Origin of the sequence: Streptomyces sp. CB01580 (genome assembly GCF_001905795.1) — a bacterium.
GTDB lineage: Bacteria > Actinomycetota > Actinomycetes > Streptomycetales > Streptomycetaceae > Streptomyces.
Genome location: NZ_LIXJ01000034.1, coordinates 1 through 57533, shown reverse-complemented (window position 1 = coordinate 57533; position 57533 = coordinate 1). Strand labels below are relative to the sequence as shown.

The following is a 57533-nucleotide window of genomic DNA, read 5'->3' as shown; positions in this document are numbered from 1 at the left end:
CCAGATCCCGCCCCCGGACGTGCTGGGTGACCAGGCTCCTGACCCGTGCTGCGGCGAGGTGGCGGGCCTTCGCGACGCGGTCGGCCTGTTCGTACGCGTACGCCGGGGAGATCGCCGGGTCGAGGCCCGAGCCACTGGCCGTGACCGCGTCCGCCGGGACGGACGCGGGGGAGACACCGTCGAAGGCGGCGACGGCGGCCCGGCGCGCCCGGATGTCCGCGATCAGTTTCGTGCTGTTCGGACCGAGGTTGGAGGCACCGGAGTTCGTCGGATCGTAACCGCCGGCGGAGGGACGGGGCTGGAACCATGCGGGGTCGGGTCGCGGTGCCTCGTTCGGGTCGTGGGGGTTCTTCTTCGGCAGGGTGAAGTTCTGGCCGATCAGGCTGGAGGCCACCGCTTTGCCGTTGCTGGTCATGAGGGAGCCGTTGGCCTGGTGGGCCAGGCCGGTCTGGGCGATGCCGGTGACGAGCAGTGGATACGCCACGCCCGTGATCACGGTGAACACGAGCAGCATCCGCAGGGCCGCCAGATGGTGGCGGAGCACGGCGGGCAGGACGGTCGGTGCCATGGACGGCCTTCTCCTCTCGTCGGTCGGCCGTCAGCGCAGGCCGGGGACGAACTGGACGACGAGGTCGAGCAGTTTGATGCCGACGAAGGGCAGGACGAGCCCGCCGAGCCCGTACATCCAGATGTTGCGGCTGAGCAGCTCGGCCGCGGAGGACGGGCGGTAGCGCACGCCACGCAGCGCGAGCGGGATCAACGCGATGATGATCAGCGCGTTGAAAACGATCGCGGAGACGATCGCCGATGTCGGGCTGTGCAGGCGCATGATGTTGAGCTTGTCCAGGCCCGGGTAGACCGCCGCGAACATCGCCGGGATGATCGCGAAGTACTTCGCGACGTCGTTGGCGATGGAGAACGTCGTCAGCGCGCCGCGGGTGATGAGCAGCTGCTTGCCGATCTCCACGATCTCGATCAGCTTCGTCGGGTTGGAGTCCAGGTCCACCATGTTCCCGGCCTCCTTCGCGGCCGAGGTTCCGGTGTTCATGGCCACGCCGACGTCCGCCTGGGCCAGCGCCGGGGCGTCGTTGGTGCCGTCCCCCGTCATCGCGACGAGCTTGCCTCCCTCTTGTTCACGCCTGATGAGGGCCATCTTGTCCTCGGGCGTGGCTTCGGCGAGGAAGTCGTCGACGCCCGCTTCCTGGGCGATGGCGCGCGCGGTGAGTGGGTTGTCACCCGTGATCATGACGGTCCGGATGCCCATGCGCCGCAGTTCGTCGAAGCGTTCCCGCATGCCTTCCTTGACAATGTCCTTGAGGTGGATGACGCCCAGCACGCGGGCGGTCCGCTGGGCGCCGTGCCGTGTCACCTGGCCCACGACCAGCGGGGTTCCCCCGCTCGCGGAGACGCCGTCGACGAGATGTCCGACATCGGCGGTCGGATGCCCACCGTTGTCGCGGATCCAGCGCATCACCGCGGTCGCCGCTCCTTTACGCAGTGAGCGGCTCTCTCCCGAGTCGTCGAGGTCGACGCCGCTCATGCGGCTCTGGGCGGTGAACGGGACGAACGCGGCCCGGTCCAGTTCTCCCGCACCGCGGGCGCGTAGCGCATACCGCTGCTTGGCGAGGACGACGACCGACCGGCCCTCGGGTGTCTCGTCCGCGATCGAGGACAGCTGGGCGGCGTCGGCGAGTTCCTCGACGCCCACCCCGTGCACCGGCAGGAATTCTGCTGCTTGGCGGTTGCCCAGGGTGATGGTGCCGGTCTTGTCGAGCAGCAACGTGTTGACGTCACCGGCGGCCTCCACGGCACGACCGGACATCGCCAGGACATTGCGCTGGACGAGCCGGTCCATGCCGGCAATGCCGATGGCCGAGAGCAGTGCGCCGATCGTGGTGGGGATGAGGGCCACGACGAGAGCGGCGAGAATGACGATGGACTGTTCGGCACCCGCGAAGACGGCGAAGGGCTGCAGGGTCACCACGGCGATCAGGAAGATGATCGTGAGGGACACGAGCAGGATGTTGAGCGCGATCTCGTTCGGTGTCTTCTGCCGGGCCGCTCCCTCCACCAGGGCGATCATCCGGTCGATGAAGGTTTCTCCCGGCTTCGAGGTGATCTTCACGATGATCCGGTCCGAGAGGACTTTCGTGCCGCCGGTGACCGCCGACCGGTCACCGCCCGACTCGCGAATCACGGGAGCGGACTCGCCGGTGATGGCCGATTCGTCGACGCTCGCGATGCCCTCGACCACATCGCCGTCGCCCGGGATGATCTGTCCGGCCTCGACGACCACCTGGTCCCCGAGCCGGAGGCCGAGGCCCGGTACTTCCTCCTCCACGGTGTCGGTTGCGCCGGGCCGCCAGCCGATCAGCCGCCGCGCCGTCACGGTGGTCCTGGTACGGCGCAGGGTCTCCGCCTGTGCCTTGCCGCGGCCTTCCGCCACGGCCTCGGCCAGATTGGCGAAGACGGTCGTCAGCCACAGCCATGCCGTGATCACCCAGGCGAAGACGCTGGGCGTTCCGACGGCCGACAGCGTGGTCAGAACCGCGCCGACCTCCACCACGAACATCACGGGGTTGCGGACCATGAGGCGTGGATCCAGCTTGCGGAAGGCGTCGGGGAGGGACCGCAGTAGTTGCTTCGGGTCGAGCAGTCCGCCGGAGACCCGGTGCGGTTGGTGGCCGGCGCCCGGTGGGGTGGGAGTGGAAACGGTGGTGGTGGACATCAGTGCAGACCCTCCGCGAGGGGACCCAGTGCGAGTGCCGGGAAATACGTCAGACCGACGACGATGAGGATCACACCGGTCAACAGCCCGACGAACTGCGGCCGATGGGTGGGGAGAGTGCCCCCGGTGACCGGAACGGGCCGCTGCTCGGCGAGGGAGCCCGCCAGTGCCAGGACGAACACCATCGGCAGGAACCGGCCGAGGATCATGATCGCTCCGAGGACCGTGTTGTACCAGACCGTGTTCGCACTCAGGCCGGCGAACGCCGAGCCGTTGTTGTTCGCCGCCGACGTGAACGCGTACAGGACCTCCGAGAAGCCATGGGCACCGGTGTTGAGCATGGCCGCCCGCTCGCCGGGGAACGCCATGGCCAGTCCCGCACCCACGAGCACCAGGGCGGGCGTGGTCAGGATGTACAGGGAGGCGAACTTCATCTCCCTGCCGCGCAGCTTCTTGCCCAGGTACTCGGGTGTGCGGCCGACCATCAGCCCGGCGACGAAGACCGCGACGACCGCCAGGATCAGGATCCCGTAGAGGCCGGACCCCGTACCGCCCGGCGCGACCTCTCCCAGCATCATGTTGAAGATCGTCATGCCGCCGCCGCCCGGCGTGTACGAGTCGTGAGACGAGTTGACCGCCCCGCAGGACGTGAGGGTGGTGGACACCGCAAACAGCGCCGAGGCCCAGATCCCGAACCGTGTCTCCTTGCCCTCCATCGACGCTCCGGCCGCGTGGCCGGCCGTGCTGCTGACGCTGTGCAGCTCATTGACGGTCACGATGGCGACCGAGGCGGCCCAGATCACCGCCATCACGGCAACGATCGCGTAACCCTGGCGGTGGTCGCCGACCATCGCCCCGAAGGTTCGTGGCAGCGAGAACGAGATCACCAGCAGCAGATAGTTCTCGATCAGGTTGGTCAGGGCGTTGGGGTTCTCGAAGGGGTGCGCGGAATTCGCGTTGTAGAAGCCGCCGCCGTTGGTGCCCAGCTCCTTGATGGCCTCTTGGGAAGCGACCGGGCCGCCGGTCAGCGTCTGGTGGCCACCCGTAATGGTGGCGATGTCGTGGGCGCCGTGGAAGTTCTGGCTGACGCCGGCGGCCACCAGAACGATCGCGAAAACGAAGGCGACGGGGAGCAGAACACGCAGCACGATCCGGGTCACGTCCACCCAGAAATTCCCGACGCGATCCGTCTGCCTTCTGGCGAAGCCCCGGATCAGCGCGGCCACGACGGCGATGCCCACGGCGGCGGAGACAAAGTTCTGCACCGCCAGACCCGCCATCTGCACCAGATGCCCCATCGTCGACTCGCCCGAATAGGACTGCCAGTTGGTGTTCGTGACGAAGGATGCAGCGGTGTTGAACGACAGGTCCGGGCTGAACGGCTTCATGCCGAGGGAGAGAAGGAAATGGTTCTGCAGGCGCAGGAACGCGTACAGGAACAGCACCGACACCGCGGCGAAGGCGAGCATACTGCGCAGGTAGACAGACCACCGCTGGTCGACATCGCCGTTCACACCGCCTGCCCGGTAGATCAGGCGTTCTGCTCGCCAGTGGCGCTCGCCTGTCAGAACGTGAGCCATGTAGTCGCCCAAAGGGCGGAATGACAGCCCGAGCGCCACCACCAGGGCGATCACCTGGAGCCAGCCGGCGAGAGTGTCGTCCATCCGTCTTCCCCTAGAACTTCTCGGGAAAGATCAGGCAGAGGACCAGGTAGATCACCAGACATGCGGCGACCACCAGCCCGACGGTGTCGTCCACGCTCACAGGCGTCCCACTCCCTTGGTGACCAGGCCGAGGAGGGCGAACAGCACGACTGTCAGGCCGACGTAGGCGATGTCCGACATACGCGAGGCACCCCCGTGGCGCGGTCAGGGGCATGGACATCGGTCCAGCCCGCTCGGGGCAGATTCCTTGCTGTTTCTGACGCTATATCAGCCAGTGTCGAGACTGCTCCGTCACTCTGCGGCCCGATGGAGTGAACGCCACAGGCAAGCGCCGTTGCTTTCAGCGGCCGCCCGGGGCGGCGCCTGTCGGCGCAGAGCTCGGGAGGGTGAGCGTCACCGAGAAGACGGACTCGTCGGTGGCCGTTTCCGGAGTCCCGCCCATGGCCTCGGCCATGTCACGCGACAGCCGCAGCGCCGGACTTTTCGGCACGGTCGGCCGGCGGCCACCGGGACGCGGACGCGGTCAACGACTCCGCGGTGAGGCCGGGTGTCCGTCCACCACCCGGATCGTGACGCGGGTTGGGGGACAGAAGCTTGCGCAGCTCGGCACCGTAGACGGCTCGGCCCACAAGCACATGCGAACGTGCCACGGTGACGCCCACAGCGCCCCGCCGCAGAGCGTCCCCAGGGCGTGCGAGGCACACCCGGCGTACCCGGCCCCGGACAGAAACGGCAGAACCGCCGGCCCGATCGAGTCGGCCCTCTCGGACCGGCCCAGCCATCCGGGGCTCCGGGAACCACAGGACGAGTGCACGGGCCGCGCCGTCTGACTACAGCGCCGGACAGGACGCAGGGACGTCGTCGTCCGGCGGGGCGCGGCTCGCCGGACGACCGGACCTGCTTACCGTACGGAGAGTGCATCATCTGCCCGGGAGGTCCCGTGCCCCGTAAGCATCCGAAGAGTTTCGCTCGTCCCCTCCAAGCCGTCGAACCACCGCGCGACGTCGAAGTACTGATCGGTGCGGTGTCGGTGACGGCTTTGGTGATGGTTCTCGGTGCCCTGTCCGAGTCCCCGGTGTGGCTTCTCGGGCTCCTCGTATTCCTGCCGGGGGCGGCATCAGCGCTGTGCACCGTACGCCAGACGAAGTTCGTGTCGGCGTGGACCGCACTTGTGGTCATCGTCACCATGCTGGTTCGGCACGGTGACGGGCGGCCTTGGCTCGACAGGATCCTCATGATGCTGCTCACCCTCGCCCTGGGCGCAGCGTCCGTCTACGCCTGCCACCGTCGGATCCGCCGCGAGCACGAGACACTGCGACTGCGCTCCACCGCCGCCGCGATGCAGCGCCACATCCTGCGCCCTCTTCCCATCCTCACCGACGACGTCCTGGTGGACGGAGCGTACGAACCCGTACAGGAGGACCGGCTCATTGGCGGTGACATCTACGATGTCGTCGTCTCTCCGTGGGGAACCAGGGTTCTGATCGGCGATGTCCAGGGCAAGGGCCTGCCTGCGGTCGGCGCCGCTTTCGCCGTCGTCGGCGCCTTCCGTGCGACGGCCCACCGAGAACCCACCCTGACCGCACTCGCCGATGCTCTCGATGCCTCTGTTGTACGGCACAACTCCTACGCCGCACAGACCGGTGACGACGAACGGTTCGTCACAGTGCTCATCGTCAACATTGACTCGCACGAAGAGGTGCAAGTCATCAACTGCGGGCATATTCTCCCGCAGGTGTTGCACGATGCCACCGTCACCACACCAGCCGTCGCATCCGGCGTCCCTCTCGGACTCGCCGAACTCGCCGTCGAACCCGCGACCGTCGACTGGTTCGCCTTCCCACCCGGCGCGACGCTGCTGCTGACCACAGACGGGCTTACCGAGACCCGTGCTGCCGACGGCACGTTCTACCCCCTCGTCGAACGCCTCGCCATGCGTACTGATCTCTCCCCCACCGACCTGCCCCGTGCCCTCTACGACGACGCGCGCGCGTTCGCCGGGGAGGGAGGTCAGCATGACGACGTGGCGGTCCTGGCCGTCCGACGGTCACCGTACCGCTGAGCGCTTTCACGGCACACACCACGCAATCGACCGTCACCTGCGGAACCGCCCCTCCCGCACGCCAGAGACATGGCCGCATACCGCGACCGCGCCCCGCGCAGGTGTTCCTGTCGGCAGTGCGAACGACTCGTAGTGGGGTGAGGCGTCGACCCGCGCCTGCATGACGGGGTCCAGCCGCAGCGCCTCACCCTGCCGCGCCGGCCCTGTGGGCCGGTCCGAGCCATGGTGGAAGGCCGGGAGGGGTGCGGGCCGCCGCGGCGTGTTCGACCTCTGTCTCGTCAGCGAGTCCGCACTCACCTCCGCCGGCACCACCCGGCCCGCCAATGACGTAGCCCGGTCCCTTCAGTCCCTGTGGGAGAACCGCGACGCCACCCTCGCCGCCCTGGGGACGGGCGGGATCGGCACAGCCTCCGCCCCCGCCACCGTCGCCCCGCCCAGCGACCGCCCAGCGACGTCGCTCTCGGTAGAGCCGAACCGCCCGAGAACCTGAATCGACGGTCGCATCGTCTCCCTGATCGTGAAAAGCGTGGCAGACCCCGACGAGGCAGAGCTCGTGCGTCGCATCGCCTGCGGTGACCGGGTGGCGTTCGACGAGTTGTACCGGCGTACCTCGCCCTGGCTGGCGGTGCGGCTCCGTCGTCGCTGCGCGGACGACGACGTCATCGCCGAAGTGCTCCAGGAGACCTATCTGGCGGTCTGGCGGGCAGCCGGCAGCTACGCAGGCTCCGTGACCGAGGGCAGTGCGGTCGGCTGGCTCTGGACGATCGCCGCGAACCGTCTCGTCGATGCGTTCCGCCGACGAGCCCGGCACGAGCGGGTGCCGACCATTGCCCTGGTCGAGACGACCGTGCCGGCCGCCGAGGACGAGGTGATGGCGAACCGCGTCGACCAGAACGTCGAACAGGCGCTGCTGCGGCTGCCAACGGAGTTGCGCCAGGTGCTGCAGGCGATGGTGCTCGACGACCTGTCGGTCCGGCAGACGGCGGTGCTGCTCAGCATCCCGGAGGGCACGGTGAAGACCCGCGCGCGGCGGGCCCGGATCGCGCTGCGGGAGGCGCTCTCATGACTCATCCCACCCCCCTGATGCTGGCCCGTTACGGGGACGGCGGGCGCGGATTCGACGGCGCCGTACTCTGGTCCATCGAGGTCCATCTCGACGCGTGCGCGGACTGCCGTGAGCAACTCGCCGCAAACGCCGCCCCAGCCACGGCGGATCTGCTCGACCGTGTCGCCATCTCGCTCGACCAGGCGATCGGGACGAGCCCGCCTCCGGCCCGGCAACGCACACGAGCAGCGGCCGTGAACCGACGCTGGCTCGCCCGGACGCTGCTGCCCTGGCTCGCGGTGACCGTCGCGGTGCTGGGCTGCGGCGTGCTCCTCAACGCCGTCGAGCCGAGCCTGCCTTCGCTCGTGCTGCTGCTGGCCCCGATGGCTCCGCTGCCCGGCGTCGCGGTGGCCTGGAGCCGGCGGATCGACCCGGTCTGGGAGCTGATCGCCACCACACCCGCGGCCGGCCTGGCCATGGTGCTGCGGCGCACGTTCGCGGTGCTCGTCGTCGTGCTTCCGGCGTTGCTGGCAGGGGGTGTGAGCACCGGAACCTCACTGGCCCTGACCCTGCTGCCGTGCCTGGCGTTCACTGCGGCCACCCTCGTGCTCGGCGCCTTCATCGGCGTGCGGCGCGCGGCCATCGGACTCGGAGCAGCGTGGTCCACGGCCGTCCTGCTGCCGAGCGTGGCGGCCCAATCCCTGTCCCCGGTACTGCAGCCGGAGAGCACCGCTGTCTGGGCGGTGACCACCGTGGCCCTTGCCATGGGCACCCTGCTCGCTGCCCCTCACTTCCACCGCCTGACCAGCGGCAACTGACCCTTCATCAAGAGGAGAGACCCCATGCGAGCGGTGAGTGCTGCCGAAACGACCCCTACCCTTCATCCCTTTCCCGTCCACGCCGAAGAACTGCGTGTCCGGGCCGGCCGCCACCTGGCCGTCGACGGCCTCGACCTGGCGCTGAAGGCCGGCGTGCACGGTGTGCTCGGACCGAACGGCGCCGGCAAGACCACGTTGATGCGCGCGCTGTCCACCGTCATCAAGCCCGCCGGCGGCTCGTTGACGCTGCTCGGCGCGCGGGTCGACGGCCGCGCCGACCTGCGCGAGGTGCGTCGCGGACTGGGATATCTGCCGCAGCAGTTCGGCTTCTACCCGCGGTTCACCGTCCGCGAGTTCGTCGAGTACATGGCCTGGCTCAAGGAAATGCCCAGAAGCGCGGTACCCGACGCCGTGCAACGCGCGATCGATCGAGTAGGTCTCACCGCCAAGGCCGACACCAGGATGAAGGCGCTGTCCGGCGGCATGCTGCGCCGGGCCGGCATCGCGCAGGCCATCGTGAACGACCCCGAGCTGCTGCTGCTCGACGAGCCCACCGTCGGACTCGATCCCGAACAGCGTCTCGACTTCCGCGACCTGCTGCGTGACCTCGGCGCCGACAGCTGTGTGCTGGTCTCCACCCACCTCGTCGAGGACGTCGTCGCCGCCTGCACCGACGTCATCCTCATGCACGAAGGCCGACTCCTCTTCCAGAGCACCCCCGACGACCTGATCGCCCGCGGCGGGCAGGGCGACGCGGGCGACAGCCCGGCGGAGCGCGGCTACTCCGCACTCCTGCGTCAGCACCGGAGTAACGCATGAACCGCATCCTCGGCATCGAACTCCGGCGGTCGGCCGCTCTCGGCGCCGCGCTCCTGATCGCCGTCGTCGGCACGATCGTGCTCCACGCCACTGTGGGGCGATGGTCCACCGGGTGGATGGCGTTGGCCAGGACGCAGCGTGAATACCTCGCGGTTCTCTCGCCCCTTGCGATGGCCGCCGGCGCCTGGCAGTCCTACCGCGAGCACCGGGCGAACGTCGCCGAGCTGTTCACCAGCGTGCCCCGCCCGCGACCGCAGCACATCGTGCCGATTCTGGTCACGACCGGGCTGGCGGTGCTCGTCGCGTACCTGGTCACGCTCCTCGCGGCGGCACCACGGATCGCCGACACGGCGCATTACCTTCCGCCGGCCGCGTTTGTCGTCGTGGCCGTCGGGCTGGTCGCGATGATCGCCTCGGTCTGGCTCGGGCTGGCCGTCGGACGCCTGGTGCCGGCGCTCGCCACCGCACCCGCGCTGGCCGTGATCGGCTTCGCGCTGCTGATCCTCGCGCCCCACGCCCTTCCGGACGGTGGAGTCACGGCGGCGTTCTCCCCGGCGATGGGGATGAGCATGTTCAGCGACTACGACACCGTCAGCGGCGGGGTCAGCGCCGCCCAGGCACTCTGGATGGTCGCGGTCGCGATGGCCGGTGTGGTGCTCTTCGTCGTCCAGAACCGTAGGTTCGCGTTCACCGCACTGTTGCCGCTGGCAGTCGGGGCAACGGCCACGGCCCTGGTCGTGCCGACCGGCGATGCCTACGACCAGGGAACGCTCGACCCGGTCGCCCAGGAACTGGTGTGCACCGGCGACACTCCGCGGGTCTGCGTCAGCCGGGCGCACGAAGGGTTGCTGCCCGAGGTGGCACCCAAGGCCCGGCACGCGTTGGAACTCCTGTCGAAAACACCGGTCGTCGCGGCACACGAGGACACCACCACGTTCTTTCCTCCCACCTCACCGAGGTCGCGGGTCGACACCGCGCTGATGACGATCACGGTCGACAAGCACGGTCGCCTCGCCCACCCGGGTCGGCTCGAACCGGCGATGCTCACCGAAGTGTTCACCGGCCCTCTCAGCTGCGGAGACACCCGGAACTTCCAGGTGGCCACCGCTGCGGCCTACTGGCTGGTCGACCGGGAGCCGACCGTTGGTCCCGATGGCCTCGAATTCGAGGACCCGGAGGCCGAAAAGCTCTGGAAGGGCCTGAAGGCACTGCCGCGGGCCGAGGCCGACGCCCGGGTGACCGCCGTCCACCAGGCCGCCCAGAAGTGCCAGGACACCACCGACCTCCTGACCCGGAGCGTGCGATGAGAGGGCTGACGCTCTACGCCCGCTCGCGCCGGGTGCCGGCGGCGCTCGCTGCGGCAGTCGCGGGTATGGCCATCGCGTGGCTGCTGGCGGCAGCCTTCGGCGACAAGGGCGAGGTGAGCAGCACCGTGCTCGTCCTGACGGTGCTTCTCCTCGTGGCCGTCGTCACCGCCACGCTCGGCGGCCCCGACGACACCCTGGACCGCACGGCGGCGAGGCCGTGGGCGTGGCTGCGGATGTCCCACCTGGCCACGGCCCTGGGATGCGTACTCCTGCTCCTGCTGGCCACGCTGCTCACCGGCACACGATTCGGGCCGTTCGGATCTGTCATCCGCGACACGGCCGGCCTACTGGGCCTGACCGCCCTGGGTGCAGCCACGGTCGGTGCCGATCGGTCGTGGTTCGTGCCTCTCGGGTGGACGCTCGGCGCGGCGGTGTTCTCGGGTACGGGCACCGCGGGGGAGGCGCTGACCTGGCAGGCGCAGGCGCCCGGCAGCCGGCCCGCGGCCGTGGTCGCAGCAGTGCTCGCCGTCGCCGGAGCCGCCGTCTACGTGAGCCGAGGCCCACGCCCCCGAACGTCGTCGGAGAACGTCTGAGCGGACGGGCCTTGACGGCCTCGGCTGGTCTCAGGGGCGGCCGGTGCCGTTACCGGAGTCACCATCTGCTGAAGGGGGTGACGAGAGGGCGTCCAGGTGCCGCGGTCCGGGGGATCCATCGCGCGACCTGGGGGAGGGGGAGGGCGCCCGCACCCGTGGCGATGTGCTGCTCGTCGCCCCCACAACTCCGGGCTGTCACCCACCGCGCCGTGTGAGCGGCACGGGCGGGAGCCGGCGGAGGTAGTGCATCTGAAAGGCGGCTGACGGAGTGTGGGGCGCGCATCGAGGATCTGCAGCGGGCGCTGACCGCCCCGATGCCCGCCCCGGAACGGGTCGATCTGACGGGGCCGCCCGTGCCCGCGCACGGCGTAGGGGTGGTGCGCGCGGCCGGCCCCGGTGGCTCATTGCCGGATCCGGTCAGGATCCTGGCCATCCAGCGTGCAGCCGGCCCGTGGCAGCGACGCTTGGCAGTACTCCGCGCGAACTCCTCAGCGCCATCGGCACGGACTACATGGTCGCGGTGCCGACCGCGCGCCTCGCCGAGGCACATGCCCCGCATCCGGGCGGCACCTGGCGCTACGAGTTCACTTGCCGCTCTCCCGCATACGACAGTACGCCGAGCGCCTGCCATGATCTTGGTGTCGACGACGTCCAGTCCGCGTCCGAGCTTCCGCCCCAGGACGACGGCAGCCGTTGGCATCCCGCAGGCCACCGGATCACCAGCGCCTCCACCATCCAGTTCATGCACATGCTGCGCCACCTCGCCGAGCAGACCGTATGGTCGCGGCCCGTCGCGGTCGGCAAACCAATGGTCTGCTTCCCCACTCCCGTCACGGCCGGCCATCTTCCCTGGGCAGTACAACGAGGACTGCCCAGGGAGACGGGTCATCCGCTCCATCGCCACCGCCACCGGCGTACCCGCACAAGGCCGCCGCCCCATCCGCAGCATCCGCGACAAGATCACCAAAAGCATCGACGACGGCTGGATCACAGCGCCGGTCAACGACGCCGCCGGCTACCGCACACCGTCATGCCGACAGGACCTCCAGCAGTGCCTCACGGAATTCCTTGGGACGTTCGAGGTGGACCGCGTGCCCGGCGTCGGCCACGGCGACCTCCCGCACCGTGCCGCCCGCCGCCGCGTAACGATCCAGGACGTGACGCGTCTGCGCCACCATCGGCTGCGCCGGTGTGCCGTCCCATCCCGGCACGGCGCCGATCGCGCCCAGGTGCGCCAGGTCGAACATCGAGGTGTCCGAGACAATGACGTCGTCCTCACCCCGTATCCACAGCACCGGCGGCTTGTGGCCGATCAGGTGAAGGTCGTCGATGCGGAAGTGGGTCGGGGCGAGGCAGTTGAGCACGCCGCGTGTGCCGGGCGCTGTCCCGGGCCAGTTGGTGGATTCCTCGCTGTCGCCCGGGTAGTGGTCGTCGCCGGTGCGCGTGGTGAGCATGGACTCGACGTAGGCGTCCTCGTGTTCGGGGCGCAGCGGCGGTTTGACGTAGCAGGCAGCCAGGACGGATCGCGGCGAGAACGTGGAGTCCTCGCTGCGGTCGCCCTGGGTGAGCAGCCGCACGAACTCGGGGTTGGCCGTGCCGCCGCCCGATCCGGCTCCGTCCGCGGAGTTGAGGGTTCCGTCCACTCCCTGCGTACCGCCGAAGCCGTAGGGGGAGACCGGGTTGACCAGGGTCAGGGAACGTACCTGGGCCGGGTGGTCGCGCAGATACTGCATGACCACGCCGCCGCCCATGGACCAGCCGACCAGATGTACCCGGTCGACCTGGAGGGCCGTGAGCAGCGCGGCGAGGTCGTCGGCGTAGTCCCGCAGGCCCCGTGTGGCGTCGACGGGCAGCGGGTCGGTGCCGCCGAAGCCGCGCAGGTCGACGGCGATGGGGCGGTAGCGGTCCGGCAGCCCGCTCAGGGTGGGGTGCCAGAACGTGGAGGAGGAGACGTTGCCGTGGACGAAGAGGACGGCTTCGCCCTCGTCTCTTGCTTCGGTGATCTGCTGGGTCAGTCGGCCGGTGGCGATGCGGCGGGGGCGGAGCGTGTTCATATGGGGTCCTTCAGGACAGCCAGGTGGCGATCTGGGCGGCGGCTGAGGAGTTCCATCCCAGTTCGAGGTGGTTGGCGCCGAGGATGGTCTGCCTTCCGCCGATTGTGGGAATGCCGGTGGTGTCGAGCGCGCTGTCGATGAAGACGACACCGTCGCTGGGCCCGCGGTTCTCGTTGAAGATGCCGATGACGTCCGCGGAGCCGCCGGCCAGCAGATACGTCGTGATCGAGGCCGGCACCCCGGCATCGTGCAGCGGCTTGACAAGTGAACCGGCGCCGATCGCGGCCTGGATGCCACCGCCGGCTGTGTAGAAGCCCTGGCCGCCGTAGTAGGTCGTGTACCAGTCCTGAGCGGCACCGTCGACTCCGTACACACCGTCCCAGCGGGCCAGCATCTGCCGCTGCCCGGGGTAGTTGTCGTAACCGCCGGACGGTGTCATCGAGAACTCCGGGTGGGCCGTGTACTGCCCGTAGCACGTCATGTGCGAGTGCGGGGAGGGGGCGTTGACCTTGCCTCCGCACTCCGGCCAGATGGAGAAGTCATGAGCCCAGCCGTGCGCGTAGGGGTAGTCGTAGCCGCCGTTCGGGCCACCGACCGTGATGAGCTTGCGTACATCACCGGCATAGGCCCGCCCCCAGCTCGGCTTCACGGACGACACGTACGCTCGGGTCGACATCTCGCCCTTGCTCCAGCCGACCAGGTCCACCTTGTCGACGCCCAGCTTCGCCTTGATGACGGCGATCGCGTCGCCCACGATCTGTGCCTGCATGAGGTTGTCGCCCTGCTTGTGCGCGAAGCCGACAGCGAAGACACGGTGACCGCGCTCGGAGAGGTACTGCATCAGCCCGGTGGACGGACAGGACATGGCACCGCAGCCGTAGCCGCCGGCTTCCCCCGGGTTGGCCCAGGCGCGGTCCGCAGTGTCGTTCGCGCCGTGCACGAGGAGGACGGGCGTGGTGCGGCCGCCGGTGTTCCAGCCGGGAGCCGAGTAGAGCAGGAACCTGCCAGAGGAGGGGCGAGACACACCGCCGAAGTACGTGACGCGCTTGCCGTCCTGATCACCGCGGCCGTCCGACGGGTAGCCCTCGGTGACAAATCCGCCGGTCGTGTCGAGATAGCGCTCGACACGGTCCCAGCCGTTGGTGACGGTGCCGGCTCCGTGACTCGCCTCAAGGGTGAGATACGAGGGTGGCGCGGAGGAGGCGCCCGCCGTCGCGCCGCTCGCGGTGGCGTGTGGTGCCACCACGGCCGCCGCGACGACCCCCACCACCGCCATGGCCCGGGCGGCGCGCAGTCGCCATCGGCGCCCCGGACTCCGTCTGTCAGCCATGTCCCGGCCTTTCCCGTTCATGCACCCATGGCGCGTCCGCCCGATGCCGTCCCGGCACCGGGTGTGCACACGCTAGGCGGACCGGTGGCCGACGGGGCATGTGGGCGTGCCACACAAAGGAAAGGACGCACATGGTCGGGGACTTCACAGCCGGTGGCCAGGGACTTCATCACAGGCCGAAGCCCGAACGGGGCCCGCGACATCCATCGCGTCGGGCAAGGGACGGGGGAGGGAGCAGCGTGAGTGCCTTTGCCGATCGGGCGAGCGGGCTCGACGGGAAGGAAGAGGGTGGCGATGTACGGGGTCGAGGGTGGTGGCCCGGCGGGGTCGTCGGCCGGTGGACCGAGCATCGCCTCGGCGCCGCATTGTGAAGCGCCGACGTTGAGCCCGGTGTCACCCGGTGTCAGCCGGTGCGGCCATGGCCGAGTTGGACGAGGGCCAGGTCGAGCATGTCGGCGAAGAAGTCGGCCGCGGTGGTGTCGATGCACAGGGGCGGCTTGATTTTCAGGATGTTGAGGTGGTCCCCCGTGGGTTGGACGACGACGCCCAGGTCGAGCATGCGGTCGCAGAGTTCGGCGGTCTCTTCGGTGGCGGGTTCCAGGCTGACACGGTCGCGGACGAGTTCGAGGCCGAGGTAGAGGCCTGATCCGTGGACGGCGCCGATGATGTCGTAGCGGTCGGCCAGTGCTTCGAGCCGGCTCTTCAGATGGCTGCCGACGCGTACCGCGTTGCCCTGGAGGTCCTCGTCGCGCAGGGTGTCCAGGACGGTGAGGCCCACGGTGCTGGAGACCGGGCTGCCGCCGGTGGAGGAGAAGAAGTAGCCCTGTTCGCGGTACCGGTCGGCGACCGACTTGGAGGTGATGACGGCGCCGAGGGGGTGTCCGTTGCCCATGGCCTTGGCGACACAGACGATGTCGGGGACGACCTGTTGCTGTTCGAAGCCCCAGAACCAGTGTCCCAGACGGCCGTAGCCGACCTGGACCTCATCGGCGACGGCCAGGCCACCGTGACGGCGGACGGCCGCGTACACCTGGGCGAGATAGCCGTCGGGCAGGGCGACTCCTCCGGCGTTGCCGTAGAAGGTCTCGCCGATGAACGCTCCTGCCGGGCGGCCCGAGGCGGCCAGTTCGTCGATCACCGCGACGGCCTCAGGCCCGTAGTGCACGGCATCCGCCCCGCGGTGCCGGCCGCGATAGGAGTTGGGGGAATCCACGGTGTGGACCCAGCCCGGGCGGGTGGCCAGGGCGTTCGGGTTGTCCTGCAGCGAGGTGGAAACCGCGTCGGAGGCATACGTCCAGCCGTGGTACGCCTCGCGCAGTGCGACGATGTCGTGCTGCCCGGTGGCGCCGATGGCCAGTCGGAGGCCCAGATCCACCGCCTCGGAACCGGAGTTGACCAGGAACACCGTGTCCAGGGGCTGGGGGAGGAGGGCGGCGAGGCGTTCGGTGAACTCCACCACCGAGGCGTAGTGGAACCGCGAGTTGGTGTTGAGCCGTCGCAGTTGCCGGGAGACCGCCTGTTCGACGCGGGGGTGGGCGTGGCCCAGCGGGGTGACGTTGTTGACGATGTCGAGGTACGAGCGGCCGTCGGTGGACAAGAGGTGGTGGCGCCAGCCACGTTCGATACGGGGAGGGCTGGCGTAGTAGTGCTCCTGCACGGTCGCGAACACGGCGTCACGCCGGTCGAGCAGGTCCCTCTCGCCCGTACCGTCGGAGTCGGCCGGGAGCCCGAGAAGCGGGGTGGGGTCGGCGGTGAGCGCGAGCCAGCCGGCGGAGTGTTCGGGCCGGACCAGGCGAGGCACGGCAGGGCCGTCGGCGGTGCTCAGCGCGATGTGGAGGGCGGTTCCGGAGGGGATGCGGGCGATGTCCTCACCCCGCTCCCCGGGGCCGGCGACGCCCAGCCGTCTGGCGGCGGCGTCGCCGAGCACCACCACGGGCAGGTTCTGCGAGGCGGTGTCGAGCCAACGACCGGCGCGCAGCGTGGCGTGCAGTGCGTCCAGCAGGTCCAGGCTTGCGGACAGCACGGTCAGACTGTTGGTCTGGCCGTCCGGTACCAGGTCGTTGCGGTAGACGGACGCCTTGGTCGCGCCGGTGGCGGTGACCTTCTGCACCGGGGCGATGTTGCCCAGCATCACCGGCGCCTGTGGGGGCAGCGGCACGAGCCGCTGGGAGGCGTCCTTTCCAGGCGCCACCGTGATCAGGTTGCTGCCGAGTCGGTCCAGGCGGTCCAGCAGATGCGCCTGGTTGGACGCCGAGATACCGGTGACCGCGACGACTGCGGCGATGCCCAGGGCGATGCCGAGCGCTGACAGCACCGAGCGCAGCCGACGGGTGCGTGGCCCCAGCAGGCCCAGCCGCAACAGGTCGGACGCTCGCAGCCGGACCGAACGGGGCAGCCTGCCGCCGGAGTCACCGCGGATGTGGGTGTGGGCGTGGAGGTTCACCGGGCACCGCCCCCGGTCGCCGCCGCGGCGCCGCGCTCGTCGAACGCGATCCGCCCGTCCTGGATGCCCACGCGCCGTGGAAACGACGCCGCCAGTTCCCGGTCGTGGGTGATGACCACCACCGTCGTGCCGTCCACGTTCAGTTCCCGCAGCAGATCGACGACGGCCGCGCCGGACGCGCTGTCCAGCGCCCCGGTCGGCTCGTCCGCCAGCAGGAGCGCAGGACGCCCGGCAACCGCGCGGGCGATCGCCACTCGCTGCTTCTCCCCGCCCGACAACTGTTCCGGGCGGTGGTCCAAGCGGTGCCCGAGCCCGACCCGCCGCAGCACCTCCACCGCGCGCCTGCGCCGCACGCGGGCGCTCGCGCCCGTGTACAGCAGCCCGGTGGCCACATTCTCCACGCAGCTCAGCCCCGCCAGCAGGAAGAACTGCTGGAAGACGAAGCCGATGCGGTGGGCTCGCAGCGCGGCCACCTGCCGCTCGCGCAGACCCGCCAGATCGTGCCCGTCCAGGCTGATCCGGCCTGCCGTGGGACGCTCCAGTGCGCCGTCCGACCACCACAACGCCGCCGGACACCGCCGCGACCACGAGCAGTCCGATGACGGAGCGGCGCAGCAGCCGGCCTCGACGACAGGGCTGCGGCGCGCCCGGTTCCGGTGCACCGGGTGGCTGCGGCACAGCCCGGCCCGCCGCCCCGAGGTCGCGGGTGCCGTCGTCCATCGCCATGCTCACTGCCCCTTGCCCAGCGAGGTGACGCCCACATCCTGGAAATCCTTGCTGCATATGGCGTACGCGCGCTCGAACGCGGCCGGGTCGGTGTCGACCGCGATGGCCACGTTTCCGCTGAACTTCGGCTCAGTGTCCGGAACCTGAGTTACCGTCAGACCGTTCTTGCGCAGACAGACAGCGAGCTGCCGGGCCCGCTCCACCATCTTGGGCAGCTCCTTGTTGGCGAGCTGCTGCATCCCAGGCACCTTGGCGTCGCATTCGGTCATCGCCTTCTGCATGGCCTCGGCGCCGGAGTTCCCCCCGGAGCCCGATCCGTCCCCATCGGCCCCCGCGGCGGGGATCTCGACCTGCCCCTGCTTGTTGACCTGCACGGAGGTCTGACCGGCCTCGTGCAGCGCGGGTTACAGGACGGTGCCGTGCAGGGCGCGGCGGTCGCCGGTTATGGCGCGAGCATCAGCTCCCCGACCGCGTGGGGCGGGTAGCGGGCTCGTCGACGGCGGCGCGCGGCTGGGCGAGCGTGGGATCGGGGCCGTGCGAATGTCGCGGACGGCTCGCCCTCCGGCGTATCGGCGGTCTCCTGGGAGACCTTGCCCTGGCGTACCGCGGTCGCGTAGTCCCGCCACATGGTGACCGTCACGTTGTCACCGGGACGCAGGCGCTTGAGCAGCGGCTCCGAGCCGCCCACGTCGATGCTGCGGGGCACCCGTGCCGGGCCGTCCACGTACAGCGTGTACTCCGATGACCTGGCCTGATCCCTGATCACCGTACGGGTCACAGTCGCGTCGAACGAGCGCCGGCAGTCGTCCTGGAGAGAGGACGGGGCGGTGCAGGCAGTCGCGGTGCCGAACGCTTTCTCGTCCTCGATCAGGTCCGGCACGATGGCCAGCCCCGCGGCACCGAGGAGGAGCATCGCGACACACCGAGCAGCGCCGCGCACAGCCCCCACACGCGACGCCGGACGGTACGCCGCCGGACGTCGCCCGGCTCGGGCGGAAGGCTGATGTGGTGGCTCACGCGCGGGTTGCCGTACGGCGGCATGACGGCGTCCTGTGAAGCGGCCCAGCAGGGTGAGCACGGCTACGGAGGCGGTCGCCGCTGCGCCCGTGGCCAGCGCGTCCGCGACGTACCGGCCCAGTTCCGGCCGCAGGATGTCGACGAGGCCGAACAGTACGGCAGCCCCTACAAGGCCGGCCGCGCCCCCTGCCGGCCAGGAACGGTGTCGCGCCCAGAACCACTGCATGAGCCCGGCGCCGATGAGGGGAGCAACGGACAGTTGCGGCTCGTCAAGGGCCGCGCTCGCGGTGTACCCCAGGCCGCTGACCGCCCAGCAGGCCGGTGGCCGACGCAGCCTCGCGCCAGGAGACGGATCGTCTCACGCCCGCCGCCTGCCCTTCACAGTCCGGGCCCGGTGGCGCTTCCACCGCCGGGCAACAAACGCAGCCACGATCGAGCCGACCACGAGCGGCCCGGCGACCCAGCGGATCACATCCGCCGCCCAGCCGGTCTCCCCGCCGGTCATCAAGGTGATCGTCTCGATGGCGAGGCAAATCCCCAGCAGGACAAAGCCGAGCCCCCAGGTGCGGACCACCCACACCGGCCCCCGGATGGGCTCCGGTGGCCGGCGCGGCCGGTGCACGGCCCAGCATCCCAGCCACGCACAGCCCAGCCCCACGGCCACCATGAGCACGTCCATGGCCCTGTCGAGCACGTCGATCGCGGTCCCGAGCATCTGCCCCTCCCCGCACTGGTCACTTCCTGCGGACCTGCAGAACAGCAGTGCCCCCGGCTCATCATGATGACTGCCCGGACATCTCCCCTCATCCACCGGGCACGGCAGCCGGCCCGCGGGGCTGCTTTCCGGAACCCGGCAATGTGGGTGACGACAGCCCTGGCCTCGTGCCCATTGAGCAGCCTTCGTCGCCCGGTTCGGGCAACATCCGGTGGTCTTGCTCCTCGCGGACGTGGATGAGATGACGTCAATGCCGGAAGGACGGCGGCTGCCAGGTAGTGGCCCGGCCGAAGGCCGGCCCGTCAACTGCCATATCCTGCCGCCGTGGCGAACTGGAAGCGGTCCCCGCGCGAAGGCTGAGGGGAGCAGGACAATGTCACGAAACCCCAGGGGCGAGTTCTTCGATGGCCCGGGCTGGATGTGCGCGAGCATCTTGCTCCATGGGTGGACAGCAGCCAGTAGCGGCACCGCACCCTGGCTGAGGATTGTCGCGGCGCTGGGGCTGGCGGTCTGGGTGACATTGCTCGCAAGGCACCTTTTGCGACGTTTCCATGCCCGCACGTCTTCTGAGCCCCCGGATGGGTCGGCGGACCCTCCCCGAACCGGTTGAGCCGGCAGAACTCGGATCCCAGGGGCTCCTGGCCCTGGAACTGCTGCCCAGGGCGGGGCTGCATGGGCAGGATGCGAACGACGGGACCAGGCGCGCTCAGTTGCTCGCGAAGCCGACGGTTGTCCACCCCGGACACATGGAGCGCTGCGACCAGGGCCTCGACACCGGCTCGCAGTCGACCGGCCGGCCAAGCACGGCCCGGAGTTCCGCTTCACCAAGCCGGAGACCTGGCCCGAGCCCGCGATCACCGCGGTCACCGACACCACCAACAGGAGGTTCGGAAACCTGCACGACCGGCTCACCGGCGGGCGCACCGAAACTCACCCTCCCCGGACCAGGTCGGCCACCAGGTTCGAAGAACCGCCGCCCAGCCACCCGTCATGACGTGGGCAGAGTGCTCGCCACCGGTGAAGCGTTCAGCCGTCCCGCCCACCACGAGGTCGGCACAGAACCGCGTCGAACTGGATGGACGACAAGCTGAGCGGGCACCGGACCGCACCCTTGTGACCGACCAGCCACCCGGGGTTCACGCGGACACGGGGCCGCCCGGCGGGTCGTGGCGGATGTCGCCGCGGGCGAGGAAGTCCTGGAGCTCGCGGTGGCGGAACTGGTAGGCGATCCCGGCGGTGCGCATCAGACCCGCGTCGCAGCACCAGTCGAGGAAACGGCCGAGGCGCCAGGGCAGTGGCTGATCGGACCACCAGCGGCGAGTACAGAGCAGGAGAGCCACGTAGCGGATCCCAGCCGCTCCGAGGGCCGGGCCGGCGCCTGTCCTGAACAGGGGGCCGAACGCGCGCCAGGGCCTGAACAGCACGTCGAGCGCGCCCCGGTAGCCGCATCTGAACAGGCGGTTGTGGACCAGCGCGAGCACCCGCCCGCCACCGAGGCCGAACAGGGCCATGTAGATGAACACCGCCCCGAACGCGAGGACGGGGCTCAGGGCGAACCAGTAGAAGGGGACGAACCCGAGCCCGACCACGAGGCCGGTCACGAGCCCGGTCACCAGGTCGTCCCGCACCATGCGGCGCGGCGACGCGAGCCCGTGCGGCCTGCGGATCTCGAGTGCGTCCGAGAGCACGCCCGCCAGTCCGGCCCCGATGGTCGCCCCTCCGACGAGCCCCACCATTGATCCGTACACGAGCCCGATCACCAGTCCGACGACGTTCCCGATGTCGAGCACGACGACGAGCCCTCCCCAGAAGAGCCCGCCCACGAGCCCGTTCACGAGCTGGCGTCGCCCGACACGCGTTTTGACCGTGATGCGTTCCAGCCGGGACGGGATCGGCCAGGGAGGGATTCCCACGAGAAGGCTGCCCGCCGCCATGAGCATTACGTTCGTCACGTACACGCTCCACGCGTCGAGCAGGCCCGCGGGCAGGTCGGCAACGGCCCACACCGCGAGAGTCAGGAGGACGTGGACGGTGCGGGCGCGGCGGTGGCCGGTGAGCGGCCACAATTCGTGGAGCACGAGGTCGGTGTTCGACAGACGGCGTCCGGCCACCTCGCGGGCACCGGTGTTGGTGCGCAGGTGGCGGGCGAGGACCGTCAGCCACATACGCACCTGCTGCCGCGTGTAGGGCGCGGCGGTGTCGTCCATCGGGGACGCACCCCGGATGTACAGATCCAGCAGGTGGTCCCGGATCTGCTCGGGGGTTCGCAGGCCGCGTCGACGGAGCTCCGCGGGGTCACGAACCCAGCCGTGCTCGGGGTCGCGCTCGTCGTAGACGGCGAGCGCCAGTGTCAGCCGCCAGGGGGTGGACAGGCCCCGGGCCAGCGGGCTGTCCGGGGCGGCGCGGAGTGCGTCCAGGACGGGTTCCCAGCGGTCCGGGTCGACGGCCCGGGCGGTGACGAACGCCTCGGCCGCGGCCGGGCTGACAGGGGCGATGTCGATGCGGGAGGCGTCCTGCGCCCACAGACTCACGTGTTCGAGAGCGGCGTACGGGGTGCTGCGGCAGGTGAGGACGAGCTGGCCCTTGACGGTGCCGTGGAGGTAGTTGTTCATGGCCTCCAGGGCGGCCGCGGCGCGGGAGCCGAGCCCGGGATCCTCCCTGGCGTCCATCTCGTCGAGGCCGTCGAGCACCGGAAGGACCAGACGGGCTCTGACGAGAGCGGCTGCCGCGGCGGGGCGTAGCCGGTGTACGCGGGCGAGCTGGTCGGCCAGCCAGTCGTCGAGCTTGGCCGGGCCGGGGCTGAAGGTGGACAACGACAGCCGTACGGGTACGGGGCCGCCCGGCGTCCGGTCGGCGAGCAGAAGCAGCATGAGGTGGAGGGCGAGCACCGTCTTACCGGCTCCGGGCGCGCCGGTGATGACGAGTCGGCCGGACCCAACAGCGCGGTAATAGGCGGCGACTTCCTCCAATGTGCCGTGGGGTACCGCGCCCGCGGCCTGGTGGGCACGGGAGGGCAGGTGGACGAACTCGATGTTGATGGTGCGGTCGCTGCCGCCGAGAAGTCTCCGGCGGGCTTCCTCCTCGCGTTTCCTGATGTCGACGGCGAGGCGGTCGGCGAGCCCGGCGGCATCGGTGTCCTCCCGGGCCTGGGAGGACCTGGCCTGGTCCAGGCCCGCCACCGTCAGCATCAGGCCGACCACTCCGACCACCAACCCGCCCGGGTCCACGTCCCCGGTTCCCGCCCGGACGGCCATGGCGACCGACACCACCAGCGCCGACACCGTCAGCGCCGACCAGCCCCACCGCGTGGGGCGTACGGTGTCGGACATCCCCCTGGTCACCTGCCGCGTGAGCGGAAGCGGAAAGCGGCGGCCACGGCGAGGGTGCCCAGGACGGCGGACCCCGCGGCCAGCGGAACCAGACTCCCGGTGCCCCGGCTCCCGGTCTCGGCCATGGCGCCGGAGGGGTCGGCCGAGCCTTCCGGGGTCGTGTCCGCCCTCGCGTCGTCGCTCGGGTTCCGTGACCCGGCAGTGCCCGAGGTGGCCGTATCAGCCGTTCCGGACGGGGCCGGACCGGTCGTCGTTCCCGCCCCGGCGACGTCGAACGACGCCACGACGTTGTTCTGCCCGGGATCCAGCCCGCACGACAGGTTGAGCGTGACGGTCACGATGCCCCCGCTCGCGGTGACGTGCGCGGCGAGGTCGCCGACGGTGATTCTCACCCCGCCCGGTCGGGTGAAGGCGCGCGTCGGCGCGACACCGGTCGCCTTGACCTGGAACGGTCCGGACGCCGGAACGCTGGTCCTGGCCACCTGGAACGGCACGCCGAGGTCGGTCTCGACGCCCGGCGCCGTCACATGCACCTTCGCGTCCACCGTGCCCGTGATGGTCTTGATGCCCGCCTTCCGCAACTCTCGCGCGTCAGCCGCGTTGACCGGCACCGCCGCACGGATGACGAACTTCGGTGTGGGCACGCCGACCGTCGCCGACTTCGGGACGTCCGAGTCGATCTTCACGGTGCCTTGCCGCTCGTCGGCCATCGGAACCGAGCAGGTGTACCGCAGTGTGCGCGACACAGGCTCTGCGGCCGCGGGTACGACTCCGAAGACTCCCGCGCTCGTGCCCACGACCCCTGCGGTCACCACAAGTCCCCAGGCCCCACGGGCCACCGGACCTCTCAGAACGGAGCGGGATGCCGCTTGCTGCTCACACGGGTTCTGGATCAGTTCGACGTTCGCCATCTTGTCCCTCAGTCAGGTACTCGGGCCTCCGGCACGAAACCCACGGATTCCCCCACCAGGTGGAACGGCCGCGGGGCGGCCCCACCTCGGTCGGCGAGGACCCGCCCCGCCCGAGCGCGCAGTCGGGCCCCGCAACCAACCGTAGGAGTGGATCGCCCGCCCGGAATTGCGCGTGCGCGTAGGAAAGTTGACGCCACGCGAAAAACAACGAGTTCCACGCACACATGTGCGTATCGAGCCGCTGGCGCACTGCCCGGATCGCACCGCCGTCCACTACACTGTTGCGGCACTACCGGGGCCTCGTGCCATGAGCGTGAGATCCGACTTCGGTTGTGCGCACTGTGAGAAGGCCGCGGTGAAAGGTGTTTCGATGGCCTTGGAAACCTACACGGTGATTTCATGCACGACCCGGGACGTGACGTCGCGTGAGCGCGCCGAATTCTGGGGCGAGCACGTGACGTCGTATCAAAGCCAGATGGGCTACGGATACCCACGCACCGACGACTTCCGCGCGGGAACGATCCGCCAGCGCACCGCCACCTATCAGCTCGTCCAGTGGTGGTCGGACACGATCAAGTACACCCGGACCACGAGCCAGGTACGGCACAGCCCGGACGAGGACTACCGCTTGCTGCTGCCGGTCGCCGGAGAGCTGCTGCTGCGCCAGAACGGCCAGGAGCTGCTACTGGTCCCGGACGTCGGGTGCCTGGTCTCCTTCGGCGCGCCGTTCGAGGTCCTGCAGGCCGCCTCAACGCGGGCGTTCATCATGTCGATCCCCGCCCAGGAGGTGAACGGGCGGTTGAACCGGTCGTCGCCGCTCACCCTGGGCCTCGACCTCCGCTCGGGTCTGGGCCGGGTGGTGGGCAGCATACTGACCGGCCTGCACGAGGAGCGCGACGCCCTCACAAGCGGCCAGTTCGACGCGGTGTCGGAACGCCTGGTCGAGCTGTTGTGCATGCTCGCCGCGGGGGACGACCGCCCCACCCCGCCCGGCCACCTGACGGAGGTGGAGACCGTGGTCCGCCGGTACGCCCGCGAGCACGCCGCCGACCCCCATCTGACCGGTGCCACCATGGCGCGAGCCCTGGGCTGGTCGCTGCGCCAGGTACAGCTGGCCCTGCGACAAGCCGGGACGACCCCCCGCGCACTGATCCGCGAGGAGCGGCTGCGATTGGTACGGGACCGGCTGCGGGCGCCCGCGTACCGGCACATGACCATTACCGAGCTGGCATATGCGTCGGGATTCTCCTCCTCCAGCGCGCTCAGCACGGCATTCCGGCAGCGCTTCGGGGTGTGCCCGCGCGAAATGCGTCACGCGGGATTCCCGTCCGCCGGTGATACGCGACGGAGCTGACCGAAATCAGCTGGACTTCCGGTCCGACCGGCAACAGCGGCAGGTCACCGGACGCACGGTAAATCATGGTGCCCAAACGCTTTTCGGATAGCCGGAGCGGTCTCGAACCGGATGCCTCTGAAGCTCGGTAATCCCTACACGAAAACGATCACGGGAGGATTCCACGATCCGGGACCCCGGCATCTCGGCGTCGGATCGTCCCGCCCCGCCCCGGCTCGCGCCACGGCCCGGGCGGCTTCGCCGCGTCGGGGCGGTGGCGGGGCGTCGAGCAGTTCGCCAGGTGGCGTCCGGGGCAGAGTGCTCGGCTGCTCGCCCTTATCCTGGCCGCCCAGAACAACGCCCTGGGCCAACTCGACCCGATGGAACGGGCGTCGGTCCAAGGGCTGTCCCGTAACTGCTGTTCAGGGATGAGATGACCTCGCCATGGCCGGTGTGATCACGGTGTCGCAGTCGTCCGCGCACGCGGCCAGGCAGGGGGTCGGCCGGTCGGGGCTCGTACGGGGAGTCGTTCACCGGCGAGGAGCCGGCGAAGCGACGGATGGAGCTGAACGATTCCCTGCTGATCGCGGATCTCGCCGACGAACTCCTCCCGCTCCGGGACCGGCCCCCGATCAGCCGGACCATCCTCGAAGGCGACCTCGGCCCCATGGCCTGAACGGTGACCACGAAGGGCGATCGTGGACGACGACGGGACGGGGGCGGAGGGTGCGCGGAGGGCGGCCCGCTCGAGCGCGGTGCGGGGGCCGACGCGGTGCGGGGGAGTGGTCCGGCCGCCAGGAACCGGTGCAGCATTACGATTGCCCGGCGCGTGCACCGGCGTGGCCGATCGTTGCCATCATGTCCACCGAGGACGATCCATCGAACATGACAAGGGCTCAGAGGTTTCAGACATGGCCGACGAAATCTACTTCAGCAACAACTACAGCGACCTGTCGCAGCAGCACGGCACAGGCGCGGGCTTTCAGTTCGAGTTCCGCTGCCAGCGCTGTTCGGACACCTGGCGCTCGCCGTTCGAACCTTTCAGATCGGGCCAGGCTGCCGGCTGGATAGGCAAGGGCGTCAACGCGGCCTGGGGCCTGCTGGGCGGCAGCGCCAACACGATCAACAACGCCGCCGACGGGTTGGCCGGCGCGACCTGGGGCGGCGCCCGCGACGCCGCGTTCCAGCGTGCGATCGACAACGCGCGCGGACACTTCAACCGCTGCCCGCGCTGCACCTCGTACGACTGCGGACGGTGCTGGAACGCCGAACAGGGCCTCTGCCTCCAGTGCGCCCCCGACACCGCCGCCGAGGCGGAGGCCGCCCGTCGCCGCGGACTCAATGACTTCGTCTCCGACCAGGCCTACGCCGCAGGTCAGACCGCCGGGCAGCGCTACGACGCCAACACGCCCCGCCAGCTGGTCTGCCCGCAGTGCCGCACGGAGACGCACGGTGGTGCCTTCTGCCCGGGATGCGGCCACCGCCTCGCCCAGACCCCGCAGTGCGCGTCATGCCATGCGGCCGTGCCCCAGGGATCCGCGTTCTGCCCGGGATGCGGTGCGCGGCAGTAGCGGAACGCAGGGGTGCCGCGCGTCCGACGACGTGCGGGACCCCCCGCGGCAGCAGCCGGTCAGCCGCCCCCGTACGGCGGGTTGTACGGAGGCTGCGGAACGTACCGCTGCCACTGCTGACGGCTCAGCGCCCCGGCGCTGCTCGCGCGGATGCGCCGGATCGCCGCGTCCACGTCCAGATTCCACCGACCGACGACGCCGTCGTCGGTCGTGGCGGCGAGTACTACCGCCTCAGCAATACCCATAGCATCCCGCTGCGGCGCGGTGCAGCGTCCCACGCTGCCACCCATCGGGCGGAGCGACAGGCCGCACGGGCACCGGCCTTCCTGCGTGATGCTCCGACCAGCCCCTGCACATGGGGCCAACTGGAGCGATTCGTCGCCGCGCTGCCCTACCCCACCATGAGAGAAGCGGCCCAAGTCCTTCGCATCAGCCGGTCCACGCTGGTTGCCCAGATCAACCGGCTTGAAAGGCACCTGGGCCGATCCCTGATCGAACGTGCTGAACGGGGCCGCAGGATGCGGCCCACGTCCTTCGGCGGAAATTGGCCGCTGCCGCCAAGCGGCTCATCGGCCCAGGCGGGCGGCCTTGATCGTGCGTTGGGCGAAGACGTCCTCACGGCGGTCTTCCATCTGCCGCAACGCGTCTTTGCGATCCCGCCGGGAGAGCCGGTCGAGATATGTGTGACCGAAGAGGTGATCGGTCTCATGCTGCAGACATCGGGCGAAGTAGCCCGTTCCTTCGATGACGAGGGCGTTGCCGTTCTTGTCGAGCCCGCGAGCGACGGCGCGATCGGTGCGGGGGACTGCCAGGCCCGCACCGGGTACGGACAGGCATCCCTCGTAGTCGTCAACGAGTCGGCGACTACTCGGATCGGGCAGGTCCAGGACGGGGTTGATGATGTGGCCGACATGCCGGACCCCGTAGTCATCCGGGCAGTCGTACACGAATAGGCGCAGGTCAAAGCCAACTTGGTTGGCAGCCAGGCCGACACCGTCGGCCACATACATGGTGACGAACATGTCGTCGATCAACGCCGACAACTCAGGAGTCCCGAACTCGGTCACCTCCCGGCACGGACGGTTCAGCACCTCCTCACCCACCACCGTGACCCTGCGAAGCGAACCCCGCCCCGCCTCCGGTGGCAGAGCCGGATAGGTGTCCACCGGGCGGCCTTGCACATGGACTCGTCGGTCGACGGAACGCGACCGCTCGCGACGAACAGACATGGCTCTCTCCCTTTTACGCACGCCACAGATGCCGCGGAGGTCACCGCGGCTGATGTCTTCAGCAGGACTACTGCCCAGCACTTTGCAAAGTAGCAGACTTTGCAAAGTGACTGAAGATGCGTCAACACCCCGGACGAGCAGGCAGACGGCACCGGCGAAGAACTGCGCGAGCACGAAGTCCGCACAGCCTTGCTGGACCTGCTCGCCGAAGTCGGCACCGTCACGGCGACCGAAGCCGTCCCCCGGCTGGGCTACAGCTCTGGACTCTGCTCATTCCACCTACGGCAGCTCGCACGTCACGGATACATCGAAGAGGCCCCTCACAGCGGGGGTCGCGCACGTCCCTGGCGTCTGAGGCAGCACGCCCCCGCAGCCGACGGGGCCAACATCGCGAGCCCGAGGACGCTTTGCCGAGCCTGCGGCCCAGACCGAGACCCCCCAGCATCCGAGCTTCCCCCACCCCGGACCGGATACCTGTCCCCGCGCTCACTCGCAAAAAACAGTGGAGCCTCTTTCGTAGCTTGAGCACATGGTGAGAACTGAACCCAACGCAGCCGACAGGCACTTGATCCGGTGCACAGCGGCATCCGGACTGGAACTGAGCCCCTACCGGCTGGAGCGTTGGCGAAAAGCCGGGCTGATCCCTCGGCCCGGCCCGAAAACGCTGGTCCGGATCGGAACCGCCGAGGTCTACAAGCCGGAGACAGTCGCCCTCGTGGCAGGGCTCCTGGTATGCGCCCCGCCGTGCAGAACGAACGAGGACCTGGCGCTCCTGGCGTTCTTCAACGAGGTCCCAGTGCCCTCGGATCCCGTGCGTGCCGCCCTCCTCAAGAACTACTTCGTCCAGTACAGCAAGGACCGCGAGCGGAAGGACGAGGAGTGGCAGCGCATCCCGGATGATTTTCGCGCCGAGGCTGAACCCGAGTACAACTGGGCAGAAGCCGCAGCTGCCCTCGACATGGAACACAAGGCGGCCGTCAGGCAGATGAGAGACAACCTCCGACGCCGCCGCGACCTGGCGACGGCATCGCGCGCCGAGCTCGACGAACGCGTCCGCAGCGTGCTGATCCATCTGAATGCCCCGGCCCTGCCCACGGACGACAGCGTGTTCATGGCGGACCTGCGCATGGCCATGGCGTTCGCCGGGCCGCCCGAGCAGTCCCGCGCAGCATGGCTGCTCGCAGCGCTCTGCCACAGCGAGCAGCTCCCAGAACGTGTCGAAACCTCCGGTCCGGAACGGCTCGAGACCTTTCTGTCGGTGACGGACGACGATCTGGGGGTTCTGCGGGAGCAGGTGAAAGAGTCCCTGGACGCCATGTGGCACATGGCAACGGAAGGACGCGGCCGCCACTTCGATCTGAACTCACCGGAGATGGCCCGGTCGGCGGGCCGCATGCTCGTGGAATGGATTCACCGCGCGCCAGGCTCACCCTCCCGGCACGCGCCCCGCCCAGTTGCTGGTGGACAGCCTGCGCAGCCTGTGGTCCCTGTGCTCGACCGACTCCGTCGGAGAAGGACGCACCGCCTTTCAACGCCGGACCCGGCCCCTGCAGCAGCACCGCTCAGGACGACCGATGTAACGCCGACCACCGTGGTGCACTGGCCGGACCTGGTCGTCGTCGAGCCCGTCCCGCGGTCCCCGATCGCCGTCGAGGTCGAGCTCACCCCGAAGTCCCCGGCGACGATCCGGACGATCCTGCGGGCCTACCGGCAGGCGAACCGCCGAATCCAGATTCCAATGAGCAGCGAGTTCGTGAGCGAGAGTCGGCAACGCGTCACACCAACCAAGCACATCAGCGCCGAACCGAATGACGAGCCGGTCTCGAACCTCTGGCGCGATACAGACCAGCTCTCTCTTCGCAGGTACGTCCACCACCCCGGCGGTCGCCTCCGCGGCGGACCACGTCGACGTGAAGTGACCCTCGGGAGGGTCATCTATCCTCCAGCAAGCGCAGAAGGCCCAGGCCGGAGACCCTTCGGTCTGGGCCTTCTCGAGCCCTGGCTGTTCCCCGGCCGGCAGGCCGGTCAGCCGGTCGGCGTCGGGGCCGCAAAATAGCTGGTCATGGATGCGGTCTGTGCAGGAACCTGAGCGTATGCCTCGACGTCTCATGTTCGTACAGCTGAAGACCGGTTACAACACTGACCGCGGACCCTCGTGGATCGGGTGGGTGGACTTCTCGAAGACCTGGAGCACTGCGTATTTCGACGGGAGGACACTGCGCCGGGCAGGCGGGATGTTCGATGCGAACTTCTACGATGTGCAGACCGACGAGGAGTTCTGGGTCTCCGGGCCGAAGCGGGACCGCACCGACACCCGCTATGGCCCTTCCAACCCTGAAATCGAGCCGGAAGCCGTCGAGGCCTATCACGCTTTCCTGGAGGGCGCTCCCCTGCCGGGTCGGGAAAACGGCTGACCCCGTCGTTCTGCCGCCGGGCGAAGTAGGCGTAGACGGTCTGGTGAGGCGGGCAGTCGTGCGGGAGGTACCGCCATGGGATGCCGGTGCGGTCGACGTGGAGGATCGCGTCCAGCAGGTCGCGCAGGTCGTGCTCAGGTGGTCGGCCGAAGACGAGTGCACGGGCGGCGCGCTCGTATCGCCAGGCGGTCAAGGTGGGCTCCACCAGAGCCCAGCGGGCATCGGACAGGTCACTCGGATACGGTCGGCGAGCCGTCATGATGACGGCACACCGCGGGAATCACCTTCTGTCCAGAGCGAGTAACTCGAGCGGACAGAAGAGTTCCAGTCCGGCTTACTGGAATCCTGAATCAGCAGGTCAAGGGTCGCCAGTCCGGAATGGGCGCTTTGTGCAAGCGTTCGGGGAACGGTCACGGTGACCGTTCCCCGAACGGGAGCCGCTGTGGCTGGTGCGGCGCGAGGAAAAGAAGCGACGAGTGTCGAACGTCGGCCCGGACCACCGCCGCCCGGAGCGCTCCGAAGAGTCCGGCGGCTTGATCAACCTGGGGCTGATGGTCAGCAGCTTCACCCTCGGCCCACCTGCTCTATCAGGCTACCGGCCTCCGGCCTGGCCGGGGGTTCAGAAGCAGGCACTCATCCGAGCGGGGTGATGTCGACTGGTTTGCCCAGGTCGTAGAAGTGTTGGGTGCGGGTGTCCAGTTTGCCGGCGATCTCCATCGAGGCTTGGTCGCCGACGGGAGTCCAGTCCTCTGCGAACCAGAGGATGAACTCCTTTACCGGAAGCCCGTTCCATGAGAAGGCGTCGTCGCTGATGATCCGGTACGACTCCACGGAATTACCGTTGGGCAGCTCGATCTTGTCTTTCGTCTCGTCTACCTTCCACACCGGCTGCGACTGCACCATTTCGGCGGCGTACTTGACGTCGGAAAAGGTTCGGTAGAGCTCGCCGGTTGCAGCGACGAGCTGCTCTTTGGGATCGTCTGATTTCTTGTCACCCTTGACGGGGCCGTCCCCCTGGTCGATCCACATGGTTTCGTCGACGAAGGCCATCTTGATCGGGCCGTCGGGACCGGTCAGCTCACCCTGGAAATTGTATTCGGGGTCATAGGTGAATTCGACGTCGCCATAGATGTCGGCGGTGATGTGCATCTTTCCCGAGCCATAGCTTGACAGCGCTTCTGAAACGCATTTCCCAAGCGGTTTTCCGTTGAGTGTCGCACCGGGCCGGAGGTTCAGATCGGTGCATGACTGCGGCGCTTCCCAAGCCTGCTTGGACGGCGTGGCTTTGGCCTCGGCAGCGGGCTTCTTGTCGTCCGGCCGGGGCTCTTTCTCCTCCGTCGCGCAGCCCGCGAGGCCGAGTCCAAGGCTGATTGCCGCGGTCAGCCCGACCATGGTTCTCTTCCGGGTTCTCACTTCGCTCCCCCGCCTCTCTCGCTTCTTCCCTGTTGCTCTCGCAACGTGGACCTGCTATGCCGGTCGAGCCGTGTTGCCGAGCGGCATGTGGATCTTGATTGGACCGCGAAAGTCCTTTGCGGCCCTGGGCGATGGGGCTTGCCCAGGACGTCTGTTCATTTTAGTGAGAAGGGTCTTTCCGTGAGCAGAGTACCGTCTCACGCCGCAAGCCCGTCGCCTGCTGGAGCGGGGCCGCGCGGCCGGTGCGGCGATCCGGACCGGGACACCGCGCTCACCCCGGCGCAGCAGGCCACCGCAGTCCACGCCCACCAACAGGTCGCGATGCCCGAGGAGTACCTGGAGGGCCGCACGGCCGACCCCGCGACGTCGGCTGCACACACCGCAGTACCTCGCCCGGCCGGCCGCCCTCACGAAGGCCGCCGAAGCCCGCCGCCGCGCCATCGCCGACCGGCTGCAGGCACGGGGAAGGCTTCTCCCTGCCTCCGGACACCACCAAAATTCACTGCGCACCCCGCCGCGCCCGGGCCGCCCACGGACGCGGTCCAGCCCCAGCCGCGCGGAGTCCGGGCCGAGAGGCGGCGATGGGCCGCATGAACGTAGCGCGCCCCCGCCGCACGGGGCACCCCGGCTACAACGTGGTCCTGCCACGCGAGCCGAAGACAGCGACCGAGGCCCGGCACCTGGTACACGTGTCCCTGTCCGCCTGGGGACGGGACGACACGGCGCACCCCGCCGAACTCGTGATCTCCGAACTCGTCGCCACCGCAGTCCGGCCCGCACGCGGCCCCATGGTGCGCGTCATCGTCGGCGGTCGGGGGCGGCGAAGCCGCGCCGCCAGCAGTGGGCGGATCTCGCCGATGGCACGGGAGATCGTGGAGTGGGAGGTGCCGTACGGTTCGGCGAGCGTGGCGTGCGGGAGCCTGGTGCACAGGTGGGCCGGGGTGACGAGCAGACGGTCGATGAAGACCAGGTCGTGCTTCGGCCCGGCACCGGCCTCTCGCTGCCGCTCCACACCATGGGCGCTCACGGAGTTCCGACTCGCAACGGGCGAGCCACGGGGCAGCCAACTCTTCGATCAGATCGCCGAGATGCGTACGGAAGACGCCGCAGAAGGCAGGATGGGTCGAGGCCGCACGGGCCCACTTCTTGGGCACACTCGAAGAACTCGTGCGGCCGCCGTCACGTCACCGGTCACAGGTGCATCGTCCCGGTCTGCGTCTGGCAGAGGTAGAACAGTTCGGGGTCACCCTCATCAAGGCCGTGGAGAAGGCCGACTGGCCTCCACCCAGCTCGCTGCAGCAGCTGCTGCATCGGCAGGTTGGAGACGTTGGTCGAGGTGAACAACTTCTGGGTTTCGCACGAGGCCGCCACGGCGTCCAGCAGCCGACGGCCGACGCCTCTGCCGCGGGCAGATGGTGCGACCATCAGCATGGTGACGAAGCCCTGTTCGAAGAATGTGTACTCGACTACACAGTAGCCAAACAGGCCGGACGCGCCTTCCGCCGCGACCACCACGCCCTGGTGGCACCACCTTCGGATACTCGCCACTCGCTCCCTGTCACCTTCAGCCGCGACCGAGTCGATACCAACCAGCGCGTCTGCCTCCGTCTCCCTGACGCGACGCACAACGAGTTCGCCGAGATCCTCTGCATCCATGGGGCCATGCTGTCAGTTCGCGTCGATGGCCTGCGCTGCCTCTGGCTCTCTGTCGCGGACCAGGTCGCTGGTCAGAGAATATTGCCATGTGTGGTATTCCGTCACGAGCGCCCGACGTGCGATGCGTTCCGGCTGTCATGTGCCCGAGCTCGCGCCCTCGGGGGCGGCCCTCACACGGTTGCGGAGCGTGCCGATGTGCTCGACCTCGACCTCGACGACGTCGCCGGGGCGCAGATGGCGACCGGAGAATACGCCGGCGCCGCGCGGTGTTCCGGTGAGGATCACGTCTCCGGGTTCAAGGGTCTGATAGCGGGAGAGGTAGGAGATCAGGTCGGCCACGCCGTGGATGAAGCTGCTGGTGCGGTCGTCCTGGCGTACGTCACCGTTGACCAGGGTGCGCAGCCGCAGGTCGATCGCCGCGGTGAACTCGTCCGGGGTGACCAAGCAGGGGCCGAGCGGTTTGAAGGTGTCGAAGCTCTTGGCCACGCCGATGGACGCGGTCGGATCGCCCGACATCGCGCGCTGTTGGATATCGCGCGCGGAGACGTCGTTGGCGATGGTCAGGCCTGCGATGTGGCTCGGAGCCTCGGCGGTGGAGACCGCGCTCGCGGACCGGCCGATCACGACGGCCACCTCGCCCTCGTAGTCGACCTGGTCGGCCGCGACGGCCGGGAGGCGAATGTCGTCGCCCGGTGCGGTGACCGCGGATCCGGCGACCAGCTGGAAATTCGGCTCAGCGGGCAGGGTGATGTCTGGCCGTCCCATCGCGGCGAACATCTCCAGGGCCTCCTCCGCGTGGCTGGGGTAGTTGAGGCCGACGATCAGGATCTTCCCGGGCCGGGGAACGGGGGCGTGCACCCGGACCTCGCCGAGGGCGACGCGCCGGACGGCCGCCGCCGCGCGTGCGGGGTCGATACCCGGTCCGTGCAGGAGGGCGCCCAGGTCGGCGAAGGGGAGGTCGAGTACGGAGAGCTCGCCGGGGCTTTCCTCCCTGGCGATGCCCAGGGCTGTGCTGTACAGGCGCATCACGGACTCCGGTGTGTCGGGGACATATTCTCTTGGTTGCAAGTCAAGAGATCTCTTGTTTCGAAGTCAAGAGTTCATCGGTTGCCGAGTTGCTGTTCTCGGATGCGGCCGATGGGGGCGGGGACGTGCCGCCTAGGCTGGGCTGCTATGCCAAGGAACCGCCAACAGATCCCGAAAGCCGAGCGCGAGGCCGCCCTGGTCGACAGCGCCTGGGAGCTCTTTGCCGTCAAGGGATACAAGGGGACCAGCCTGACCGAGGTCGGCAAGGCGGCCGGTGTCGCGGCCAACGCCGTGCGCTGGTACTTCCCGACCAAGGACGACCTGTTCGCCGCCACGCTGGACCGCCTCTTCCTGCGCGAACGGGAGCGCGTGGAGGCGGATCCTGCGATCGGAGAGGATCCGCAGCGGCAGCTGGTTACGTTCCTTGCCGACCTGGAGGCGTATCGCGGGCTGCACCGGGAGGCGTATGACCGCATGGACGAGTCGCCCGTCCTCGCCGAGGTCTACTCCCGCATGCGGGAATGGCTGGAGGGGCGCCTGCTCGCGGCCGTCGCGAACCGGCTGCCCGAAGGGGTCGATGTCGCGCCCGTGGCGGATATGGCGCATGTGCTTTTCGAGGGGCTGCTGGTCAGCTTCCGGGGGCTGGACCGGCCGACCGGGGAGTTCGTCGACCTCCTCGTAGAGGCGCTGGCGGCCGTCGCGGTGGCGCGCTGACACCGATCTCTTGACTGCCATACAAGAGACTGCCTAAGGTTCTCTTGTATGGCAGCCAAGAGGGCTGTCATGCCCTCGATAGGGAGGTCGCCACCCCATGGCTTCTCCAGGCAAACTCGCCCACATCGTCCTGCGCACCGGCCTTCTGTCGCCCATGACCGACTGGTACGTACGCGTCCTCGAAGGCCGCGTCACCTTCGCCAACGAGGCCCTCGCCTTCCTGACCTACGACGACGAGCACCACCGTGTCGCGCTGGTCTCCACCGGAGCGTCCGAGCGTCCGACGGACGCGCACACCGGCCTGCACCACGCGGCATTCACCTACACCACGCTCGGAGATCTGCTCGGCACGTACCAGCGGCTGAAGAAGGACGGCATCCTGCCCTTCTGGTGCATCAACCACGGTCCGACCACCTCGATGTACTACGAGGACCCCGACGGCAATCACATTGAGCTCCAGATCGACAACTTCGCCACCGAGGAAGCCCTCGACGAGTGGTTCCGGTCCGGAGCCTTCGAAGCCAATCCGATCGGGGTCGTGTTCGACCCGGACGACCTGGTGCGCCGCTTCGACGCGGGTGAGCCCTTCGCCGAACTGGTCAGGCGCGCATGACCGACATCGACGCCCCGGTCGTCATCATCGGAGCCGGCCCCGTGGGGCTCGCCACCGCGCTCGTCCTGGGCCGGCACGGCGTCCGCAGCGTGGTCTTCGAACAGTACGACGGGATCAATCCGCACCCCCGGGCCCATGTCGTCAACACCAGGTCCATGGAACTGTTCCGCACCTGGGGCATCGCGGACGCCGTGCGAGCGGAGGCGGCAGACCCGTCCTGGGCCGGCACCATCCTCTGGAAGCAGACCCTCGCCGGGGAACCACTGGGCCGCATCGAACTCGTCGAAGGCCCGGAGGACCAGCTACTGCGCCGGATCCATGCTTCGGCCGAGCAGCTCACCTCCTGCGCCCAGGACCGTGTACAGCGACACCTCCTCGACGCGGTACTCGCCCAGGGCATGGCCACCGTGCACTACAGCACCACCGTCGTGGAGGTGACAGACCTCGGCGATCGCGTCGACGTCACCGTGGAAGGCGTGGGCGGGCGGCAGACCCTGCGCACCCGTTACGCCGTGGCGGCGGACGGGGCGACCGGGGGCATGCGCGACAGGCTCGGCATCGCGATGGACGGCTCCCCGGTTCTCGGCCACCAGCTGAACATCTATTTCCACGCCGATCTCTCCCCGTGGATGAGAGAGGATCCCGCCCTGCTGGTCTGGCTGATCAACAGCGCCTCCCCGGGCCTCCTCATCGGGATGGACGGCGTTCGCCGGTGGACCTTCCAGAAGAGCTTCGACCCGGCTGTCGAATCGCCGCAGGACTACCCGCCCGAACGATGTGCCCGGATCATCCGGGAGGCCGTCGGAACCACCGAACTCGACGTGGACATCCGCTCCGTGGGGCCGTGGATCATGACGGCCCGGACCGCCGAGACGTATCGCAGCGGCCGTGTGTTCCTCGTGGGCGACGCGGCTCACCAGTTCCCGCCGACGGGCGGCCTGGGGATGAACAGCGGCCTCGCCGACGCGGACAACCTCGGCTGGAAACTCGCCGCCGTGCTGAGGGGCGGTGCTTCCGACGCCCTGCTCGACGGGTACGAGCGTGAACGCCGTCCCGTCGCCGTCGACAACGCCCGCCACAGCATGCTCAACGCCATCAAGATGGCCGAGGTCGGGATCGGGCCCGAAACGACCAGGATCGCCGCCCGCCTCGAAAGCTCCGACCCGGCAGTCGCCGCAGCGGAACGCCGACGGATCGCGGAGGCCATCCCTCCACAGCGCCCGCACTTCGACGCGCTCAACCAAGAGATCGGATACGTCTACGGAGCGGCCCGGCACGACGACGGCGCCCCGCTCTCGGCCACCGACTACACACCGATCGCCGCCCCCGGAGCACGACTACCGCACGCCTGGATTGAACGTGCCGGCGAACGGGTGTCCACGCACGACCTCCTCATACCGGGCTTCACCCTCATCACGGGGCCCGGGGGAGCCAACTGGGCCGATGCCTTCGCGGAGACCGGGCAGGACGTGGCGAAGCGGACTGTCGTGATCGGCCGGGACGTCACCAGCCCGGACGGCCACTGCCCCGAGTTGCTCGGGATCGGTGAGGACGGAGCCCTTCTCGTCCGGCCGGACGGTCACATCGCGTGGCACAGCGCCGAGGGATCATCCCCTGCCTCCGCGCTCGCCGCCCTGCTCAACGCAGCCGAGCAGTCCGCATAGCCCGGCGCGGAGCGTCTGTAGGGCGCCGGGCCGCGCGCCCGGCGCTCTCCCGGCCCTCGCCCCCGGTCTCTTGTCCCGTTCGGTGGCATGGCCCGTCCGTCGACGGGCCCTGGCTCGGCGTCCTCTTCACCGCAGCGTTCCGACGTTCCGGCGTTTCCGCCGGAAGGCCGAGTTCGGCGGCCTCGGTACGCCTGCCTCGCGGATGCCGCAGTTCCGGCCGACGCCAACCGGTACTGGCCTGTGTCGACCTGCGATGACTGCCGGCGACCAGCGCAGGCCCGCGCCGGCCAGAGCCCCCCAGTACTGCACACACACCATGGCCGAGCCCTGCCGACACGGCTGTTTCGGGCCGCCCGCCCTTGCCGTGCCGGGCCGGCTCCTCGTCCGCCCCGACGGCGACAGATGCCCCATCCGGAGGAACGCAGTGGTGACCCCCCAGAAAGCAACCGGCTCCCGCCCCACGCTTCAGGATCGATACGTACGCGAAGAAGGCATCGTCCACCTCACCGGCATCCAGGCCCTCGCCCGCCTGCCGCTCGACATCCGTCGCGCCGACCGTCGCGAGGGCCGCGGCACTGCGGGATTCGTTTCCGGATACGAAGGCTCGCCGCTCGCGGGATACGACATGGAACTCGCCCGCTGCGGCTCCCTTCTCGACGAGTGCGACATCGTCTTCCGCCCAGGCGTCAACGAGGAACTCGCGGCGACGGCCGTCCAGGGCACCCAACTCGCCTCGGCACAGCCGGACAAGCGCGTCGACGGCGTCACGGCCATCTGGTACGGAAAGTCCCCGGGCCTCGACCGCGCTTCGGACGCCATCCGGCACAACAACCTGATGGGCACCCACCCGGACGGCGGCGTACTGGCCCTGGTCGGCGACGATCCCGCCGCCAAGTCGTCGACCGTCCCCGGCGCCTCCGAACTGCTCCTCGCAGACCTGGGTCTGCCCACGCTCTACCCATCCGATCCGCAGGAAGCCCTCGACTTCGGGCTGCACGGCGTGGCGATGTCCCGGGTGTCCGGACTGTGGGTGGCGCTGAAAATCGTGACGGCCGTCGCCGACGGTTCCGGCACCGTCGACGTGAGCGCCGGACGGACGTCACCGGTCGTTCCGGACCTCGCCGTCGACGGAGTGTCGTACCGCCACGCCGTAGGCAGCCGGATGGTGCAACCAGCCCTCGGCGATCTGGAACGCAGCCGGGACGGCGCCCGCCTGGAGATCGCCCGTCGCTACGCCGCCGCCAACAACCTCAACCGGATCACCAGAACGGGCCCCGACGACCGCATCGGTATCGTCGCGCCGGGCAAGACCTTCCTCGACCTCCGCCAGGCCCTGCGCATCCTCGGACTCGACGACGCGGAACTGGAGCGCCGCGGTGTGCGACTGCTGCACCTCGGCATGATCCACCCTCTGGAACCCACGGTCGTCGAACGGTTTGCGAGGGGACTGCGCCACATCGTTGTCGTGGAGGAGAAGCGGCCACTCGTCGAGACCGCCCTCAAGGACCTGCTCTACGGCCAGGGTGACCAGCCGTCCGTCTCCGGCAAGCGCACACCCGACGGCTCGGCCCTGCTTCCCCTCGACGGAGAACTCGATCCCGACACCGTCGCCGCACGACTTGCGCCCCATCTGAACGAACTGGGCGAATTCCCCACCGTACAGAGCTGGTTGAAGAAAAAGCGGGCAACGACCCGGCGCAAGACCCTGCCACTTCTGCCCTTGCTCACCCGCACCCCCTACTTCTGTTCCGGCTGTCCCCACAACCTCTCGACCAAGGCGCCCGAGGGCGCCGCCGTCGGGGCCGGGATCGGCTGCCACGCCATGGTCACGCTCATGGACCCCTCCCAGGCCGGGGACGTGATCGGCATGACCCAGATGGGAGGCGAGGGTGCCCAGTGGATCGGCATGCAGCCCTTCCTCGCACGCGACCACCTGATCCAGAACCTCGGCGACGGCACCTTCCACCACTCCGGCAGCCTCGCCATCCGCGCTGCGGTCTCGGCGGGGGTGAACGTCACCTACAAGCTGCTCTACAACTCGGCGGTGGCGATGACCGGCGGCCAGCAACCCGTCGGCGTCATGCCCGTGCCCGCGATAGCCCACAGCTGTCCACGCTGCCCTCGGCCCACTCGCGTGCGACAAGGACCCGGCGCGTGCGGGAGTAGTCACCGTTCTGCTGGCAGCGCGTGACCAAGCCCAGGCCGGGGAGATCGGCTTCCCTGTTCAGGCCGATGCGGAAACCATTCAAACCTCGGGGCATGTCCTCAAGGGACTCCGCCGCCGCCGACTCGATCCACGGGGTGAGCTCGGAAGGCAGGCAGCCCACCAGCCGAGTGGCTTCGTGCAGAACTTGGGGTCCGCGGCAGGCGTCGACGGCAGCTGCGGCCGGCGTCCGGTCCTCCCAGGAGTAACAGGTGTCCACGTCCAGGCTGGTGAACTGTACCCACTGGTCAGCTCGAACAACGCGCCGGCGGGGGCGGTCAGGCAGCCGTAGAAGTCGGTCCGGAACCGCGACAGTACGGTCAGGAACTCGACGTGTGCGGCGTCGTGCAGCAGACTCACCCTCGCGGCCCTGGCGTGGTCAACAGCGCTCTGCAACGCACGTGATCACCCCAAGGCCGCACCGCCTGTCGTATCGGCTCTCGACATCCGACAGGCATTCAACTGCTCGTATCGGAGGGAACGTTAGTACAGGTCCGGGCGGCCGGACCGCGGCCGTCGTCGGACCGCCGCTTGTGACAGGACCGGGACAGACGCCCCGGCCAGGGCTCCACTACGCTGACGCTCGAACCAGCACGGGCCTCGATGGAGCGCCGAGTTCCGTACGGTGAGGGCGCGTTGTGTCGTGTCCTCGTACGAGGCAACTGCCCGCGTGGAGCAGACACGACCAGCTAGGGGTGACAGTCGGCATGTCCCAACCGGACCACGGCCCGCGCGCGGTTCCGCACCTGGCCGGCGCCCCGGGGTGGCCGGCCGATCCACCGCCGGTCCGCCCGCTGGGATCCGGCGATCCGGTCACCGCGGGCCCGTACCGGCTGGAGGGCCTGCTCGGTTCGGGCGGCATGGGCCGGGTCTACCTGGCGCGCACCCCGGCCGGCAGCGCGGTGGCGGTCAAGGTCGTGCACCGCGAGTACGCGGCCGACGCGTCGTTCCGTAAGCGGTTCGAGCAGGAGGTGTCCGCGGCCCGGCGGGTGCAGGGCCTCTACACCGTGCCGGTCGTCGACGCGGATCTGAGCACCGACGAACCGTGGCTGGCCACGGCGTACGTCCCCGGGCCGGCCCTGCACGACGCGGTGGCCGCGCGGGGGCCGCTGGCGGTAGAGGCGGTGCTGGCGCTGACGGCACAGGTGGCCGAGGCACTGCAGTCCATCCACGCGGCCGGGGTGATCCACCGCGATCTGAAGCCCTCCAACATCCTCCTCAGCGCCGACGGCCCCAAGGTCATCGACTTCGGGATCGCCCGGGCCGCGGACGTCACATCGGTGACGAGTACGGGCATGCTGGCCGGGACGCCCGGCTACATGGCGCCCGAATACATCAGGGGCGAGAGCCTCACCGAGGCCGTCGACGTCTTCGCGCTCGGCGCCATCGCCGCGTACGCTGCCACAGCGCGACCCGCGTTCGGCGGCACCGGGCACAGTGTGCTGTACCGCATCCTCGAACAGGCTCCGGATCTCGAGGGCTGCCCCGAGCCCGTTCGGACCGTGGCCGCCCGCTGCCTGGCGAAGGATCCGGCGGAACGGCCGGGCCTGGCCGAGGTCATCCGCCTGTGCCGTACCGGCGGCCCCGACCGGCCGGACCCCGCCGTACCGCCGCAGCGGACCGTTGTCGACCCTGCACCGGACTTCCACAACGCCGCCACCGCGCCCGCGGCGCCGCAGGCGCGGAATCCCGGGTCCGGGCAGGGGGGTTCGGCGCAGTCGCCGGACGCCGCCACCGGACCCGACCCGGCGCAGCCCGCACCGCTCACGGAAACACCGACGATGTCGGTGCCCGCGCTGGTGGGCGGCATCGGGGTGCTGGCCGTAGTCACCGTACTGGTCGCCGTGCTGCTGCCCGGCAACTCCTCCGACCGCGACACACCCACCGAGTTGAAACCGGCTGCCACGCTCGGGGGCTACCCCCGGGGCAAGGGGCCAGAAGGCGTGGCGTTCAGCCCCGACGGCGCCACCCTCGCGACGGGTGCCGGGGACGGCACGGTGAGGTTGTGGGACGTGGCCGGGCGCAAGGTGCGCGCGCGGTTCGGCCCGCGGACGGCGCCCGGCGACACCCCGGTGGGGGTGACCACGGTCGCCTTCAGTCCCGACGGTCGGCTGCTCGCCGCCGGAACGGCCGGGAACGTCGTCACGCTGTGGGACGTTGCCGGGCGGCGGCAAGTCGCCTCCATCACCACGACCGACGAGGATTCGGACTCCCTCGACAGTCTGGCGTTCAGTCCCGACGGCCGGCTTCTGGCCACCGCGAGCGAGGGCGGCGCGCAGCTCTGGCACGCAAGGACCGGCTCGGATCTGGGCAAACGGGTCGCCGTTCTCGACGACGACATGTGGGCGCGGCAGGTGGCGTTCAGCCGGGACGGCAGGACTGTGGCCACCGTGGGCTACTCCCACGACCAGGGCTCCAGTTCCGAATGGACCGTGCAGCTCTGGGACGTGGCCCGGCACAAGGCGCGCAAGGAGCTCTTCCGCGCCGAGGAAATCTACGGCGTCTCGTACAGCGCCGACGGCAAAACCATCGCCACCGCCGCCGAGAACCGGAGGGTCGAGCTGTGGAACGCGTCCGACGGCCGTGCCACGGGCAGCGTCGACGAGACGACCAGCGTGCCGGTCCAGAGCGTGGAGTACAGCCCTCGCGGCTCCACCCTCGCCGTGTTCGACGGCGATGTGGTCCTGCTCTGGGACATGGCCGAGAACAAGCTGACGTACCGGCTGGTCGGCAACCACTGGAACGTCCGGACCCTGGCATTCAGCCCCGACGGCACGCAGGTCGCCACGACGAGCTCCGACGGTGTCGTGTACCTGTGGAAGACCCCGGCGTCCTGACCGGATCCGCGCCGGCCGGGCGCCGCTCAACCTCGGGGGCGGCGCCCCCATCCCGCGTAGCCGCCGTCCACGCGAATCGCGTCGATCCCGCTGATGACCTCGTCGCGCCACAGTCCGTCGAGGCGGTCACGTACCCATATCGCCGTCGTGCCCACCGGGTTGCTCGCCCGGGCGATCTGCACGGTCAGAGACGGAACTTGCTCACCGGAACGGGGGCGGAGCGACAACAGGCACCTCGACAACGAGATCAGCTGAAGGTCACTGGCCTGCCGGCTCCACAGTCAAGTCACCGTTCGTTGTCGACAGATCCAAGCGGTACTTGCCCGATGGGTCGTTCTTGAACGCCACCTTCTTGTCGCCGTGGGAGTCGCTCGCTGAGATCTGGTAGCTGGCGGGCGGGGCCGTGACCGTGAGGCTGCCGCTGGTCGTGCGGGCCTTGATGTTCTGCGGGGTGGCCGTCCGGATCGTCACCTCGCCGTTCGACGTCTGCGTGTCGATGTCGCCGCCCTTGGCGTCCTTGACGTGGACGTCACCGTTGGACGTGCGCAGCTTCACCGGGCCCGTCGCCTTGTTCACCGCGATCTCGCCGTTGCTCGTGTGCACGTCGACCACGCCGACATCGCTCAGTGCGAGGCTGCCGTTGGACGTGCCTCCCGTCACCGCAAGACCGGCGGGCACCTTGACGACGTAGTCGACGCCGCAGTTCTTGCCGCAGCCGGAGAGCGTCAGGACGCCGTTCTCGACGCTGAACGAGGTGCCGCTCGGCTTGTCACCACGGTAGTTGACCTTGCGGTGCACGGAGGTCGTTGAGATGTCCGCCGAGGCGTCCACCTTCACCCCGCCGTTCCTGCTGTCGAGACGGATCGAGGTGATCTTCTGGGGCACCTTGGCATCGTCCTCGAACGTCTTCTGGTCGGGGACCGAGCACGCGGAGAGCCCGCCGACGGTGAGAGCAGCCAAAGCCACTGTTGCAAGGAGACGCGTCTGCAGGCGTCGCATGAAGTTCCCCCGTGTGGAGCGAGTTGGGCCGTGATCAGTCACTGCGACTCTACGCAGCCACGGTCCCGCCCACGATGGGGAAAACCCCCCAATGCCCGGACTGGGCTGACCCTCACGGCGACCACAGCCACCGTGAGGAGACCACCTGACTTACTGCTGGGCTCCACCGGCAGAGGCTGCTGCGCCCGACTGCCCCGCGGCGCACCCGCCGACGTCGAGACGCTCACCCGGCAGGTCACCGAGCTGGAACAGCAGATCCTCGACCTCCGCGCTGAACTCGATGAACGAGACGAGGACCTCGCCGCTGCCCGCGCCGCGAACCGGGAGCTCATGGCCAAGACCAACGCACCGCACCCGTGCTGACCGTACTAGCGGTGAGGCGCTCGAAAACCAGTGGAGGAGCGCCACTGTGCGCCAATACCGTGCTGCCGAACCAAGTCGTCTGGGCAAGGACATGCCGTTGTACACCCTGTGAGACCTCCTGAGAGCTGATCTGTCGCGCGTCGCGCATGTGCGCCGCGCTGCTTTTTGCTGCGGACTTCTCGCTGAAACCGGTGTACTTCTGTGCTCAATAACTGGGTGGTCATGCCCACCTGCCTGCCGACCGTTCTCCGCCGTTGCCACGCGTGCGCGTCCGAGAGCTTCCGGGCGAACGGTAAATTTCGCGTCAACGCAAACCACAAGCTCCTCGACGCCTGGCTCCTTGTGCTCTGCACCGCTTGCGGGGACACGGCAAAGCTCACGGTCCTGGAGCGGATGAACGTGCGCTCCGTACGGCCTGAGCTGCTGGACCGGATGCATGAGAATGATCCTGGCCTGGCGGCTGAGCTGCTCCAGGATCCGGTCGTGCGGCGCCGTAATCGCATCGCCCTCGACTGGGACAACGCCTGGCGCCTCGACACTGGCGGATCGGATCACCTGGACCGTGCGGTGATCGACGTCTGGGTCCGTTTCGCGGCGCGGATTCCTGTCCGGCCGGTGCGACTGATCGCTGAAGGTTGCGGTCTTTCGCGGGCCGAGGTCGAGAGACTGATCACGGAGGGGAAACTCGTTTCGGCAGTCCAGCTGAGCGGGAAGCTCTCCAGCGACTTCACCTTCACGCTCAAGCGCTGAGCTCTCCCCAGGGCCAAGGGCCTGTCCGGCAAGATCCGCCGGACAGGCCCCTGGACCCGACGGACCCCCGGCCCTCCGGGCGGAGGCCCGTCCGCAACACATGTCGCGGACGATTCCCAGGCCGCTTCATCGCCTTTACCAGGGGGAATTCGTTCTCACACGTCCTGGCCGAGGCGACGAACCCGAGAGAAGCGACGTGGCAGGCCACCGCGCGGCGGCCGAGGGTGCTGGTGGTCATGGTCGGGCGGGTGGAGTCCGGCGCGGCGGGGGAGCCGTCGGCCTGGACCAGGTCCTCGCCGTACAGGCGCTTCCGCGATGCCGTCTTCGGGCCCTGGACCCATGGGTCGCACAGAGGGTGCAGCTCGCCGAAGCTGGCCAGCAGGGTGCCGAAGAGGGCCAAGCGCTCGGTGGTGAGGAGCAGACGGGACATGCTGGAGAGTCCTGATCTCGAAGAGGGTGAAGGGGCGGGGTGGGCCGGGACGGGCAGGAGCCGGATGCGCAGCTCGCGCCGGACCGTCTGTCCGACTCTCCCTCACCACCCGGCCCGAACAGGGACGGCACGGGTGGATCAGGCAGCCGCCAGACCGGGTCAGGCGGTGCGCTGGAAAGGGAGGGCGACGGCGCGGCACGTCTCCGCGTGCTCCTGCGCCCAGCGCTTGAGCTTCCCTCCGTCGTAGGGGTCGTTCAGGAAGCTGCGGCGGGCTTCGGGGGTGTCGTAGACCGACTTGCGCGTCTCCTCCTCGCGGTACCCGCAGCCGGAGCAGAGGCTGACCAGCAGGTCGACCACCTTGGCGCCGTAGCGAGGGGCGGAACCCTCGGTATCGAACAGGGTCAGATCCCAATGCCGCCGACCAGGAGCTGCCGCAGGCCGGCGCTGGCTACTCGGCCTACACCTACGCGCAGACCATCTGGATGCTGCCGCAGTCGATCGTGACGGTATCCCTGGTGGCGGCCCGCCCCGATCCCAGTGCGGCTCGAGCCCGAGGGTTCGCCCCTGACCCATGCGCAACCGTCCGCTGCCCGCTGCCTCCTCCGCGGGCAGCGGGCAGCGGGCAGCGGGCGGTTGCGCGGTACGCGGCCGGGCGGCCAGGTGCACCGGCCGCACCATGGCGGCCGTCGGGTTGGCCGCAGCCTGCAGGAACCTGTGCGGTCGGCGGCGACCGGCGAACGTTCGTACCGCGGGCCGCAGGAGCAGAGGGAAGCGGTCCGCCTTCTGCGTTTCCGCAGGTAGGAGCGGTTGCCGGGTGACAAGTAGGTCCAGCCCATCAGGCATCTCCGTTCGGCGGAACGCGTAGGGCCACCCTGTACCCGTCGTTCCCGGTCGTGCCCGCTTCGAGGGTGCCGCCCAGGAGTTCGGCTCGTTCTCTGAGACCGATCAGGCCCTGGTGGGAGCCGGGGAGGGGAAGGGCGGGACGGGTGGGGGGTGTGTTCGTAACGGTGACGACGAAGGCGCCGGGCTCGTGGCGGAGGCATACGGTCGCGGTGGCGCCGGGTGCGTGCTTGCGGACGTTGGTGAGGGCTTCCTGGACCGTGCGGTAGATCGCGCGCTGCACGGGCGTGCCGATGTCATGGGGAAGCTCACCGGTCAGTTCGGTGTCGATGCCGCTCGTAGTGATCAGCTTGTGCAGGTCGGCCAGGGTTGGCTGGGGGGTCAGCTCGGTGGCGTGGCCGCCCGAGGCGCGCAACAGGGTGACCATGTGGCGCAGTTCGTCCAGGGTGTCGACGCTGAGGGAGCGGATGGTGCGGGCGCCCTCCTTGGCGTGCGGGTCCCTGGTGGCGACTTGGAGTGCGCCCGCCTGCACGGCGATCAGGCTGACCTGGTGGGAGACGACGTCGTGCATCTCGCGGGCGAGCTGGGCGCGTTCGCGGGCGAGGACGGCTTGGGAGTGCAGGAGGCGTTCGTGTTCGCGGGCCCCCTCTATCTCGACGAGCCGGAGTGCCAAGTCGCGTCGGGCCTGGACGAGTTGGCCCAGCAGGACGGGCGCGACGGCGGTGGCGAGGGGGTAGAAGAAGTAGACGACGGTCCAGGTGTGTTCGTGTGCGGAGACGTTTTCCAGAGGCCAGGGGGCAGCGGAGGCAAGCGCGAACAGTACCGCGCAGGTGGTGAGCAGGCGACGGTTGCGGGAGCGCTCAGCCAGCGTGAACAGGGCCGCGAAGGGGGCGAACACAATGTCCAGCATCAGGCTGGCGGGCAGCGTGAGCAGGAACACCGTGAGTGGGAAACGGCGGCGGGCTGCGATTGCGGCGCAGGCGAGCGCGGCCATGGACTGAGCGGCGGCGGACGCGTCCTCCAGGCTGAGCAGCACGTCGGCGGCCGCGACGGCAACGACGACGACGTCGACGACTGGGGCGGGGACGCGTGCCCACCAGGCCTTCGGCGCGGTCATCGGCCCGGTTCCGGGCGGTGGCGAGTGTCGCCGTCGAGCAGGCCGGCCCGCTGGGCGAGCAGCGCCGCCTGGACCCGGCTGGTCACCCGCAACTTGGCGAGGATCGCGCTGACGTGGTCCTTCACCGTGCCCGCGCTGAGGTGGATCCGGCCGCCGATCTCCGCGTTGGACAACCCCTGAGCGACCAGCACGAGCACCTCGCTCTCCCGGCCACTGAGCCGTCCGACGCGGCCGGCCTCCTCCTGGTCGGCGGCTGCGGCCCCCGGGTGGCTCTGCCAGACCGCCCGGGACGCCTTCGGTGACATCACCACCCCGCCCACCGCCAGCGTCCGTACCAACTGGGCGAGTTGATCGGGCTCGGTATCCTTCAGCAGGAAGCCTGCCGCACCGGAACGCAGCGCGGTCAAGACGTACTCGTCGGCGTCGAACGTTGTCAGCATCGCCACCACCGGAGGCTCCGGCAGCGCACGCAGCCGCCCCAGCACGGTCAGGCCGTCCACGTCCGGCATGCGGATGTCGAGAAGCACGACGTCCGGCGTCTCCCGCCGTGCGACATCGACCGCCTCGGCACCAGGAGTGGTGGCGACAACCTCGATGTCGTCGGCTGCGTTCAAGATGAGACGGAAACCGGACCGCACCAAGGCCTCGTCGTCGACCACCATCACCCGGATCACGTGCGTTCCGCCCTGCTGTAGTCGTCCATGTCGTCTTTGAAATCCATGCGGTCGCGGGAGCCGCACAGTGGTGTCGATTGTCACCATGGCGACCGTAGAACCAAAAGCGCCCTGTAAAGCGGCCGGGTAAGCAGCACCCGCCCTTTGGGGGATACGGCCCAACCGTACGGGGGAGCGCGGCCGCCCGGCGGCGGGGGCGGACCGGACACCTGCCGGATACCCCGTGCCCGGGCCGTTCTCAAGTCTGGAACCATGACCCAGAACGCAGACCGGACGTCGCTCGCGCCGCCGGCCACGGCATCAGAGACCGTACGCTCCTCGGCCGGACGCCTGATCGGGGTGGACCTTGCCCGGGGCCTCGCCGTCTTCGGCATGTACGCCGCGCATGTCGGCCCGGACCCCGCCCAGGGCGGGGTCACCGGCCACCTCATGGAGTTGACGCACGGCCGTGCCTCTGCACTCTTCGCCTTCCTGGCCGGTTTCTCGATCATGCTCATCACCGGCCGCCGCACCCCGAAGACGGGCCGTGCAGGCCGCCAGGCGGTCGCCAAGGTGGTCATCAGGGCCCTGGTGCTGCTGGTCCTGGGCACCGCGCTCACCATGAGCGGTACCCCGGTGGAGGTGATCCTCGCCTACTACGGCCTGTACTTCCTGCTCGTCCTGCCCCTGCACCGGCTTGCCACCCGTCCCCTGGCGATCACCGCCATGGCGAGCGCCCTGGTCCTGCCGCAGATCCTGTACATCGGCCAGTACGCCTTCATCGACGCCGAAGTGGGAGGCATCTGGACCTGGCCGACGAACGCCGACGGCCTCCTGTCCCTGCTTTTCGCCGGCAGCTACCCGGCTCTGACCTGGCTCCCCTTCGTCATCGCCGGCATGGCCGTGGCCCGCCTCGACCTCGCCGCCACCGCCGTGCGCGTACGACTCGCGCTCGCCGGTGTCGGTCTGGCCGTCCTTGGGTACGGCGGCTCGTTCCTGGCCCTGCACCTGGTCCCCGGCGCGCTGACGGCGCTCGGTCAGTCCGACTGGAGCAATGGTGGGTCGACCGCGTCGGCCTGGTGGTCCGACACCTGGGGTTATCCCAGCGGCAACACCACGGCCGATCTCCTTGTTGCCTCTCCCCACAGCGAGACCACCCTGTCGATCCTGGCCAATACCGGTGTCGCGATCGCGATCCTGACCGGCTGCCTCGCTGCCGTCGACGCCTTCCCGCGCTTCCACCGTCTTGCCCGCCCGGTCATCGCCGTCGGTTCGATGTCGCTGACGGCATACGTCTTCCACGTCGTCGGCATCCGCGCCCTCGGCATCGAGGAGTTGCCCGGATCCCCGCTGCACGTGCTGCTGGGCTTCATCGTGGCCGTGACCGTCCTTGCCACGTTCTGGTCCCGCCGCTTCCGGCGCGGACCGCTGGAATGGCTGCTGGGCAAGGCCACCGAACCCGCCGAGCTGATCCGCTGATCCGCACTCCCCATCCCGCGCCGACCGAAGCTGTCCCTGCGCGGTGGTTGCCGGTGTCGGTGACGACTGCCGGGGCGGCGCCTTCCTTGCGGACACACGGTCCGACTCCGTCCCGCATGTGTTCCGCATGTGCCTCGAACAGCACCGTGACGCCTTGCTCGGCCAGCGCCTCCATCACGCGCACCACGTCGACCAACGTTCCACCCCGCCCGTTCGAACAGGCAGGTCACGCTACGCGGCCAGAGGGCCCGCGACTTGACGGCATAGCAACGTGAGGTGTCTTGGCCGTCTCTTCGGCGGGTTGGAGCACGTAGGCGGGTGGAGGCCCTCGGCGAGCGACCTGCTGTCGTACGGCGTCCCGTTCCAGCGTTCCAGACATATCGCATTTCTGCTGGTCAGAAGCGGTTTTCGCATTCCGTCTTCCCGAACTTTCCAGCTTTTGTGGCGACTGGGAAGGCCGTCGCGCAGGCTCGGGTAGTCCGACCCATTCGAGCTGGTGCTGTGATGGGGAAGGTTCGCCGGTTCGCGACGCCCGGCACACCTTCCCGGTCACAGCCCTCAGCCCACCGTCGCAGGGGAACACCCGCGCCCGCGCGGCCTGCGGCGACACGGGCAACGACCAGGGCGACAACTGGCGACCGGGTGAGAGCAATTGGTTGCGACGTGATCAGATCACCACGTCCTGCATCGACGAAGACTCTGGAGTGTCCGTGGCCTTACGCATAGGGATTACCGCTGAGCCGATACCCTCGCATGTATCCGCGCTGGATTACGTCATCCGCCCGGCCCTTGAGCAGGGCCACCACGTCACGCTCCACGCCCCCGTCATGTTCCGTCGCGAAGCCCGGCGGCGCGGGGTGCAGTTCCACGGCGCCGGAACGAACTGGACCTGCGATCCCCTCGTTCAGCAGACGGCGAGCGAGATCTGGACCGGCTTGGGGAACGCGCACTTCAACCGGTACGTCTTCGGCCATCTCTGGCCGGAACAAGCCGAGGCGAAGACCCGTGACCTGCTCATCGCGTGGACACGGGCACGGCCCGATCTGGTGATCGCCGAGTGCAGCGACCTCGGCGCGCACCTCGCGGCCAAGGTCTTGGGGCTGCCCCTGCTCGCAGCGGACAACGGCCTTGGACCGGTGCTCCTGGACCTCTGGGACACCAACATCGCGCCCGCGCTGCTTCCCCTCTACAAACAGTACGAGCAGGACACGCCCGTGCTTCCTCCGATGGTCACCCCCGCGCCGGTCGCGTGGTTCTACCCGGCTCCGCCGCTCTCGGCACGCGCGGTCCGACGCACCGTCGCCGAATTCCGAACCGTCCTGCCCAGGTGGCCGGCCCGCTCTTCCTCCTCCCGTCCGCTCGTCTACGTGAGCCTCGGCACCTTGACCACCGCAATGACCGATCTGCGTACCGTCGTGGGGAGCGCATACCGGGAGATCATGGCCGCGCTCTCCGCAATCGACTGCGACGCGATCGTGTCCGCGGGCAACCTCGCGGAGCACCTGCGGAGCACCGAACCCCGCATCAAGGTCGTCGAGCACGTCCCACAACCCGCGCTCCTGCGCCACGCCGACCTGTTCGTCACGCACGGCGGCCGGGCATCCCTGCTCGACGCGGTGCAGGGCGCAACGCCCGTCTTGGTCATGGGCGTTCTCGCCGACCAGCCCGACAACGCCGCCGCGTTCGCCCGGCGCGGCCTCGGGCGCGCGCTGGACCTCACGGCGACGCGCGTCGAGATCGCCGAAGCCGTCACGGCCGTGCTCGGCACCCCGCAGTACGCCGCCGCCATGCGCACCGCCGACGCCGAACTGTCCCAACTACCACCGCTCGACCTCATGGAACAACGGAAAGGTTATGACCTGGTTTGACTGACGACTCTGGGTTCCGGTTTCAGGAAGGGTGTTCTCCGCGCGAGCGCAGGTGCGCCGGCCGGAGTCGGCGACGTGGCCGACGACCGTGACATGCCCGGCCAGGCCCGGGGCGCGGGTGACGACCCGGGCGGCCGAGGGCCGGGTGCTCAGGACCGTGCGGGCCAGGACGCCGACGGCGAGGTGGACGACGGCGCACGCGGTCAGGTGCATCGTGCTGAGCAGCCCGGTCTGCGCGGCGACCGTCCAGCCCGTGGCAGGGTCGATGAACTGCGGGAACAGCGAGAAGTACAGCAGGAGCGCCTTCGGGTTCAGGCCGCTGATTCCGGCCCCCTTGAGCATGACCTGCAGCCGGGAGGCGTCCGCGTTCTCTCCTGCGGCGGCCGGCACGGCCGGCTGCCGCAGCACGCCCCAGCCCAGCCACAGCAGGTAGCCGGCCCCCGCCACGGTCAGGGCGGTGAGCGCGGCCGGGGAGTTCGCCATGATCACCGCCAGGCCCGCGACGGCCACCAGAGCATAGGCCGCGTGCCCGACGATCAGCCCTGTGACGGCTGGGACGACCGAGCGTCCCCGCAGTCCGGCGGAGATCGCGTAGGCCCAGTCCGCGCCCGGAGTGAACACCAGCAGCAGGTCCACAGCCAGGAAGGCCGCCAGCGTCGTAGTGTCCATCGATGGTTCCCTCTCACATGTCGTGCTCTGGAGGGAAGGCTAGGCCGGATATGCCCGAAGGTGTTTGCGTCTTTACCTCCTGATCGTGAGATGTGGGGGAGAATCTTCTCCATGGATGCCATGGATCGGAAGATTCTTGCCGAGCTGCAGCTCGACGGCCGCCTGACGGTCACCGAGCTGGCCGCGCGCGTGCGGCTCAGCGTCTCGCCCTGCCATCGTCGGCTGCGCGACCTCGAACGCGAGGGCGCCATCCGCGGCTACCGCGCTGTCGTCGACCCGTCGGCCGTCGGCCTGAACTTTGAGGCCCTCGTCTTCGCCACCCTGCGCTGGGAGACCCCCGACACCGTCACCGCGTTCGAAGAGGCCGTGGCCGCCGTCCCGCACGTGCTCCAGGCACAGCGCCTGTTCGGCGAACCCGACTACCTCCTGCGGGTCGCAACTGCCGACCTCGCCGCCTTCCAGCAGCTCTACGACCAGCAGCTGGCCCGGCTCCCCGGCGTCCAACGCCTGACTTCGACCCTTGTCATGAAAAACGTCGTCCAGGACAGACCGCTGCCCGAATAACCGCACCCCCGCCCCCGGCCACCCTCCCTGTCGGCAAACACCGACAGGCGGCGGGCGTCCAATGAACCCGGACTTTTCAGGACCCGGAGGCGTCGCCGAAGGCATGGCGCCGGCCTGAGCCTCTACCGCGTCGTCCACGAGCTACAGGCCATCCTCGCGACATGGACCGACGCCTGCCCCCACCTGTCACCGCGGCATACCAACACCCACGTCGACCTGACCAAGCCCTATTAGGATGAGGGCATGTCAGACCCGCCGGCGCGCCCGCGCATCATGAAAGGTGCCGGGGGCCGGATGCTGGCCGCGGTCGAGCTCGATCGCGGTAGCGCCCTGCCGCTGCACCTGCAGCTGTATCGGCATCTGCGGGGCCTCATCCTCGATGGCACGCTGCCTCCGGGAACCCGATTGCCCTCGACCCGGACGCTCGTCGCCGAGCTCGGCGTCTCGCGGCTGACCGTGGTCACCGCGTTCGAGCAGCTCACGGCCGAGGGGTTCCTGCGTGCACGCCAGGGGGACGGCACGTATGTGGACGCACTCTGGACGGCCGCGATGGCACCGGCGCCTGTTGCGCGCCCGCAGCTGTCCGAGCGCGGCGCAGCGATGTCGGCACGCGGTGCCAGCCTGTTCAGCGAGGCGCCGCACTCGTGGGATCCGAAAGACATCGAGTCGTTCGTCCCCAGCCAGGTTGCGGCATCCTCGTTCCCTGCCGGCGTGTGGCGGCGGCTGCTGGCGCGGCACGCAGCGCGGACCGACGCAGCCGCCCTCGGGTACGGCGACCCGCACGGGTACGAGCCACTGCGCCAGGCGATCGCCGACTACCTCAACGACGTGCGGGGCCTTGGCTGCAGCACCGAGCAGATCGTGGTGACGTCCGGTGCCCAACAGGCATTCAATGTCCTCGCGGTGCTGCTGCTCGACACCGCCGACACGGTGCTCGTCGAAGACCCCGGTCACATCTCCGGAAGGCTCGCGTTCCAATCGCAGGGATGCCACGTCAAGGGCGTGCCGGTCGACGACGCGGGCGCGGTGGCGGCAGTAGGCGACCCATCGGCACGCCTCGCCTACCTCACGCCGTCCCGGCAGCATCCTCTGGGCACGGTCATGAGTCCGGCGCGGCGCGGAGAGTGGATCGCGTGGGCTCAGGCGCACGGGAGCTGGATCGTCGAGGACGACTGCGACAGCGAGCTTCGCTATCACGGCACGCTGCTGCCCCCGCTGTTCGGACTCGACCAAGCGCGACGCGTCGTCTACGTCGGCACATTCAGCAAAGTGCTGGCGCCGTCGCTGCGACTGGGGTACGCCGTGCTGCCCCACGACCTCGTCGAGCCGTTCACGTCGGCCTGCTCGGTGATCGGTCGCACCCCCGCGACCGTGATGCAGGCGGCGCTCGCCGACTTCCTCGCCGAAGGGCACCTGCACACCCACCTCCGGCGCACGCGCCGACTGTACGCCGCCCGCCAGGACGCCCTGCTCGAACAGCTCGATACGCAGCTTGCGCACCGGCTGACGGCGGGGCCGGTCGCCGCCGGGCTCCACGTGATGGGGTGGCTCGAGGCATCCGTCAACGACATCGACTGCGCGCGTGGCCTCGCCCGGCAGGGTGTCTTCACGTATCCACTGGGGGAGTATCGCGTGGAGCGCCGGCTGCCGCCCGCGCTGCTGATCGGGTTCGCGGGCACCGCAGCCGAGCACATGGCGCGTGCCGTAGCGCGGATGGCAGAGGCGTTTGAACGGCTCGAACCCGGCGGAGCTGCCGAGGCGTAGCCCGAGAGGTGGGCCCGCCGAATTGGTCTGTAGAACTGGGCCGTCAATGGCTCTAACGTGCCATCCATTGCGTTGTTAGGAAGAGGGGGTGGAGGCGACGCACGGTCGCGATCCGCTTTCTGAGGAGACAACGATGCCCCACCTCGATGCGCAGTTCCGAGCGCTCCTGAGTCCGAACCTCACCGCAGTCGAGATCGAACAGATCCCCGACCTGACGGCCGAGCGCGCACGGGTGCTGATCGACCGGATCGACCGGGTCCGGCTCTTCGGTCATGCGTACGCCCTGCTCTCCAACCTCACCTACGGCGCCTACGGCCCCGACGACGTCCTCGACTTCGCACGAGCGCACGATCTGGCCGGCGTCTGCATCCACGTCCTCGACGGCGAGGAGCGCAGCCTGAGCCGAATGAACGATGACCAGCTTCGGGCCTTCGCAACCCGTGCCCGCGGCTACGGCCTGGCCTTGCACATCGAGATCAGCACGACCGAGCACGAACCCGTGGACGAGGCCGTCCGGATCGCCGGCATCCTCGGCGTCCAGCACATTCGCGTCTACTCCCGATACGAAGGGCAGCTGTCGCAGGTGCTGTCGCGCATCGAGGACGACCTGCGCCGCCTCGGCGACCTCGCCGACATACACGGCCTGCACTTCTCGTTCGAGCAGCACGAAGAACTCCGCTCCGGCGAGATCGCTCAGCTGCTGCGCACCGTCGGCCACCCCCGCCTGCACGCGATGTTCGACTTCGGCAACATGATCAACGCGTGCGAACGGCCGCTGGACGCCCTGACCCAGCTGGCGCCGCATATCCTGCAAGTGCACCTGAAGGGCGTGCACGTCCTTCCTGAGGGCGACGGGTTCGGCCACCGCGGCGTGCTGCAGGGCAGCCCGGAGGACGACCTGCCCGGGGCGCGAATGTTGTTCGACCTGCTCATGCTCGGCGACGACGAGCCGCAGGTCATCACCTTCGCGCTCGAACAGGAGAACCTGTACTACGCGCCCGCCTTCCGCCAGAACAGCGAAGGCGACGACCCCTTCATCCCCTACCGGGAACTGAGCACCACGGGCCTTCCCGAAGGATGGACGCTGAGCGACCTGCTCGTCGCCGAGCCCACCTGGGCCGTCGACCAGGTCGTCCACGTGCGCGGGCTGCTCGCCCGGATGCGCGAACTCGCCGCGGCTCGCCTGACCGCCGCCGACGCCCGGGCAGGTGCGCGGTGACGAACACCATGATGAAGCCCGCGCCGGCCAAGACCGGGTTCGACAAGGCCAAATGGGCGCGCTTCGCGGTCCTCGTGATGGCGGGCGGCACCATCTACAAGCTCGCCAACATCAAGGACGTCTTCTACGTCCCGATGCAGCAGCAGATGGGGCTGAGCAACACCGAAATCGGTGCGCTACTGAGCGTGAACTCGTTCGTTGCGACAGCACTGTTCGTGGTCGGAGGGTACCTGGCTGACCGGTTCTCGACCCGCATCCTGATTCCGCTCGGCCTGATCGGCGCGGGCGGGCTCGGGCTCTATATGAGCACGTTCCCCGGGTACGGGCAGCTGGTGCCGATCTTCGCGATGCTGGCCGTCTGCTCCGACTGCCTGATCTGGCCGGCACTGCTCAAGAGCACCCGTCGCCTGGGTGGGCCGGAAGAACAGGGACGGCTGTTCGGCTTCCTCGAGGGCGGTCGCGGCGTCGTCGACACACTGGTTGCCTTCTCGGCCCTCGGCGTCTTCGCCCTGCTCGGCTCGGGCGCCGCCGGCTTGCGTGCCGCGATCGCCTTCTACGCGCTGATCGACATCGCCCTCGGCGTGCTCCTGTTCTTCCTGCTGCGTGACCAGGGCCCCGAGTCCCCCGTGGATACGCCGAAGAAGAAGCGCGTCGGCCTCAGCGAGATCCTGCATGCCGCCCGGCTGCCACAGCTGTGGTGGGTCAGTGCAACCGTGTTCATGACGTACGTCGTGTACTGCGGTCTGACCTACTTCATCCCCTACCTCACGTACGTGTACGGACTGCCGGCCGCCCTCGCCGGCGCCTACGGCATCATCAACCAGTACGGCCTCAAGATCTTCGGCGGCCCGCTCGGCGGCGTACTCGTCGACAAGGTCTTCAAGGGGGCCAGCAGGTACCTCCGTCTCGCGTTCGTGTGCCTGATCCCCATCGCTGCGATCATCCTGCTGCTGCCGGCCGGTGGGCAGAACCAGATACCCGCGATGGCCGCCTGCCTGCTGTTCTCACTGATCATCTTCACGATGCGCGGTGTGTTCTGGGCGCCCATGGACGAGGTCGGCATCCCCAACCAGGTCAGCGGCACCGCATTCGGCATCGCCTGCCTCGTCGGTTACGCCCCCGGGATGTTCGCCTTCCTCGTATACGGCGCGATCCTCGATGCCAACCCGGGTGCGGCGGGGTACCACTTCGTGTTCATCCTGATGGCCGCACTCGCACTGGTGGGTGCGGGAGTCGCAACCGGCCTGGCGCGTGTGGCTCGCGCGCATCGTACCGCCGCCGTACGGGAGGGCTGAGCCCGCTCCGCGCGATGGTCGCCCGTCGCACCAGCCGGCCCCAACGGCCTGCCGGTGCCCTCACGTCGGCCCGCGCGGGACTGGCGGTCGAAGCTTTCGTGGCACACGAGCGCCTGGGCAGCGGACTTCACGCGGAGGCGGGCGCGCGTTGCTGGCCGGTGCGGCGGCTCACGGGATCGGACGGCTGCCCCTCGCGGGGTGGGCGGCAGGACCTGCAGGGTGCGGATGTTCGCGCCGGGGACCTGCGTGTTGGCCGCTTCGATCAGCTTCGGGGTGCTCCAGCGCAGCTTGGTGCCGTACGCAGGAGTGTCGGGGGCGATGTCCAGGCGGCCGGTGTCTGCGCCGAACTTCACGGCCTGCACGTGCCCGGCGAGCTCGGGCGCGGCCGCGGCTGCGGCTGCGGCAAGGATGTCCTCGACCTGGGCGAGGACGTTCCCGGTGGGGCGGGTTCTGTGCGGGCGGCCCGCCTGTTCGATGTCCGCCCGCCCACTCCTTTCGGTACCGCGGCGGTAAGGGAGTACATTCCGCCCCCGTCGGACACGATCACACTCGCTCGACGCCCGTCGTGCCACGTTGCGGGCCGAACCCACGGCGACCGGTCACAGAGTTCCGGAGTCCGGCCAGTTGGACCAGTGGGTATTGGGTGAAAGGCTCGGTCGGTAGCGCCCGACGTCACCAGATGCCAGGACTTCCGCGATCTGCTGGTAGGTCTCACTCGTGCTGGGAAGTGTCTCGATATCCTCCGGCTGGTGCCATTCCTCCAGTTGCAGAACCTTCGGCAGGTCCCCGGGAATCCTTGACTGCGTTTCGGCTTCATCGGCAAGGATCAGATCCCGGTACTCCGGCACCAGCCTGCGGAACACGACTTCGAGCGGCTCGCCAGGCTCCGCCTCCACGGCCGGCGTTCGGCCCCTGACAACCATGGGAATACCGCCCGCGTAGGTCTCCTGATCGTCGATCTCCTCCATGTTCTCGACGCGATCGTGGAAGCTCTCGTTCTCCCAGCCCGGTTCACCAGTGATCAGGCAATTCCCGTAGGTGCCCACTACATTGACGAGGTTGCCCATGCGCGGGTTGTATCCGACGGTCTCGATGATCAGGGCCCAGCGCCCCGGGTCACGGTAGAGGTGCATCCGCACATCCACTGCGTAGAAGTATCCGTTGTCGGGATGAGGAAGCTTGAACTCGGCGGCGCATTTGTCGAGTTGGGTGAGAATATCGTTCGCTTCGATCACATCGCGGACGCTACCAGGGCTGGCTGTGGAGCTTGTTGCCTCACTTCGTTTAGA

Annotated in this window: 49 protein-coding genes and 5 pseudogenes (1 of these 54 running past the window's edge); 26 read left to right on the top strand and 28 right to left on the bottom strand. The window is 69.2% G+C overall.

What is annotated here, in order from left to right; genetic code table 11:
* The 4 genes in view from kdpC to kdpF are tightly spaced (at most 30 nt apart) and all read right to left on the bottom strand, a layout consistent with a single transcriptional unit that may run on beyond the window.
* Positions 1–568: the 5' portion of a potassium-transporting ATPase subunit KdpC gene (gene kdpC, locus AMK22_RS32545; RefSeq protein ID WP_079186522.1), read on the bottom strand. 149 nt of this gene lie to the left of the window's left edge; 568 of the gene's 717 nt are visible here — the first part of the coding sequence; the start codon lies at positions 566–568; its stop codon lies off the left edge, out of view.
* 30 nt (positions 569–598) lie between these two features.
* Positions 599–2728: a potassium-transporting ATPase subunit KdpB gene (gene kdpB, locus AMK22_RS32540; protein ID WP_073790962.1), complete on the bottom strand. Its 2130-nt coding sequence runs from the start codon at positions 2726–2728 to the stop codon at positions 599–601.
* Positions 2728–4392 carry a potassium-transporting ATPase subunit KdpA gene (gene kdpA, locus AMK22_RS32535; RefSeq protein WP_073790961.1) on the bottom strand — a complete coding sequence of 555 codons (1665 nt, stop codon included), beginning with the start codon at positions 4390–4392 and terminating at the stop codon, positions 2728–2730. Before kdpA ends, kdpB begins: the two co-directional genes overlap by 1 nt.
* Positions 4393–4402: 10 nt before the next feature.
* Positions 4403–4492, bottom strand: a complete 90-nt coding sequence (gene kdpF / locus AMK22_RS38825) for a K(+)-transporting ATPase subunit F (protein WP_073790959.1) — start codon at positions 4490–4492, stop codon at positions 4403–4405.
* An 840-nt stretch (positions 4493–5332) separates the two neighbouring features.
* On the opposite strand from kdpF, the gene AMK22_RS32525 reads away from it, so the two are divergent.
* The 6 genes from AMK22_RS32525 (at position 5333) to AMK22_RS32495 (ending at position 11036) form a co-directional block, all read left to right on the top strand.
* Complete coding sequence (locus AMK22_RS32525; RefSeq protein ID WP_073790958.1) at positions 5333–6454, top strand: PP2C family protein-serine/threonine phosphatase; 1122 nt, start codon at positions 5333–5335, stop codon at positions 6452–6454.
* Positions 6455–6980: 526 nt separating this feature from the next.
* Positions 6981–7520: an RNA polymerase sigma factor gene (locus tag AMK22_RS32515; protein ID WP_242434245.1), complete on the top strand. Its 540-nt coding sequence runs from the start codon at positions 6981–6983 to the stop codon at positions 7518–7520.
* Positions 7517–8317 (top strand): hypothetical protein, encoded by an 801-nt coding sequence (locus AMK22_RS32510; protein ID WP_073790953.1) that lies wholly within the window; start codon positions 7517–7519, stop codon positions 8315–8317. The genes AMK22_RS32515 and AMK22_RS32510 overlap by 4 nt, the downstream gene beginning before the upstream one ends.
* A gap of 24 nt (positions 8318–8341) precedes the next feature.
* Positions 8342–9136 (top strand): ABC transporter ATP-binding protein, encoded by a 795-nt coding sequence (locus AMK22_RS32505; protein WP_073790951.1) that lies wholly within the window; start codon positions 8342–8344, stop codon positions 9134–9136.
* Positions 9133–10443: a hypothetical protein gene (locus AMK22_RS32500; RefSeq protein WP_073790950.1), complete on the top strand. Its 1311-nt coding sequence runs from the start codon at positions 9133–9135 to the stop codon at positions 10441–10443. The genes AMK22_RS32505 and AMK22_RS32500 overlap by 4 nt, the downstream gene beginning before the upstream one ends.
* Complete coding sequence (locus tag AMK22_RS32495; RefSeq protein ID WP_073790948.1) at positions 10440–11036, top strand: hypothetical protein; 597 nt, start codon at positions 10440–10442, stop codon at positions 11034–11036. The genes AMK22_RS32500 and AMK22_RS32495 overlap by 4 nt, the downstream gene beginning before the upstream one ends.
* Positions 11037–12064: 1028 nt before the next feature.
* Here the strand turns inward: AMK22_RS32495 and AMK22_RS32490 are convergent.
* From AMK22_RS32490 to AMK22_RS32440, 9 genes are all read right to left on the bottom strand, one after another.
* Entirely contained in the window at positions 12065–13090 is a 1026-nt protein-coding gene (locus AMK22_RS32490; protein ID WP_073790946.1) for an alpha/beta fold hydrolase, read from the bottom strand.
* A 10-nt stretch (positions 13091–13100) separates the two neighbouring features.
* Positions 13101–14420 carry an esterase/lipase family protein gene (locus AMK22_RS32485; RefSeq protein WP_242434244.1) on the bottom strand — a complete coding sequence of 440 codons (1320 nt, stop codon included), beginning with the start codon at positions 14418–14420 and terminating at the stop codon, positions 13101–13103.
* Between the two features lie 403 nt (positions 14421–14823).
* Entirely contained in the window at positions 14824–16863 is a 2040-nt protein-coding gene (locus AMK22_RS32480; protein ID WP_079186520.1) for an aminotransferase class III-fold pyridoxal phosphate-dependent enzyme, read from the bottom strand.
* A complete protein-coding gene (locus tag AMK22_RS32470) occupies positions 16860–17426 on the bottom strand; it encodes an ATP-binding cassette domain-containing protein (protein ID WP_073790943.1) in 567 nt (188 codons plus the stop codon). Before AMK22_RS32470 ends, AMK22_RS32480 begins: the two co-directional genes overlap by 4 nt.
* A gap of 165 nt (positions 17427–17591) precedes the next feature.
* Positions 17592–17963 carry a hypothetical protein gene (locus AMK22_RS32465; protein ID WP_073790941.1) on the bottom strand — a complete coding sequence of 124 codons (372 nt, stop codon included), beginning with the start codon at positions 17961–17963 and terminating at the stop codon, positions 17592–17594.
* 68 nt (positions 17964–18031) lie between these two features.
* The gene (locus tag AMK22_RS39735; protein WP_158072104.1) at positions 18032–18502 is read right to left on the bottom strand and encodes a hypothetical protein; all 471 of its coding nucleotides are present in this window, start codon (positions 18500–18502) and stop codon (positions 18032–18034) included.
* 462 nt (positions 18503–18964) lie between these two features.
* Positions 18965–19321 carry a hypothetical protein gene (locus tag AMK22_RS32455; protein ID WP_073790940.1) on the bottom strand — a complete coding sequence of 119 codons (357 nt, stop codon included), beginning with the start codon at positions 19319–19321 and terminating at the stop codon, positions 18965–18967.
* 1136 nt (positions 19322–20457) lie between these two features.
* Entirely contained in the window at positions 20458–22650 is a 2193-nt protein-coding gene (locus tag AMK22_RS32445; RefSeq protein WP_079186518.1) for an NACHT domain-containing protein, read from the bottom strand.
* An 8-nt stretch (positions 22651–22658) separates the two neighbouring features.
* The gene (locus AMK22_RS32440; RefSeq protein WP_143203621.1) at positions 22659–23462 is read right to left on the bottom strand and encodes a DUF6801 domain-containing protein; all 804 of its coding nucleotides are present in this window, start codon (positions 23460–23462) and stop codon (positions 22659–22661) included.
* A gap of 574 nt (positions 23463–24036) precedes the next feature.
* Here AMK22_RS32440 and AMK22_RS32435 point away from each other — a divergent pair.
* Complete coding sequence (locus tag AMK22_RS32435) at positions 24037–24915, top strand: helix-turn-helix domain-containing protein (protein WP_242434243.1); 879 nt, start codon at positions 24037–24039, stop codon at positions 24913–24915.
* A gap of 890 nt (positions 24916–25805) precedes the next feature.
* Positions 25806–26465, top strand: a complete 660-nt coding sequence (locus AMK22_RS32430; protein ID WP_073790935.1) for a double zinc ribbon domain-containing protein — start codon at positions 25806–25808, stop codon at positions 26463–26465.
* Positions 26466–26524: 59 nt separating this feature from the next.
* Here the strand turns inward: AMK22_RS32430 and AMK22_RS41405 are convergent, their stop codons facing one another.
* Positions 26525–26710, bottom strand: a complete 186-nt coding sequence (locus AMK22_RS41405) for a hypothetical protein (RefSeq protein WP_242434242.1) — start codon at positions 26708–26710, stop codon at positions 26525–26527.
* Between AMK22_RS41405 and AMK22_RS41920 the strand changes: the two are divergent.
* Positions 26645–26992, top strand: a pseudogene (locus tag AMK22_RS41920) (helix-turn-helix domain-containing protein); the annotation flags it as partial. The gene AMK22_RS41405 and the pseudogene AMK22_RS41920 sit on opposite strands and share 66 nt — an antisense overlap.
* Before the next feature lie 39 nt (positions 26993–27031).
* On the opposite strand, the gene def reads toward AMK22_RS41920, so the two are convergent.
* Entirely contained in the window at positions 27032–27694 is a 663-nt protein-coding gene (gene def / locus AMK22_RS32415; protein ID WP_073790932.1) for a peptide deformylase, read from the bottom strand.
* Positions 27695–27856: 162 nt separating this feature from the next.
* Here def and AMK22_RS41395 point away from each other — a divergent pair.
* The 3 genes and pseudogenes from AMK22_RS41395 to AMK22_RS32400 all read left to right on the top strand — a co-directional run.
* Positions 27857–28075: pseudogene (locus tag AMK22_RS41395) on the top strand (winged helix-turn-helix domain-containing protein); the annotation flags it as partial.
* 148 nt (positions 28076–28223) lie between these two features.
* The gene (locus AMK22_RS32405) at positions 28224–29750 is read left to right on the top strand and encodes a hypothetical protein (protein ID WP_143203620.1); all 1527 of its coding nucleotides are present in this window, start codon (positions 28224–28226) and stop codon (positions 29748–29750) included.
* Between the two features lie 112 nt (positions 29751–29862).
* Positions 29863–30108 carry a hypothetical protein gene (locus AMK22_RS32400; RefSeq protein WP_242434241.1) on the top strand — a complete coding sequence of 82 codons (246 nt, stop codon included), beginning with the start codon at positions 29863–29865 and terminating at the stop codon, positions 30106–30108.
* Here the strand turns inward: AMK22_RS32400 and AMK22_RS32395 are convergent.
* The 5 genes and pseudogenes from AMK22_RS32395 to AMK22_RS32375 all read right to left on the bottom strand — a co-directional run.
* Positions 30107–30367 (bottom strand): annotated as a pseudogene (locus AMK22_RS32395) (transposase); the annotation flags it as partial. The gene AMK22_RS32400 and the pseudogene AMK22_RS32395 overlap by 2 nt on opposite strands.
* A gap of 374 nt (positions 30368–30741) precedes the next feature.
* Positions 30742–31500: a hypothetical protein gene (locus tag AMK22_RS32390; RefSeq protein ID WP_143203619.1), complete on the bottom strand. Its 759-nt coding sequence runs from the start codon at positions 31498–31500 to the stop codon at positions 30742–30744.
* Between the two features lie 649 nt (positions 31501–32149).
* Positions 32150–32548: a hypothetical protein gene (locus AMK22_RS39730; protein ID WP_158072103.1), complete on the bottom strand. Its 399-nt coding sequence runs from the start codon at positions 32546–32548 to the stop codon at positions 32150–32152.
* A gap of 164 nt (positions 32549–32712) precedes the next feature.
* Positions 32713–33177 (bottom strand): GNAT family N-acetyltransferase, encoded by a 465-nt coding sequence (locus tag AMK22_RS32380; protein ID WP_073790926.1) that lies wholly within the window; start codon positions 33175–33177, stop codon positions 32713–32715.
* Between the two features lie 135 nt (positions 33178–33312).
* Positions 33313–34203 (bottom strand): fumarylacetoacetate hydrolase family protein, encoded by an 891-nt coding sequence (locus AMK22_RS32375; RefSeq protein WP_073790924.1) that lies wholly within the window; start codon positions 34201–34203, stop codon positions 33313–33315.
* A 147-nt stretch (positions 34204–34350) separates the two neighbouring features.
* Between AMK22_RS32375 and AMK22_RS32370 the strand changes: the two genes are divergently transcribed.
* The 5 genes from AMK22_RS32370 (at position 34351) to AMK22_RS32340 (ending at position 42234) form a co-directional block, all read left to right on the top strand.
* Positions 34351–34917 carry a TetR/AcrR family transcriptional regulator gene (locus AMK22_RS32370; protein WP_073790922.1) on the top strand — a complete coding sequence of 189 codons (567 nt, stop codon included), beginning with the start codon at positions 34351–34353 and terminating at the stop codon, positions 34915–34917.
* Positions 34918–35014: 97 nt separating this feature from the next.
* A complete protein-coding gene (locus tag AMK22_RS32365) occupies positions 35015–35530 on the top strand; it encodes a VOC family protein (RefSeq protein ID WP_073790920.1) in 516 nt (171 codons plus the stop codon).
* Complete coding sequence (locus AMK22_RS32360) at positions 35527–37194, top strand: FAD-dependent monooxygenase (RefSeq protein WP_073790918.1); 1668 nt, start codon at positions 35527–35529, stop codon at positions 37192–37194. The genes AMK22_RS32365 and AMK22_RS32360 overlap by 4 nt, the downstream gene beginning before the upstream one ends.
* Before the next feature lie 427 nt (positions 37195–37621).
* A complete protein-coding gene (locus AMK22_RS32350; RefSeq protein WP_242434240.1) occupies positions 37622–39385 on the top strand; it encodes a thiamine pyrophosphate-dependent enzyme in 1764 nt (587 codons plus the stop codon).
* A gap of 719 nt (positions 39386–40104) precedes the next feature.
* Positions 40105–42234, top strand: a complete 2130-nt coding sequence (locus AMK22_RS32340; protein ID WP_073790914.1) for a WD40 repeat domain-containing serine/threonine protein kinase — start codon at positions 40105–40107, stop codon at positions 42232–42234.
* Between the two features lie 26 nt (positions 42235–42260).
* Here the strand turns inward: AMK22_RS32340 and AMK22_RS32335 are convergent, their stop codons facing one another.
* Positions 42261–42416: a hypothetical protein gene (locus AMK22_RS32335; protein WP_199883370.1), complete on the bottom strand. Its 156-nt coding sequence runs from the start codon at positions 42414–42416 to the stop codon at positions 42261–42263.
* A 76-nt stretch (positions 42417–42492) separates the two neighbouring features.
* A complete protein-coding gene (locus AMK22_RS32330; protein ID WP_206780481.1) occupies positions 42493–43200 on the bottom strand; it encodes a DUF4097 family beta strand repeat-containing protein in 708 nt (235 codons plus the stop codon).
* Positions 43201–43365: 165 nt separating this feature from the next.
* Here AMK22_RS32330 and AMK22_RS32325 point away from each other — a divergent pair, with 165 nt between their 5' ends.
* Together AMK22_RS32325 and AMK22_RS32320 are read left to right on the top strand one after the other, a co-directional pair.
* Positions 43366–43596, top strand: coding sequence for a hypothetical protein (locus AMK22_RS32325; RefSeq protein WP_073790909.1), 231 nt, complete (start codon positions 43366–43368; stop codon positions 43594–43596).
* Positions 43597–43818: 222 nt separating this feature from the next.
* Positions 43819–44346, top strand: a complete 528-nt coding sequence (locus AMK22_RS32320; RefSeq protein WP_073790979.1) for a DUF1062 domain-containing protein — start codon at positions 43819–43821, stop codon at positions 44344–44346.
* Positions 44347–44935: 589 nt separating this feature from the next.
* Here the strand turns inward: AMK22_RS32320 and AMK22_RS32310 are convergent.
* The gene (locus tag AMK22_RS32310; protein ID WP_073790905.1) at positions 44936–45133 is read right to left on the bottom strand and encodes a hypothetical protein; all 198 of its coding nucleotides are present in this window, start codon (positions 45131–45133) and stop codon (positions 44936–44938) included.
* 53 nt (positions 45134–45186) lie between these two features.
* On the opposite strand from AMK22_RS32310, the pseudogene AMK22_RS42475 reads away from it, so the two are divergent.
* Positions 45187–45345: pseudogene (locus AMK22_RS42475) on the top strand (murein biosynthesis integral membrane protein MurJ); the annotation flags it as partial.
* Between the two features lie 266 nt (positions 45346–45611).
* Here AMK22_RS42475 and AMK22_RS32300 read toward each other — a convergent pair.
* Positions 45612–46733, bottom strand: a complete 1122-nt coding sequence (locus tag AMK22_RS32300) for a sensor histidine kinase (RefSeq protein WP_073790902.1) — start codon at positions 46731–46733, stop codon at positions 45612–45614.
* A complete protein-coding gene (locus tag AMK22_RS32295) occupies positions 46730–47395 on the bottom strand; it encodes a response regulator (protein ID WP_073790977.1) in 666 nt (221 codons plus the stop codon). The genes AMK22_RS32300 and AMK22_RS32295 overlap by 4 nt, the downstream gene beginning before the upstream one ends.
* Before the next feature lie 264 nt (positions 47396–47659).
* Between AMK22_RS32295 and AMK22_RS32290 the strand changes: the two genes are divergently transcribed.
* On the top strand, positions 47660–48865 hold the full coding sequence (locus AMK22_RS32290; RefSeq protein WP_073790900.1) for a DUF418 domain-containing protein: 1206 nt from the start codon (positions 47660–47662) through the stop codon (positions 48863–48865).
* An 827-nt stretch (positions 48866–49692) separates the two neighbouring features.
* Positions 49693–50733 carry a glycosyltransferase gene (locus AMK22_RS32285; RefSeq protein ID WP_242434239.1) on the top strand — a complete coding sequence of 347 codons (1041 nt, stop codon included), beginning with the start codon at positions 49693–49695 and terminating at the stop codon, positions 50731–50733.
* Here the strand turns inward: AMK22_RS32285 and AMK22_RS32280 are convergent.
* Positions 50683–51402 (bottom strand): LysE family translocator, encoded by a 720-nt coding sequence (locus AMK22_RS32280; protein WP_338014202.1) that lies wholly within the window; start codon positions 51400–51402, stop codon positions 50683–50685. The two genes, AMK22_RS32285 and AMK22_RS32280, sit on opposite strands and share 51 nt — an antisense overlap.
* Before the next feature lie 111 nt (positions 51403–51513).
* Here AMK22_RS32280 and AMK22_RS32275 point away from each other — a divergent pair, with 111 nt between their 5' ends.
* The 4 genes from AMK22_RS32275 to AMK22_RS41390 all read left to right on the top strand — a co-directional run bounded on the left by AMK22_RS32275 (position 51514) and on the right by AMK22_RS41390 (position 56244).
* Positions 51514–51966 (top strand): Lrp/AsnC family transcriptional regulator, encoded by a 453-nt coding sequence (locus AMK22_RS32275; protein ID WP_073790898.1) that lies wholly within the window; start codon positions 51514–51516, stop codon positions 51964–51966.
* A 243-nt stretch (positions 51967–52209) separates the two neighbouring features.
* On the top strand, positions 52210–53730 hold the full coding sequence (pdxR, locus tag AMK22_RS32270) for a MocR-like pyridoxine biosynthesis transcription factor PdxR (RefSeq protein WP_199883368.1): 1521 nt from the start codon (positions 52210–52212) through the stop codon (positions 53728–53730).
* Between the two features lie 133 nt (positions 53731–53863).
* Positions 53864–54949 carry a sugar phosphate isomerase/epimerase family protein gene (locus AMK22_RS32265; RefSeq protein ID WP_073790894.1) on the top strand — a complete coding sequence of 362 codons (1086 nt, stop codon included), beginning with the start codon at positions 53864–53866 and terminating at the stop codon, positions 54947–54949.
* Complete coding sequence (locus AMK22_RS41390; RefSeq protein WP_242434238.1) at positions 54946–56244, top strand: MFS transporter; 1299 nt, start codon at positions 54946–54948, stop codon at positions 56242–56244. Before AMK22_RS32265 ends, AMK22_RS41390 begins: the two co-directional genes overlap by 4 nt.
* 221 nt (positions 56245–56465) lie before the next feature.
* Here AMK22_RS41390 and AMK22_RS41915 read toward each other — a convergent pair.
* Positions 56466–56816 (bottom strand): annotated as a pseudogene (locus AMK22_RS41915) (hypothetical protein); the annotation flags it as partial.
* 27 nt (positions 56817–56843) lie between these two features.
* Positions 56844–57479, bottom strand: a complete 636-nt coding sequence (locus AMK22_RS32250) for a DUF7003 family protein (protein ID WP_199883367.1) — start codon at positions 57477–57479, stop codon at positions 56844–56846.
* Between the last annotated feature and the right edge of the window lie 54 nt (positions 57480–57533).

Coding starts and splice junctions, on each gene's coding strand:
- kdpB (WP_073790962.1), bottom strand. CDS start 2,728: ATGTCCACCACCACCGTTTCCACTCCCACCCCACCGGGCGCCGGCCAC.
- kdpA (WP_073790961.1), bottom strand. CDS start 4,392: ATGGACGACACTCTCGCCGGCTGGCTCCAGGTGATCGCCCTGGTGGTG.
- AMK22_RS32510 (WP_073790953.1), top strand. CDS start 7,517: ATGACTCATCCCACCCCCCTGATGCTGGCCCGTTACGGGGACGGCGGG.
- AMK22_RS32505 (WP_073790951.1), top strand. CDS start 8,342: ATGCGAGCGGTGAGTGCTGCCGAAACGACCCCTACCCTTCATCCCTTT.
- AMK22_RS32500 (WP_073790950.1), top strand. CDS start 9,133: ATGAACCGCATCCTCGGCATCGAACTCCGGCGGTCGGCCGCTCTCGGC.
- AMK22_RS32495 (WP_073790948.1), top strand. CDS start 10,440: ATGAGAGGGCTGACGCTCTACGCCCGCTCGCGCCGGGTGCCGGCGGCG.
- AMK22_RS32490 (WP_073790946.1), bottom strand. CDS start 13,090: ATGAACACGCTCCGCCCCCGCCGCATCGCCACCGGCCGACTGACCCAG.
- AMK22_RS32485 (WP_242434244.1), bottom strand. CDS start 14,420: ATGGCTGACAGACGGAGTCCGGGGCGCCGATGGCGACTGCGCGCCGCC.
- AMK22_RS39735 (WP_158072104.1), bottom strand. CDS start 18,502: ATGCTCCTCCTCGGTGCCGCGGGGCTGGCCATCGTGCCGGACCTGATC.
- AMK22_RS32455 (WP_073790940.1), bottom strand. CDS start 19,321: ATGCTCGGGACCGCGATCGACGTGCTCGACAGGGCCATGGACGTGCTC.
- AMK22_RS32445 (WP_079186518.1), bottom strand. CDS start 22,650: ATGTCCGACACCGTACGCCCCACGCGGTGGGGCTGGTCGGCGCTGACG.
- AMK22_RS32435 (WP_242434243.1), top strand. CDS start 24,037: ATGGGCTACGGATACCCACGCACCGACGACTTCCGCGCGGGAACGATC.
- AMK22_RS32430 (WP_073790935.1), top strand. CDS start 25,806: ATGGCCGACGAAATCTACTTCAGCAACAACTACAGCGACCTGTCGCAG.
- AMK22_RS41405 (WP_242434242.1), bottom strand. CDS start 26,710: ATGGGTATTGCTGAGGCGGTAGTACTCGCCGCCACGACCGACGACGGC.
- def (WP_073790932.1), bottom strand. CDS start 27,694: ATGTCTGTTCGTCGCGAGCGGTCGCGTTCCGTCGACCGACGAGTCCAT.
- AMK22_RS32405 (WP_143203620.1), top strand. CDS start 28,224: ATGGTGAGAACTGAACCCAACGCAGCCGACAGGCACTTGATCCGGTGC.
- AMK22_RS32390 (WP_143203619.1), bottom strand. CDS start 31,500: ATGGTCGGGCTGACCGCGGCAATCAGCCTTGGACTCGGCCTCGCGGGC.
- AMK22_RS32380 (WP_073790926.1), bottom strand. CDS start 33,177: ATGGATGCAGAGGATCTCGGCGAACTCGTTGTGCGTCGCGTCAGGGAG.
- AMK22_RS32375 (WP_073790924.1), bottom strand. CDS start 34,203: ATGCGCCTGTACAGCACAGCCCTGGGCATCGCCAGGGAGGAAAGCCCC.
- AMK22_RS32370 (WP_073790922.1), top strand. CDS start 34,351: ATGCCAAGGAACCGCCAACAGATCCCGAAAGCCGAGCGCGAGGCCGCC.
- AMK22_RS32365 (WP_073790920.1), top strand. CDS start 35,015: ATGGCTTCTCCAGGCAAACTCGCCCACATCGTCCTGCGCACCGGCCTT.
- AMK22_RS32360 (WP_073790918.1), top strand. CDS start 35,527: ATGACCGACATCGACGCCCCGGTCGTCATCATCGGAGCCGGCCCCGTG.
- AMK22_RS32340 (WP_073790914.1), top strand. CDS start 40,105: ATGTCCCAACCGGACCACGGCCCGCGCGCGGTTCCGCACCTGGCCGGC.
- AMK22_RS32320 (WP_073790979.1), top strand. CDS start 43,819: ATGCCCACCTGCCTGCCGACCGTTCTCCGCCGTTGCCACGCGTGCGCG.
- AMK22_RS32300 (WP_073790902.1), bottom strand. CDS start 46,733: ATGACCGCGCCGAAGGCCTGGTGGGCACGCGTCCCCGCCCCAGTCGTC.
- AMK22_RS32295 (WP_073790977.1), bottom strand. CDS start 47,395: ATGGTGGTCGACGACGAGGCCTTGGTGCGGTCCGGTTTCCGTCTCATC.
- AMK22_RS32290 (WP_073790900.1), top strand. CDS start 47,660: ATGACCCAGAACGCAGACCGGACGTCGCTCGCGCCGCCGGCCACGGCA.
- AMK22_RS32285 (WP_242434239.1), top strand. CDS start 49,693: ATGTTCCGTCGCGAAGCCCGGCGGCGCGGGGTGCAGTTCCACGGCGCC.
- AMK22_RS32280 (WP_338014202.1), bottom strand. CDS start 51,402: ATGGACACTACGACGCTGGCGGCCTTCCTGGCTGTGGACCTGCTGCTG.
- AMK22_RS32275 (WP_073790898.1), top strand. CDS start 51,514: ATGGATGCCATGGATCGGAAGATTCTTGCCGAGCTGCAGCTCGACGGC.
- pdxR (WP_199883368.1), top strand. CDS start 52,210: ATGTCAGACCCGCCGGCGCGCCCGCGCATCATGAAAGGTGCCGGGGGC.
- AMK22_RS32265 (WP_073790894.1), top strand. CDS start 53,864: ATGCCCCACCTCGATGCGCAGTTCCGAGCGCTCCTGAGTCCGAACCTC.